Genomic DNA, 55,865 nt, shown 5'->3' on the forward strand with positions numbered 1-55,865 from the left:
GAGGGCGGGCGGGCGCGCTCGACTGTCGAGATAGGCAGCCCCTCCAAGACGGGTCAAGCCCTGGCAGAGAGCATGTGCACAAAGGGGAAAACTCGAACGATGCGGCGGTCGGAACAGCCCCGGCAGACGAGTTCTTCACCCTTCCTCAACCCTATCCCTCGCCGCCGCGCGCACGAACCGCGTCTTTCGGCCGAGATTCGTGGCGATCTCACGCATGGAAAGTCTTGCCCGCGCGATGCGACTGTGCGAACTCGCCCCAAACGGGAACCGCTGCCATGACCGCCGAGACCACGAACGGTTTGACCTATGCCGAAGCCGGCGTCGACATCGACGCGGGCAACGAACTCGTCCAGCGCATCAAGCCGCTGGTGCGCTCGACGCGGCGTCCAGGGGCCGACGGCGAAATCGGCGGGTTCGGCGGGTTGTTCGATCTGAAGGCGGCCGGCTTCACCGATCCGGTTCTGGTTGCGGCCAATGACGGCGTCGGCACCAAGCTGAAGATCGCGATCGACACCGGCCTGCACGACACGATCGGCATCGATCTCGTGGCCATGTGCGTCAACGATCTTGTGGTTCAGGGTGCGGAGCCGCTTTTCTTCCTCGACTATTTCGCGACCGGAAAGCTTGACCCCGCGCAGGGCGAAGCGATCGTAGCCGGCATCGCCGAGGGCTGCCGTCAGGCCGGCTGCGCGCTGATCGGCGGCGAGACGGCCGAGATGCCCGGTCTTTACGCTGAGAAGGACTATGACCTCGCCGGTTTCGCCGTGGGCGCGGCCGAGCGCGGCCGGCTTCTGCCGAGCGCCGAACTGACCGAGGGCGACGTCATTCTCGGCCTCGCCTCCTCCGGCGTCCATTCCAACGGCTATTCGCTGGTGCGCCGCATCGTGGAGAAGGCCGGCGCGGCTTATGACGCCCCTGCCCCGTTCGACACCAGCCGCACGCTGGCACAGGCTCTGCTGGAGCCGACGCGCATCTATGTGAAGCCGCTGCTTGCGGCCATCCGCGCCGGCAACGGCGTGAAGGCGCTCGCCCACATCACCGGCGGCGGCTTCCCGGAGAACATTCCGCGCGTTCTGCCCGACCATCTGCGCGCCGATATCGATCTTCACGCCGTCGCGGTTCCGCCCGTTTTCGCTTGGCTCGCTCAGCAGGGCGGTGTTGCCGAAGCCGAGATGCTGCGCACCTTCAATTGCGGCATCGGCATGATCGTCGTCGTGTCGCAAGCGGAAGCCGCCTCGGTCGCGGCCATTCTCCAGAGCGAAGGCGAAAGCGTCGTGTCGCTCGGTCGCATTCTGACACGTGGGAGCGAGAAGCCGGTGACTTTCAACGGCGGGCTGGCGCTTTGACTGAAGGGGCTCGCAAGCGGGTCGCGGTCCTGATCTCAGGACGCGGCTCCAACATGAAGGCGCTGCTCGAAGCGGCGGGACGCCCCGACTATCCCGCCGAGATCGTTCTTGTCCTGTCGAACCGCCCCGAGGCGCAAGGGCTGGAGACCGCTCGCGCGGCGGGCATCGAGGCCGTGGCCGTCGATCACAAGCTTTTCTCGTCACGCGAGGCGCACGAGGCCGAGGTCAACGCCGCGCTGGAGCGCGCGCAGCCGGACATCATCTGCCTGGCCGGCTATATGCGACTTCTGACACCGGCGTTTACGGCGCGCTGGGCCGGGCGGATGATCAACGTTCATCCCTCGCTTCTGCCGCTCTTCCCTGGCCTGCACACGCATGAGCGCGCCATTGCAGCGGGTGCCCGGCTGCATGGCTGCACCGTCCATTTCGTCACCGAAATCATGGATGAAGGTCCGATCATCGGGCAGGCCGTCGTGCCGGTGCGACCCGGCGATACGCCGGACGACCTCGCCGCGCGGCTGATCCCTGTCGAGCATCGGCTTTATGTCGAGAGCCTCGCGCTCTTCGCTTCGGGCGGCGTCTCCATGGACGGCGCGAGTTCGCACTTCACGCCGAAGCCCGGCGATGCGAAGGCCCCGGCGCTTCTCTCGGTCGGCGGCCGAGCCTTTCTGTTGGAGCATTAACAAAGCTTCACAAGCCCGGGCGGAACCCCCTTGGCCGGCACTCCATTTATGCGTCGAGATGTCGCACAAAGGAGGTTCACATGGTTTCGCTCCCTGACTTTTCCTCGTCCGGCACATTCCGCCAGGACACCGCGCCGATGCAGCGCTTCCTGCATGATCACTGGAAGTTCTACGCCTTCCAAGGTGGCTTGCTTTGTGTCGTCGGCATCCTCGCGCTCGTCGTGCCATTGGCCGCGACGCTGGCTTCGACGATCTTCTTCGGATGGCTGATGCTGCTGGGCGGCGCGGTGGGTCTCCTGTCCGCCATCCGCGCCCGCAACGCGCCGGGCTTCTGGTCCCACATTCTGCTGGCCGTGCTGTCGGTGCTGCTCGGCGGGGTCATTCTCTGGAACCCGATGGCCGGCGCTGTCACGCTGACCTGGGTTCTGGCTCTCTACTTCCTGCTGGTGGGCATCGCGAGCTTTTCGATCGCAGGCGCTGTCAGAGATTCGACCAGCCGGCATGTGCTCCTGATCGCCTCGGGCGTTCTCAATGTCGCGCTCGCGCTCATGATCGTTCTGGGTCTGCCGGGAACGGCCGTCTGGGCGATCGGTGTGTTCCTCGGCATTTCCTTTCTCTCGTCGGGCGTCGGCCTCCTGATGTCGGCCCTCGACGCCCGCAAGACCTTACCCAGCGTCTAAAGCGCTCGCAGCCAGACGCGATTGTCATGAAAGGCCGCGCCTCCGAAGGGCGCGGCCGGGTCCGCTCCGGTCAGCACGTTGATCCCTTCGCCGCGCTCGAAAGCCCCGTTCGGCCATAGCCCTTCATGGATCAGAACGCCGGGCTTGGTCGCCGCGTCGATCTTGAGCGCAAGGACGATATCGCCGCGCCGATTGCCGATCTCGACGCGCTGACCATCTGCCAGCCCAAGCCGCGTGGCGTCGTCCGGGTGCATCTTGAGTTCGGGCTTACCCTCGCGCTTTCGCGAGCCTTCCGTTTCCGCGAAGGTGGAGTTCAGGAACTGACGGGCCGGCGGCGTCGCCAGCCGGAACGGGTGCTCCGCGTCGGCGTCTTCGATCAAGGCCGCATGGTCGGGAAAGCTCGGCAGCTTTTCGACCGGCCCGAGCAATCCCATGCTTTCCGGCGGGCGATCGGGCGCGGAAAGGCTCGCCCAATCGACGCGGAAGCGGAAGCGACGGTCGGCGGTCGCGAAGCCGGCGAGATAATGCGCCTCCTTGAAGCCCGGCTGCACGTCGAGCCAGCGTTCGGCTTCCAGATGCGCCAGGCCCTCATAGCCGCTGCGACGCAGAAGATCGTCGATCAGCTCGCGCTCGCTCATACCGAAGCCCGGCCGATCCGCGACGCCGAGGCGCTTGGCGAGTTCCTCCACCACGAAATGGTTGGTTCGCACGGTCTCGGGCGCGTCGATCAGCTTCGGCCCGAACAGGATATGGCTCTGACCGCCGCCGCGATAGATGTCGTCATATTCCATCGAGGTCGCCGCCGGCAGCACGAGATCGGCCAGGCGCGCCGTATCCGTCATGAACTGCTCGTGGACGGCGACGAAGAGATCCTCGCGCCGGAGACCGCGCACGACATCGCGCTGCTCGGGCGCGACATTGGCCGGATTGGTGTTCTGCACGATCATCGCCGTCACCGGCGGCCCGCCGGCCAGCGCGCCCTTGTCTCCGGTCAGCACGGCACCGATGCGGGACTGGTCGAGATAGCGGATGGACGTGTCCTCATCGCCCAGCCCTTCGATGAGAGCCTTGTCGAAGCGCCAGAGCGCGCCGTTGTTATGAAAGGCCCCGCCGCCCTCGTGCTGCCAATGGCCATAGACGGTCGGCACCGAGAGCGCCGCGTGCATCGCGACCGCGCCGTTGCGCTGGCGCGAAAAGCCGTAGCCGAGCCGGAAGAAGGTGCGCTTCGTGCGCCCGATCAGGGCGGCGAAACCCTCGATCTCCTCGACCGACAGGCCTGTGATGGCGCTCGCCCATTCCGGCGTGCGGCTTTGGAGATGCGCCTCCAGCCCGGCCGGGTCGTCGCCATACTGCGCGAGATAGGCGCGGTCGGCCGTGCCGTCGCGAAAGCCGATATGCATGAGGGCGCAGGCCAGCGCCCCGTCCGTGCCGGGCCGCAGCTTCAGTGCGATATCGGCCTGCTTCATGGTCGGGTTATCGTAGATGTCGATCACGACGATGGGCGCGCCGCGCTCCTTCCGGGCGCGAACGGCGTGGGTCATGACGTTGACCTGCGTCGCCACCGCATTGGTGCCCCAGATCACCACGCAGTCGGACTGGGCCATTTCGCGCGGGTCGACGCCCGCCAGCCGCCCCGTGCCCGCGACGAAGCCCGTCCAGGCGAGATTGGTGCAGATGGACCCGAATTCGCCGCTATAGCGCTTGGCATGGCGCAGGCGGTTGATGCCGTCGCGCTGCACGAGCCCCATCGTTCCCGCGTAATAATAGGGCCAGACGGCTTCCGAGCCGTAGCGCGCCTCGGCCGCCAAGAACTTCTCGGCCACGAGGTCGAGCGCGTCGTCCCAGCCGATTTCGCGCCACTGGCCCTCCCCCTTGGCCCCGACCCGCTGAAGCGGCTTCAGGAGGCGGTCGGGATGATGCACGCGCTCGGCATAGCGGGCGACCTTGGCGCAGATCACGCCGGCCGTGTAGCTGTTCCCCTCCGCCCCGCGCACGCGGCCGATGCGGTTGGGGGCGAGGATTTCCACTTCGAGCGCGCAGGTCGAAGGGCAATCGTGCGGGCAGGCGGTGAAGCCGGTGCGGGGCGTGACGTGCTGGTTCATGGCGCGATCCTATCGCACGCACCGAGCCCGGCCCCAATTCATTTTCGACATGCGACGCATCAAACTGCGTGAGGCCGGCCCGCCATGGGCCGACCTCGGAGCCTGCCTCAGGCCGCCTGCCCGTAGCGCGCCTGTTCCTCGGGGGTCAGTGCGGGATAGTCCGTATAGCCGTGCTCATCGCCGCCATAGAACGTGTCCTTGTCCCAATCGTTGAGCGGCGCCCCGAGGCGGATGCGCGTGACGAGATCCGGGTTGGAAATGAACAGCTTTCCGAAGCACACGAGATCAATCTCGCCGGCCTCGAGGCGCTGTTGGGCGAGCGGGATGTCATACTCGTTGTTGCCCATGTAGGTGCCGTGGAAGCGCTGGCGCAGGGCGTGATAGTCGAAGCCGTCCTTGTCGCGGTCGCCGCCGGTCTGCCCTTCGATCACATGGAGATAGAGAAGGCTGCGCTTGTCGAGTTCCTCGACATAGGCATTGAAGAGGCTCTGCTGATCGCTCTCGCTGGAGCCGCCCATGACCGTGACGGGCGAAATGCGGATGCCGACATGCTCCTTGTCCCAGGCCGCCACCACGGCGTCCACGACCTCGAGCGGAAAGCGCATGCGGTTTTCAATGGAGCCGCCGTAGCGGTCCGTGCGCGTGTTGGTGCCGTCCCGCAGGAACTGGTCCAGCAGATAGCCATTGGCCGAGTGCACCTCGACCCCGTCGAAGCCGGCGGCGCGGGCGTTCCGCGTGGCGCGCACGTAGTCCCGGATCAGGCGCGGGAGTTCGCTCTCCTCCAGCGCGCGCGGCTCCACATGGTCCTTGAAGCCCTCCTCCGTGAAGGCCTTGCCGCTCGGCTTGACGGCGGACGGTGCGACCGGCAGCTCGCCGTCGGGCTGGAGGTCCGGGTGCGAGATACGGCCGACATGCCAGAGCTGGAGCACGATCTTGCCGCCCTCGGCATGAACGGCGTCGGTCACCTTCTTCCAGGCCGTGACCTGCTCGTCCGAATAGATGCCGGGCGTCCAGGCATAGCCGCGCCCCTCGACGGAGATGTTGGTTGCCTCGGAAATGATCAGACCCGCCCCGGCGCGCTGACGATAATATTCGACATGCATCTCCTTGGGCACGCCGTCGGAGGTGGCGCGCGAGCGGGTCAGCGGCGCCATGACGGTGCGGTTGGAAAGATGCAGCGGACCGAGGTCGAAGGGTTCGAAAATCTTGGACGGGGCCATCGACGGTTCCTTGTCTGGAATTTTGCGCAGAGCGCAGTTTCAGGTACGAGACGGCGAGATAGGTGCTCGGGTTCCGCATCGCGGCATCGAACGGGTGAACAGAGCGTCCTCAAACGCGAAAGAAATCGACGTGAACTACCGCCACGCCTTTCATGCCGGCAATTTCGCAGATGTCGTCAAACACGCCCTGCTCTGCTCGCTGATCCGCTATCTCCAGCGCAAGGAGAAGCCCTTCCGCGTCATGGACACCCATGCCGGCCGCGGGCTCTACGATCTGTCGGGCGACGAGGCGCGGCGCACCGGCGAAGGGGCGGAAGGCATCGATCGGCTGATCGCCTCGCCCGCCTGGGACGATCCGCTTCTGGCCGACTATCGCGCGGCCGTGGAAGACACGCGGGCGCGGTTCGGACCGGACGCCTATCCCGGCTCGCCTCTGATCGCGCGCCATCTCCTGCGTCGGCAAGACCGGCTGAGCGCCTACGAGCTTCACCCGGTCGATGCCGCTGCTCTCGCCGAGCAATTCGCAGGCGATGTGCAGGTGAAGACGATCGAACTCGACGGCTGGCTGGCCCTTGGCGCCCATGTGCCGCCGAAGGAAAAGCGCGGGCTCGTCCTCATCGATCCGCCCTTCGAGCGGACGGACGAGATCGAGACAATCGTCGAGCAATTGCAGCGTGCCCATGCGCGCTGGCCGGGCGGCATCTACGCCGTCTGGTATCCGCTGAAGCGTCCGGCGCAGTACGGGCGCTTTCACGACCTGCTGCGCGATAGCGGCATACCCAATATCGTGGCGGCCGATTTCTGGCGCGAGCCCTTCGCGCCGGACGAGCCGCTGGTCGGCACCGGCTTCGTCGTCGTCAACCCACCCTTCACCTTTGCCGAAGAGGCGAAGGCGCTCATGAGCTTGCTTCAACCTGTCCTGCAAACCTCGACGCAAGCGGAATGTGGCGTCCGTGTGCTGGCCGAAGAGTGATTCGGTGCAATATGGTGGCCAAACGATGATTCTCGCGCGCCACTCCGCCCGCATTCGAGGAAGCCGCACCATGCGCCGACGCCTTTCCGCCGCCCTCAGCCTCGCCATCGCCACATCCGGCGTCGCCCCCGCGTTGGCTGCCGACTATGTCGAAGCGCCCCCCGTGGTCGTGACGACGACGGCGCTCGTGCCAAGCTGCGAAGACCCGAGCGTTCTGGCGCAGGTCGAAGATCAGTTCGAATATGGCACGCCGAACACCGTTCACGCGGCGCTCCAGGTCGTGGAATTCTCCAACCTGTTCGAGAAGTCCTACCAGCCCAAGGGTGGCCACAAGCTGATCGAGCGCCGCTACTGCCAGGGCACGGCGCTGATCTCGTCAGGCGAGCGCCGCACGATCTATTATGTCATCGAACATCCGATGGGTTTTGCCGGCGTCAGCTGGCGCGCGGAAGGTTGCTTCCTTGGCCTCGACCCCTGGAAGGTGTACGGCGCGAATTGTGAATCGCTTCGCCGCTTCTAACGGGAGCCCTTATGCGCCTTCTCTACTCCAAGCCTTCGCCCTACTCGTCGAAGGTTCGCATGTCCGCGCATCTGTGCGGGATCGAACTCGACTGCGTCTCGACGGATACGAGTGCTGAGGGCGACGACCTTCTGCGCACCAATCCGATCGGCAAGATCCCGGCGCTGGAACTGGACGACGGCTCGACGCTCTACGACAGCCGCGTGATCTGCGAGTATCTCGACCGGGTGAGCGGCAATCTCCTGATCCCGCAAGGGCTGGAAGCCTGGACGCTGTGCAAGCGTATCGAGGCGCTGGCGGACGGGCTAACCGAAGCCGTGATGGCGACGCTCTATGAAGTGCGCTATCGCCCGGAAGAGAAGCGGCATCAGCCCTGGGTCGACAAGCAATGGCGCCGGGCGCACCGCGCCCTGGACGTTCTGGAGGGCGACCTCGCCCATCTGCCGGCCGAGCCCAGTCTGGCGCATTTCGCGGTCGCGAGCGATCTCGGCTGGATTCAGCTTCGCTATCCCGGCACCTTCGAAGAGAAGAACCCGGGGCTCGTGCGCTGGCTCGAAGCCTTCTACGCCGCGAACCCGGCCTATGAAGCGATGAAACCTGCGGCTTGAGTTAAGAAACCCCAGACATGCGAACGGCGCCTTTCGGCGCCGTTTCCGTTTCCGGTGTGTGAATTTTCAGAACTTCACGCCGAGGCCGGCCCGGATCGAGTGCTCGTCGAAGCCCGACGAAATCGCAACGTTTCCGAGATCATAAGTCTTCTCGCCGAAGTCGGAATAGCGATATTCGACCCGCGAGGTGACACCCTTGGCGAGCTTGGCCTCGACACCCGCGCCGACCGTGTAGCCGAGATGGGTCTGATCGTCGGTCAACCCGCGAAGGGTCAACTCCTGGTTCGAGACGGCGAGACCCCCCGTGGCGAACAGAAGGATCGGGTCATAGGCGATGCCGACCTGCGCGCGCAGCGAGCCGAACGCCGTGGAGTCGCTCGAAATCGGAACGCCCGTCGCGACATTGAAGCCGCCCGCGTTCACATCCGATGCGCCGATATCGGCTTCGAGACCATAGACGAAGCGTTCGGTCTGAAGGCTATAGCCGGCATAGACGCCGCCAACCGCGCCTTCGCCATTGTAGCTTGCGCCGCCGGTCTGGTCGAAATGGGCAAAATTGTAACCGACGAAACCGCCGGCATAAGGGCCGGACCATGTGTAGACGGAAGGAGCCGGCGCTGCGGGCGCCGGTGCCTCGGGCAGCACCGCATCGGCCGCTTGCGCCGCCGGGGTCAGGATCATCAGCGTCGCGCCAAGCGCAAAGGCGCCGAACACCTTCATCGAACCCACTCCATCCCAGGCGGCTTCATCGCCACCGATTGATCGACCTTGTCTGAGCCAACGCCTGCTTGAACGGCGCGTTCCCAAACTTCACGTCCCGGCAAAAGTTGCGTTTCAGCAAACTTTGCGTTTCAGCAAACTTCGCGTTTCGCCAAAATGCCGCAGCCGGACGATTGACATCCTGCCGTACGGCTCCAGACGATATAAGCGCGAGTCGGCGCCGCCGCCAATTGCAGCGGGGTGACACTCTCCGGCATATCCGACACGACGGTCGCCACAAGCGGGATCCCTCGTCGCCCTCAAGCCGCCATCATACCCCTCCCATTGGGCGAGCGAGGAATCATATAAGGAGACGGCGTGCCGAACGGCCGAACCCGGCGGCGATGGCGCACCGCCATGCGACACAAGGGGCGCGGGCTCGCACCGCGCTTTGGCAGCGAAGACGACATGATGGATGATCTGACCCCCGAGATCGACGACGACGACGAGGACGGTTTTGGCGAAGAGCTGGACGCGGAGATCGCGGCCGAGCCTTCGTCGGCCGCCAGCCTCGTCGCCGCGATCGAATGGGACGATGGCGGGCGCGACGTCGATCAGACGCTGGTGGGCGCCGATCTGATCGCAGCCTTCCAGAAGCAGTTGCCGAACAGCCCCGGCGTTTATCGCATGTTCGACGAGGCCAATGAGGTTCTCTATGTCGGCAAGGCGAAGTCACTGAAGAAGCGCGTCGCGAGCTACACGAGGATGGCCGGCCATACCAACCGGATCATGCGGATGATCCGCGCGACCCGGCACATGGAATTCGTGACGACGCGCACCGAGACCGAGGCGCTGCTTCTCGAAGCCAATCTGATCAAGCGCCTGCGGCCGCGCTTCAACGTCCTGATGCGGGACGATAAGTCCTTTCCCTATATTCTCGTGTCCGACGATCACGAGGCACCGGCCATCTTCAAGCATCGCGGCGCGCGCTCGCGAAAGGGCAGCTATTTCGGACCCTTCGCCTCGGGGGGCGCGGTCGGGCGAACGGTGGCCTCGCTCCAGCGCGCTTTTCTCCTGCGCACCTGCACGGATTCGGTCTACGAAACGCGCACGCGTCCTTGCCTGCTCTACCAGATCAAGCGCTGCTCCGGCCCCTGCACCCGCGAAGTCTCGCTGGAGGATTATGCGAGCCTCGTCAACGATGCGAAGGGCTTCCTGTCGGGGCGCTCCAATCAGGTAAAGCAGGCGATTGCCGGCGCGATGCAGGAAGCGGCCGAAGACCTCGATTTCGAGCGCGCGGCGGTGTTTCGCGATCGCCTCTCAGCGCTGGCCCATATCCAAGGCCATCAGGGCATCAACCCGCATGGCGTCGAGGAAGCCGATGTCTTCGCCATTCATCAGGAAGGCGGCCTGACCTGCATTCAGGTCTTCTTCTTCCGCACAGGGCAGAACTGGGGCAACCGGGCCTATTTCCCGAAGGCCGACTCCACGCTGGAGCCCGGCGAGGTGCTCGGCGCGTTTCTGTCGCAGTTCTACGACGACAAACCGCCCGCCTCGCTGATTCTCCTGCCGGTGGAGGTGGAGGACGGCCCCGTTCTGGCCGAGGCGCTGGCGACCAAGGCCGGTCGGCGCGTTCAGATCGCCGTGCCCCGGCGCGGCGAGAAGAAGGACCTGGTGGACCACGCGACCGCCAATGCGAGCGAGGCGCTGGGCCGACGGCTCGCCGAAACCTCCTCTCAGGCGCGGCTTCTGGCTGGCCTGAAGGAGACATTCGGCCTTGAACAGGTGCCACGCCGGATCGAGGTCTTCGACAATTCCCACATCATGGGCACCAACGCCGTCGGCGCGATGATCGTCGCCGGGCCGCAGGGCTTTGCCAAGAATCAGTATCGCAAGTTCAACATCAAAGGCACCGACATCACGCCGGGCGACGATTTCGGCATGATGCGCGAGGTCATGACCCGGCGCTTCTCGCGCCTTCTGAAGGAGCATGGCGACGCGGGCCCCGCGCCCACGCTCCAGCCGACTGAGAGCGAAAGCGCGGAAGAGGCGCTGGCCAGCGCCGAGATGCCGGCTTGGCCCGACCTCGTGCTGGTGGACGGCGGCAAGGGGCAGATTTCAGCCGTGCGCAAGATTCTGGACGAACTCGGCATCGCCGACAAGGTCACGACGATCGGCGTCGCCAAGGGTGTCGATCGCGATGCCGGGCGCGAGCGCTTCATCGTCCAGGGCCGCGATCCCTTCTCCCTACCCCCGCGCGACCCCGTTCTGTATTTCGTGCAGCGGCTCCGCGACGAAGCCCATCGCTTCGCCATCGGCACGCACCGGGCCAAACGGAAGAAGGAGCTGACCGCCAATCCGCTGGACGAGATCGGCGGCATCGGTCCTTCGCGCAAGCGGGCGCTTCTGCATCATTTCGGAACCGCCAAGGCCGTGTCGCGCGCCGCCTTCGACGATCTCCTGAAGGTCGAGGGTATTTCGGCGGCCATGGCCAAGACGATCTACGATCATTTCCACGAGCGACAATGAGGGATCGCGGCCGGGAATCGACCGATCCAGCCGCAAAAGGCGGGCGGCGATGTTGACGCAGGCCCGCCGCCGCGTTTGAACAGGCGATCAGCAAGCCCATGGCAGCCGCATTCGCATTCTGCCGCCCATCCGAACCGGACCGAACTCATGGCCTCCAAGGCGCTGAACCTTCCCAATATCCTGACCTACGCGCGAATCGTCGCCGTGCCGCTCGTGGTTCTCTGCTTCTTCGTGGAAGGAAAGCTGCATGGTTCGGACGCCGCGCGCTGGTGGGCGCTCGGCCTTTTCGTCGTCGCAAGCGTCACGGATTGGCTCGACGGCTATCTCGCCCGCGCCTGGCAGCAGACCTCGACCATCGGCCGGATGCTGGACCCGATCGCCGACAAGCTCCTTGTGGCGGCCGCCCTCCTCTTGCTGGCCGCCGACGGCACGATCGCGGGATGGACGATCTGGGCGGCGATCGTGATTCTCTGCCGCGAAATCCTTGTCTCGGGCCTTCGCGAATATCTGGCGGAACTGAAGGTCTCCGTCCCGGTGACGCGCCTCGCCAAGTGGAAGACCGCGACGCAGATGGTGGCCATCGCCTTCCTGCTGGCCGGCCCCGCAGGCGACGCGCTGGTGCCGTTCATCACCAAATCCGGCATCGTGCTTCTCTGGATCAGCGCGATCATCACGCTCTACACCGGCTACGATTACTTTCGCGCGGGGCTGCGCCATATCGACGTGTGACCCCTTGCCAAGGCGCTTCCGGCCTCGGGCGGGCAGAACGAGGATGGGATATGAAGGTCGTTTATTTCGCCTGGATTCGTGAGCGCGTCGGCCTCGACGAGGAGGAGATTGCGCTTCCCGCCGGTGTGGTCACGGTGAAGGATTTTCTGCACTGGCTCAAAGGGCGCGGCGAAAACTACGCCAATGCGCTTCAAGCAACCGAGACCGTGCGCGTGGCGCTCGATCAGGAACATGCCGAGCATTCCGAACCGCTCGGCGAATGCAGCGAAGTCGCGATCTTCCCGCCCATGACGGGCGGCTGAGATGAACGCGGTCGCGGTTTCCGTCCGATCGGCGCGAATCGACCTCGCAGCCGAAATGGCCGCCTTCGCACCCGATGGTGAAGCAGGGGCGGTCGTGACCTTCACAGGCTATTGCCGGGACGAGCAGGGACGCCTCTCCGCCCTCGAACTCGAACATTATCCCGGCATGGCCGAACGCGAGATCGCGCGGATCGCGGCTGAGGCGCGCGGGCGCTGGTCCCTGTCGCGCATCGCCTGCATCCATCGCTATGGGCTCGTTCGCCCAGGCGAGGAGATCGTCTTCGTCGCCTGCGCCTCGACCCATCGCAGCGCGGCCTTCGAGGCGGCGAGCTTCGTGATGGACTTCATGAAGACGCGCGCCCCGTTCTGGAAACGCGAGCATCTGAAGGACGGCACGACGGGCGGTTGGGTCGAGGCGAAGGACACCGACGACCATGCCGCCGACCGCTGGCACCGCCTCTGACGACTGACCGAAGCAAACGAAAACGCCGGCCCGAAGGCCGGCGTCCTGAACACGGATCGTTCTGGCTGGATCAGCCGACGATTTCGGTCTCGGAGAACCAGTAGGCGATTTCTTCCTTGGCGGTCTCGGCGGCGTCCGAACCATGCACCGAGTTCTCGCCGATCGACAGCGCATGAACCTTGCGGATCGTGCCCTCGGCGGCCTGGGCCGGGTTGGTCGCGCCCATCAGCTCGCGATTGCGCGAGATGGCGTTCTCGCCTTCCAGCACCTGAACGATCGTCGGGCCGGCCGACATGGACTCGACCAGCTCGCCGAAGAAGGGGCGTTCCTTGTGGACGGCGTAGAAGCCTTCCGCCTCGCGGCGGCTCATCCACACGCGCTTGGAAGCGACGACGCGAAGGCCACCCTCTTCCAGCATCTTGGTGATCGCGCCGGTCAGATTGCGACGGGTCGCATCAGGCTTGATCATGGAGAAGGTACGTTCGATCGCCATCGGCTCTATTCCCTGGGGAGTTGGAGGATCGGCCGCTCTATAGCGGCGGCCCCGCGCCTCGGCAAGGACGCGCCGTCACGCGGCCGAAACCGAGCGCCCTTCCCCGCCATGCAGATCGAGGCAGCGCTCGAACCAGTCCGCCACGGGATCGCCCACCTCCAGCACCTGGAAAGTCGAAACGATACGGAGCCATTGGAAGGCGCTGAAGACGATGTAATCGGCAAAGCGCGGCTCGGCCCCGCCGATGAAAGACTGCTTCTGGAGCGCCGCGCGAAGCGGCTCCAGCGAGCGACGGAACGCGGCGAGCTTCTCGGCTTCTCTCCCATCCTGCACCGCCTCCAGCGGCCGACCGAAAGCGGCTTCGCGCTTGGCGCGGAAGAAGGCGCGGTTCTCCTCGTCCAGCACGTCGTGAATGTCGAGAATGGCGACCGAGGCGATATAGGGGTGGATCGTGCGCTGCGACCAGCTTTCCACGAAGCGCGTCACGCCCTCGCCGGCTTCGCCGCCGAACAGCGACGGTCGGTCGGGATAGGCGCGGTCGAGATAAAGGGCGATGGCGAAACTGTCCTGCACCACCTCGTCGCCGTCGCACAGCACGGGCACGGTGCGCCCGGTTCCGTTCTCGACCGACGCGACCTCGGTGAACGACACCGGGCGGCTCTCGAACGATAGCCCCTTGTGCGCCAGCGCCAGGCGCGCCTTCCAGCAATGAGGGGAGAAGGGCCGCTGCGAATCGCGCCCGACAAGTTCGTAAAGTGCTAGAACCATGGCCTGCCTCCGGGATGGGATCAGCCTATGTATCACGAACAGCTGATGACGTTTGCCGCCTATAACAGCTGGGCCAATGCGCGCCTGTTCGAGGCCGCCGCGGCGCTGGGGCCGGAGCGCTTCGCCGAGGATCGGGGCGTGTTCTTTCGCTCCATGCGGGGGACGCTCAATCACCTCCTGGCCACCGACCGCATCTGGATGCGCCGTTTCACCGGCGAAGGGGACGCGCCCGATCGGCTCGACGCGGTTCTCTTCGAAAAGTTCGAGCCGCTGCACGAAGCGCGCGTGAGCGAAGATGCCAGGATCGAACGCTATATCGCTTCTCTGGACGAGGCGCGGCTGGCCGGTGAGTTCCGCTACACGCCGATCACACGGCCGGTAGAGGTCTCCGGCCGGCTCGGCCCGGCGCTGTTTCATCTCTTCAACCACCAGACCCATCATCGCGGGCAGGCCCATGCGGTGCTCACCGGCTTTGGGCTGGAGGCGCCCGGCCTCGATCTGATCGCCTTCCTGCGCGAAACCGGGCGGGACTGAGGGACTCTTTCGCCGAGGCGCCAAACATGGCAAAAGCGCCCCATGCTTCAGATCAACGACTTGTCCGCCCGCGTCGCGGGACGCCTTCTGATTGACCATGCCAGCCTGATGATCCCGAGCGGGACCAAGGTGGGGCTCGTCGGCCGCAATGGCGCAGGCAAGTCGACCTTGTTTCGGGTCATTACCGGCGAACTCGCCTCCGAGACGGGCAGCGTCTCGATCCCCCGGGGAACGCGCATCGGCCAGGTGGCGCAGGAAGCGCCGGGCACGCACGAGTCGCTTCTCGAAATCGTCCTGAAGGCCGACGAAGAGCGCGTGGCGCTGCTCGCGGAAGCCGAGACGGCAACCGATCCCGACCGCATCTCCGACATTCACCTGCGGCTCGCCGATATCGAGAGCCATTCGGCCGAGGCGCGCGCCGCTGCCATCCTGTCGGGCCTTGGCTTCGACGCACAGGCGCAGGCGCGCCCGGTGGGGAGCTTTTCGGGCGGCTGGCGGATGCGCGTCGCGCTGGCGGCCGTTCTGTTCTCGCGGCCCGACCTTCTGCTTCTGGACGAGCCGACCAACTATCTCGATCTCGAAGGCACGCTCTGGCTCGAGAATTTCGTGTCGCGCTATCCCTATTCGGTGCTGATCATCAGCCATGACCGCGACGTGCTGAACAACGCCGTCAACGCGATCGTGCATCTCGATCAGAAAAAGCTCGTCTTCTATCGCGGCGATTACGACAGTTTCGAGCGCCAGCGCGCCGAGAAGCTGGAGCTTCTGCAAAAGGCCATCGTCAAGCAGGACGCGGCCCGCAAGCATATGGAAGCTTTTGTCGAGCGCTTCCGCGCCAAAGCGAGCAAGGCCCGTCAGGCCCAATCCCGCCTCAAGGCGCTGGAACGGATGAAGCCGCTTCAAGCCATCGTCGAAGAGCATGTCACGCCCTTCGTCTTTCCCGAGCCGGAAAAGATCCTCGCGTCCCCGATCATCCGCATGGAAAACGTCTCGGTTGGCTATTCGGCCGAGCGCTCGATCCTGCGCAATCTGAACCTGCGGATCGACGCGGACGACCGGATCGCGCTGCTCGGCGCGAACGGCAACGGCAAATCCACCTTCGCCAAGCTGATCGCCGACCGCCTGCGGGAACAGAGCGGCTCGATCACGCGCGCACCCGGCCTCAAGATCGCGATGTTCGCGCAGCATCAGATCGACGACCTGCGCCCCAACGAGACCGCCGTGCAGCATGTACGCCGGCACATGCCCGATGCGCCCGAAGCCAAGGTCCGCGCGCGTGTGGCTCAGATGGGCCTGCCGACGCAGAAGATGGACACGGTGGCCGACAGCCTGTCGGGCGGCGAGAAGGCCCGCCTCCTCATGGGCCTTGCCACCATGGACGCGCCGAACCTTCTGATTCTGGACGAGCCGACCAACCACCTGGACATCGAAGCACGCGAGAGTCTCGTTCACGCCTTGAACGACTATTCAGGCGCGGTCATCCTCATCAGCCACGACCGGCACATGGTCGAGGCGACGATGGACCGGCTCTGGATCGTGGGCGACGGCACTGTTTCGCGTTACGACGGCGATCTGGAAGACTACAAGAGGCTGATCCTGTCCGGCGCGCGGACGGCGGGTGGAAATCAGGGAGAGCCTGTCGCCGTCGTGGACGCGCCGGCCGCCGTCTCGAAGGTGGACCAGCGCCGCGCGGCCGCCGAAAAGCGCGAAGCCCTGAAGCCGCTCAAGAAGAAGATCTCCACTCTGGAAATCCAGATGGGTCGCTTGCAGCAGACCATTGCCGAACTCGACGGCAAGCTGGGCGACCCCGCGCTCTACACCAAGGACCCGGCCAAGGCCGCCGATTTCGCCAAGCAGAAAGCCAATGCCGAGCGCACGCTGGAGAAATGCGAGGGCGAATGGCTCGAGCTTTCGAGCGAACATGACGCTGCGATGGCAGATGGGTAAAATCCTTAACAAGGGCTAAGTTGCGAAAAGTTAAGGCAAGCTCTGGTTGCTAAAGCTTGAGCGGGAGGGAACCGCCCTTTAATTCTCCCGTTCAGCGCCCGTACGACATGCCTCGGTGGCGCGGTCGACTCGGGGTTATGCCATGCTTCGATCCATAGCGACCTTTTCGATCGCCCTGTTTGTCGCAGCCGTTCCGGCCACGAGCGCGCCGCGTCCGTTTGTCAACGGACCGATGCCGAATCAGACCGGTTACGCGGCCGTGAACGGCATCGAGATGTTCTTCCGCGTCTATGGTCGTGGCTCGCCGATCCTGCTCATCCATGGCGGCTTGTCGGACAGTCGCGTCTGGCGCGCGCAGATCGAAGCTCTGTCGGCCCATCACATGATCATTCTGGCTGACAGCCGAGGCCAGGGCCGCTCGACGCGCACCAGCGATCCCATCACATACGATCTGATGGCCGAGGACTATCTCGAGCTTCTGGATGCGCTCGGCATCGAGCGCACCGATCTCGTCGGCTGGAGCGACGGGGGCATTATCGGACTCGATCTCGCGATGAAGCATCCCGAGCGTTTGTCGCGCATCTTCATTCAGGCTGCGAACGCCACGCCGGACGGCGTGAAGGATTACGATCCCGCGACGGCCGTTGTGCCCGAGCTCAAGCATTATGACGATATCTCGGACGAGATCGAAGCTCTTTGGGCCAACGAGCCGAACTTCACGGCGGATGATCTGCGGTCGATCCGCGTTCCCACGGAAATCGTGATCGGGGATCATGACGAGGCCATCAGCCGCCGGCACACTGAATATCTGGCGCGCACCATTCCCGGCGCGCGTCTGGTCGTGCTGCCCGATGTCGGCCATTCCGCCCCGCTGGAAGACCCGGAAGGCTATGCCGAAGCGGTTCTGGCCTTCGTGGACAAGCATGACGCGCCCGTCCACGATCCGATCCAGTTCGGGACCGTGCGTCAGGCTACGCTTTCTTTACCCAACGACGATCTTCCGTTTGTTGCCAGTAAGTGACCGTGTGCCCGGCGGATTTCTCCGCTGTCCAGCGCGCTCTGGCGGAAGCCACCTGTTCGCCGTCATGTCCGTCGAAAAGATAGACGCCGCGCTCGCAGCCGTCGAGACTGGCTGGTACCGCCCCTTCCACCATGAAGCGCACATGCGGATCGTTGGCCCGCTGCTCGGGCTCGGTGGTCAGAAGAATCGGCTGAAGCGCGCCTGAACTATCGGCATCCGTGCCATGCGGCAGGAAGCTATCCTCCCGATAGACCCAGAGATGCTGGTCCAGCGCGTCGCGCCGCTCGGTCGTCACCGTCTGTACGATCGCGCGCCATCCGCGCGCCAGCGAACGCTCGAGGAGGTCCGGCAGGGCCTCCTCGAGACGGCTTTCCGTCAGGTGATAGAAGAGAACCTCCGCCACCTCAGCGGGCTTCGTAATGCTCTTCCACCAGGCGGTTCAGCAGGCGAACGCCGAAGCCCGAGGCCCAGGACTGGTTGTACTCGTTGGAGGGCGAACCCATCGCGGTGCCCGCGACGTCGAGATGAGCCCAAGGCACATCGTTGACGAAGCGCTGAAGGAACTGCGCGGCGGTGATCGAGCCGGCGGAGCGCCCGTTGCCGACATTCTTGATGTCGGCGAACTTTCCCTCGATCATCTTGTCGTAGTCCTTGCCGAGCGGCATGCGCCAGACCTTCTCGCCCGTCTCCAGGCCGGAGGACAGAAGCCGCTCGGCCAGTTCGTCATTGTTGGAAAACAGGCCGGCATGCTGGTTGCCGAGCGCGACGATGATGGCCCCCGTCAGCGTCGCGAGGTTCACCATGAAGCGCGGCTTGAAGCGGTCCTGCGTGTACCAGAGCGCATCGGCCAGAACGAGACGGCCTTCGGCGTCGGTGTTCAGCACCTCGATCGTCGTGCCGGACATGGCGGTCACAATGTCGCCCGGACGCTGGGCCATGCCGTCCACCGCGTTTTCCACGAGACCGACGACGCCGATCGCGTTGACCTTCGCCTTGCGGCCAGCCAGCGCGCGCATCAGCCCGACCACGGCCGCAGAGCCGCCCATGTCGCCCTTCATCTCGTCCATGCCGGCCGCCGGCTTGATCGACACGCCGCCCGTGTCGAACACCACGCCCTTACCGACGAAGGCGACGGGCGCCTCGCCCGCCGCGCCGCCGTTCCAGCGCATGACGCACAGCCGCGCCGGCGTCGGAGAACCCTGCGAAACACCGAGCAGCGCGAACATCTTCAATTCGCGCATCTGGTCTTCGTCGAGCGTCTCGACCTCCAGACCGGTGGCGCGAAGCGCCTCGATGCGAGCCGCATATTCCGTGGTGGTCAGGATGTTGGCGGGTTCGTTGACGAGATCGCGTGCCAGCCGAACACCTTCGCCAACGGCCTCCAGCTCCTCGAATGCGCCTTTAGCGGCCTCGGGCTCCGAAACCGCGATGGTGACGGACAGAGGCGCGTCAGCGGCGTCGTCCTCGCCTTCCTTGGCCTTCTTCGACTTGTAGCGGTCGAACTTGTAGAGGCGCAGCAGCACGCCGAGGCCGATCGAGGCCGCCTCGCGTGAGTTCGGGACGGTGGTGGCGCCCGCTGTCCAGATCGTCGCCTCTGTCGCGCCCGAGAGCTTGGCGGCGATCGCGCCCCCGAGCTTCAGCCATTCTTCCTCGCGCGAAGCCTCCTCGCCCAGTCCGCCGATCAAAAGGACGCGATCCAGCCCGCTTTCGGATGGCGCGATCGTATCGACACTCGCCAGCGCCTTGCCCTTGAACTTGCCGAGCGAGGCCGCGCGCTCGGCCGCACTCTTCACCGCCTCCGGCAGACCGTCCGGCAACGCGCCGTCGCGGCCGGTGACGAGCACCAGAACACCGGACGAGGGAAGCGCGGGCGCAGCGAATTGGATGGTCGGCAGACTGGACATGAAGACCCCGATGAGATGGCAAAGAGCCCAAGGGCTCGGAAAATCGGACAGCAGCGCGCAGCGGCGTTGCTTGGGGCGCATCTTGGCCGTGGAGGAAGCGATTGCAAGGGTGGCCACGGCATTAAGAAAAGGCTAACCATCTTTGTTCGCCCTTCTTTAGCCAAGCTGGAGCAGTCTACCGCAGCCAGATATATCGAACGATCGGGTTCGAACGCTGCGCCGAGCCCCCGGCGCCCGCAACGGGATCGCCGGAACCGCAAAACGCATGAAGCTCATCGAACGCTACATCTTCAAGCGCGTCGCCGTTTACAGCGTCGGTTCGCTGGCCGCGCTCGTGATGATCGTCTGGATCGTCCAGGTTCTGCAACGGCTCGACATCGTGCGCACCAGCGCGACAGCCGCCGGCAACATCATCTGGATCGCCCTCATGCTGATGCCGGATCTTGCGGCCGGCGTTATTCCCTTCGCACTTCTGATCGGCGCGATTCAGGCCCTGAACTCGTTGAACGCCGATTCCGAACGCGCGGTGATCGCGGCGGCCGGCGGATCGCGCAAGGTGATCTTCAAGCCGATTCTCTATCTCGCCTTCGGCGCGGCGGCGATCATCGTCATCAATTCCAACTTCATCGGCCCGGCTGCGTCGAGCGCGTTTCAGAACGGTATCCGCGCCATCAATGCCGATGCGATCAGCCTGTTTCTTCAGCCCGGCCGCTTCGAGCGCGTGCAGGACGGGTTGGTGATGAGCATCGACGAGGCGCGCGGCTCGAATGTGCGCGGCCTCTTCCTATCGGATACGCGCGACCCGGCGCTGGACCTGACCTATTTCGCCCGCGAGGCGCAGATCGTGGAGCGCGAGGGTCAGTCCTATCTGGTTCTGGACGATGGTCAGCTGCATCGTCGCAACAACACGAACGGCACGGTTTCGATCATCGAGTTCCAGACCTATGCGTTCGATCTCGCCAATCTGCGACCTGTCGAAACGGGCGACTGGATCCGCATGTCGGAGCGCTCGACCCGCGAGCTTCTGAACCCCGATCCGAACGACAAGGTGTTCCAGCTGCATCCCAACCAGTTCGTGGAGGAGCTGGCGCAACGCCGCACCGACTGGCTCTTCCCGATCGCCTTTGCTCTGTGGGCGCTGGTCATCGCCTCCCATCCGCGCACCAACCGGCAAGGACCGGGACCGGCCATGGCGCTGGGGCTGGCCGGCGCGCTGTCCTTGAAGGCGATCGGCTTCGTGTCGCTTTCGCTCATCAGCAAGAATCCGCGCTACGCCGTCGTGATCTATTCCCTTCCCGCCGCCGCGATCCTGTTCGACATCTGGCTTCTCTGGCGGGACGTGAATGTCATCGAGCATCCGATTGTGCGCCGCTTCACGGACGGCTTCCGCTGGGTCGGCGCGCAATTGGCGCGACTTCTCCCCTCGGACCGCTCGACCTCGGGGGCAGGCCGCGCATGACCCGGCGGACGATCAATCTTTATTTTCTGCGGCGCTACGTCGTCAGCTTCATCTCGACGCTGATCGCCGTCTTCGCCCTGACCTATCTCATCGACATGATCGAGGTCAGCCGCCGAGGCGCTTCGCAGGACGTCTCCTTCGCCACGATCGCGACCATCTCGGCGCTTCGGGTTCCGGCTTTCATCGAGCAGGCTTTCCCCTTCATCATTCTGTTCTCGTCGATCTTCACGCTGGTTTCGCTCAACCGCAAACTGGAACTCGTGATCGCGCGCGCCGGCGGCATGTCGGTGTGGCAGATCATTGCGCCCTTCGCCCTTGGTTCCTTTTTGATCGGCGTCCTGTCGGTCGGCCTCTACAATCCGATCGCGGCTGCGGCGCAGGCGCAGTCGGCGCGGCTGCAAACGGCGACGGCCGGCGTCGTCACACAAAGCAACGACCGCTCGCCTTGGCTACGCCAAACGGGCAAAGGCGTGGAATCGATCATCGGCGCCAAAGCCGTGTCGGATGGCGGTGCGACGCTCGGCGGCGTCACGGCCTTCATCATGCGTGAGGAAGGTGTCGTGTCGGAACGGATCGACGCCGCGCAGGCCCGGCTTGAGAACGGCGAATGGGTGATCGAAGACCCGCTTGTGACCCGCGTCGGCTCACCGCCCGTTCGCGAGTCCCGCGTCACCATCCCGACGACGCTTCTTCCGGAATTCATCGAACAGCGCCTCGCCAATCCCGATGCGATCTCCATTTGGGAGCTCGGGGGTAAGATCGAAGTGGCGCGGAGCCTCGGCTACAATGCCGATGCGTTCGCCATGCGGTTCAACGCCCTGATCGCGCGCCCCGCCCTGTTCGTGGCCATGACGCTCGTCGCGGCCACCGTGGCTGTGCGTTACACGCGATTGGGACAATCGAGCGGCACGATCGTCGGTGGCGTCGCGGCGGGCTTCGTGCTTTACGTGATAACGTTCCTGGCCCAAGCGCTGGGAAGCAACTCCGTGATTCCGGCTGTGGTCGCAGCCTGGTTCCCGGTCGTGGCGGCGGGTTTGTTCGGGACGACAATCCTGCTCCATCAGGAGGATGGTTAGAATGACAGCGAGGGGGATCTCGCGCCGATGGGGGACGGGTGCTCAGCCCGTTTTCAAGGCTGCTCTCCTGACCGGCGTCGCGCTTTCGGCCATGATGGTCGCAGCCGTCGCCGCCCATGCCCAGACGTCGCTCGGCGATCTCGGCGCTTCGGTTTCGGTACCCGAGGGAACGCAGCTGTTCCTCGAGGCCGATACCGTCACCTATGACAGCGACAAGCAGGTCGTCACCGCCAAGGGCGGGATCCAGATCGACTATGGCGGCTACAAGCTCGTGTCCCGCGACATCGTCTACGATCAGGCGTCGCGTCGCCTCGTTGCTTCCGGCGATGTCGAGCTGGTGGAGCCCTCGGGAAACAAGGTCTACGCTGACTCGATCGATGTGACCGACGATTTCGCCAGTGGCTTCATCCAGGCGCTGCGGATCGAGACGCCGGATAACACGCGCTTCGCGGCAGGCCAGGCCGTGCGCCAGAATGGCGACACGACGACATTCGAGCGCGGCGTCTATACCGCCTGCGAAGCCTGCGAGAAGCATCCCGAACGCGCGCCTCTGTGGCAGGTGAAGGCGCGCCGCATCGTCTGGGACCAGAAGAACAAGGTCGTGCGCTATTACGGCGCGCGCTTCGAATTATTCGGCAAGCCGCTGGCCTACCTCCCCTATTTCGCCTCACCCGATCCGACGGTGAAGCGACAGAGCGGCCTCCTGCCGCCAAGCTTCAAGTCGAACTCCAAGCTCGGCGTCGGGGTGCGCGTTCCCTATTACTTCGCCATCGACGAAAGCTCCGACGCGACGGTCGCGGGCACCTATTTCACGCGTCAGGGATTCCTCGCCGAGGCCGAATATCGCAAGGCGTTCGAAAACGGCTACTTCACGCTTCAGACGGCGGGAATCTCGCAGCTGAACCCCGAGCGGTTCAGCGACTTCCGCTCCGACAACGCGATCACCAATCCGATCAGCGTCGATCGCGATCGGGGCATGATCGGCACGACGGGCCGCTTCGCGCTCAACGAGCAATGGACCTTCGGCTGGGACTTGCTGGCTCAAAGCGACCGCAATTTCAGCCGTGTCTATCAGATCGAGAACTTCAATCAGATCTATCGCACCAACGAGATCTATCTGACGGGTCTGGGTGACCAGAGCTTCTTCGATCTGCGCGGGCAGAGCTTCGACGTTCAGACCGAAAACACGCTGACCGGGAAGGTTCAGCCCTTCGTCCTGCCGTCGCTCGACTATCAATATATCAACGAGAACCCGGTGCTCGGCGGGCAGTTGGAACTCGATGCCAATCTGACCAATATTCGCCGCGACGCGACGAGCCCCGGATATCTTCTCCTGTGCGATCCCTCGCGCTTCATCAAGGGTGCCTGCAACGCGTCGCAGGGCTTTCCGTATCGGACGGATGTCTTCCGGCGCAACGTGCTGGAAGGCGACTATAGCCGCGTGACCACCGAGGCGAAGTGGAAGCGGACGCTGACCACGGACGAGGGCCTACAGATCACGCCGTCGGCCAGCTTTCGGGGCGATCTCTACCGCGCCGATATGGAAGCGCAGGGCATCCCGGCCGCAACCAGTTCGAGCCTCGGGCTCGGCGGTATCGACGTCGATGAATCCGGCGCCAGAGGCATGGCAACGGCCGGACTGGACGTGCGCTACCCCTATCTGATCGAAACGGCGACCGCCTCCCACGTCATTACCCCGATCGCCCAATTGCTCGTGCGCCCGGACGAAATGAAGTCCGGCCGCCTGCCGAACGAAGACGCGCAGAGCCTGGTCTTCAATGCGGCCAATCTTTTCGAAGCCGACAAGTTTTCGGGCTACGACCGGATCGAAGGCGGCACGCGGGCCAATCTCGGCGTCCAATATGGCGGCGTCTTCGGCGCGGGCTACGCGATCGACGCCGTGTTCGGTCAGTCCTTTCATCTGGCGGGCGAGAACCCGTTCGCGCAGCCCGACCTCGCGCTTGTCGGATACGAATCGGGACTGGAATCGGATCGCTCCGACTATGTTTCGTCCATCGTTCTGGCGACGCCTCTGGGGATCAGCCTGGGCGCACAAGGCCGCTTCGACAAGGACGATTTCGAGGTCAAGCGAACCGACCTGATGGGCGGTTTCAGCTACGGACGGTTTGACTCATCACTGACGTATTCGCAGATTGCTGCGCAGCCAATCTACAGCGTCCCCACAGATAGAAAACAGGTAACGGGATCAGCATCATATAAGCTCAACGAAAACTTCACCACCGTTGGATCGCTAACTTACGATGTCCAAAACGAAACTTTCATCAGCAAGACTTTCGGCGTGGGTTATGCCGACGAATGCTTCAGTCTGTTGGCCGAATACAAGAACACCGACGATCAATATCGACTAACCGAAGCTCGGACGAGCGTCATGCTCACCCTCTCGTTCCGCACCCTTGGAAAGGTCGGATACAGCTATGGACTTGGCTCGACCAATTGATCTGTTAAAAAGACCATGGTTTCGCCAAAGCCGCCTGATATGCGCGGCGTGGGGCGGCCGATGTTCGGCCGCTCAGGAGCGGGAGATAGGCATACGATGACCGCACGCAAGCTTGCCCGACAGTTCGCCCTCTGCTCGGCTCTGGCAGCCTTTGCAATTGCGGGCGCGCTCAGCGCCGCCCCCGCTCAGGCTGCGTCCGAGATCAAGGTGATCGTCAACAAGCAGGCGATCACGAGCTATCAGATCCAGCAGCGCGCCGCCTTCCTGAAGCTGCGCCGCGCGCCGGGCGGTACACAGGCCGCCACCGATGAGCTGATCGACGAGGCTCTGAAGACGCAGGAAATGCGTCGGCGCGGCATTCAGATTCCCGATGCGGCCGTGGACGAGGCTTTTGCCCGTTTCGCACGGGACAACAAACTGACCGAAGCGCAGCTCTCGGAAGTTCTGGCTCGCGCCGGCTTCTCGGCCAAGGGCTTCAAGGATTACATTCGCGTCCAGATGGGCTGGGGTCAGGCCGTCGTCGCCAATGTGCGCCAGACCGAGCGCATCACCGAGCAGGACGCCGTGCAGCGGATGATCCAGCAGGGCGGCAAGAAGCCGACCACGACAGAATATACGCTTCAGCAGGTCATTTTCGTCGTGCCGCAAGACAAGCGCGGGTCGCAGATGGAGCGCCGTATGAGCGAAGCCAATCTGCTGCGCCAGCGTTTCACGAGCTGCCCCGCCACCTACGACATCGCCAAGGGACTGCGGGACGTCACCGTCCGCGATCTCGGCCGCATTCCGCAGCCCGAATTGCCGCCACGCTGGAAGGACGAGATCGTCAACGCTGCACGCGGCAAGACAACCAAGGCCCAGCAAACCGAGCGCGGCGTCGAGTTCGTCGCTATCTGCGACAGCCGCTCCGTCTCGGATGACCAAACGGCGGCCATGGTCTTCCAGGCCAACGAAATGGAAGCCATGGGCAAGAAGGAGCCCGACAAGGCGTTCCTGAAGAAGCTGCGCGACAAAGCGGCGATCATCCGTCGATAAGTCGGACCCTATGCCAAGCGAAACTGCCGGGCCGGACAGCCCTATCCTCCTTGTCACTGTCGGTGAGCCGTCCGGCGTCGGGCCGGATGTCACCCTGCTCGCCTTCCGCGATCGGGAACTTCTGGATCTTCCCCCGTTCGTGCTTCTGGCCGATCCGCAGATGATCCGCTCGCGCGCGACGCGCTTGGGGCTCGACGTCACGGTCCATACTCTGTCGAGCTTGGCAGACATCGCTTCGGTTCCAGCCGCAGAAATGGCTGTGCTGCCGCTCGTCAACAAGCATGTCGACACGCCCGGCGACCTTGATCCTGCCAATGCGGCCGGCACGATCGAGGCCATCGATCGGGCGACGCGCCTCGTTCTGTCGGGAGAAGCCGCCGCGATCGTCACAAATCCGATCGACAAAAAGGCGCTCTACGACGCCGGCTTCGCCCATCCCGGCCATACGGAATATCTGGCCGAACTCTGCGGCACGCTGACCGACACGTCTTTGCAGCCAGTGATGCTGCTGACCGGGCCTGAACTCTCCTGCGTCCCCGTGACGATCCATATTCCTCTGGCGGAGGTGCCGGCGGCGCTTTCGACGGATCTGATCGTCTCCACGGCACGGATCGTGATCAACGATCTGCGCGAGCGCTTCGGTCTCGAGACGCCGCGACTCGCCATTTCCGGGCTTAACCCCCATGCGGGCGAGCGCGGCGCGATCGGCGGCGAAGACGAAGCCGTCATCAGACCCGCCGTTGCGATGCTCCAAACGGAAGGGTTCGATGTGGTCGGCCCCCTACCCGGCGATACGATGTTCCACCCCGAAGCGCGGCGGCGCTACGACGTGGCGCTGTGCATGTATCACGATCAGGCCCTGATCCCCGCCAAGACGCTGGCCTTCGACGAGACGGTGAATGTGACGCTGGGCTTGCCCATCATTCGCACCTCTCCCGACCACGGAACAGCCGGCGACATCGCAGGCACCGGGGCGGCGCGGCCGAACAGTTTCATTGCCGCACTGCGTCTGGCGGCACGTATGGCGAAGATCGCCGGCGAAACCGCTATCGATATGGAAAGCTCCGACCGTGACGCTCGCGTTTGACGGTTTGCCGCCGCTGCGCGAGGTTCTCGCCGACCACGGGATCGATCCGCGCAAGGCGCTCGGTCAGAACTTCCTGCTCGACCTCAACCTGACGGGCCGCATCGCGCGCCAAGCCGGGCCGCTGGAAGGGCAGACGGTCATCGAGATCGGTCCCGGCCCCGGCGGCCTGACGCGCGCGCTGCTCGCCCATGGGGCCGGACGTGTCATTGCCATCGAGAAGGACCCGCGTTGTCGCCCGGCCCTGGAGGCCATCGGCGCGCATTATCCCGGCCGCTTCCATCTGGTGGAAGGTGATGCGTTGGAGATCGACCCGACGAGCCTGACGGATGGGCCGTTCAAGATCGTCGCGAATCTGCCCTATAATGTCGGCACGCAGCTCCTTTTGAACTGGCTCACGGTTCCGACCTGGCCGCCCCGCTGGCTCGACCTGACCTTGATGTTTCAAAAGGAAGTCGCCGAGCGCATCGTCGCGGGCGCGGACGACGATCATTATGGCCGCCTCGGCGTCCTCGCTGGCTGGCGAACTCAAGCCGAAATCCTGTTCGATGTCTCGCGCGAAGCCTTCACGCCGCCCCCCAAGGTGACCTCTGCCATCGTTCAGCTCACCCCTCGCGCCGAGCCGCTGCCGGTTTCGATGGAGGCTCTAGAACGGGTGACAGCCGCCGCCTTCGGCCAACGCCGCAAGATGCTGCGCCAGAGCCTAAAGCCGGTCGGCGGCGAGGCGCTTCTCTCGCGCACGGGTATCGACCCGACACGGCGGGCCGAAACGCTGGATGTCAGCGAATTCGTTCGTCTGGCGAACGCGCTGTCCTGAACGACCCCTCACGCGAAACGGGTCGTGGTTTAAACCTCAAGCCTCGTTGCCCGCTTCACGGTTGGCTTCTTCCAGAAGACGCGCGGTGAAGTCGAACAGGCCGGGTCGGCGGTCGCGGCGCAGACGCTCCGCGCTGACGATCGAGAGAACCGCCGAGAAGGCACGATCCAGATCGTCATTGATCACGACATATTCGTAGTCGCGCCAGCGTTCGATCTCGACGCAGGCGTTTTTCAGCCGCATCGCGATGGTCTCCTTGGAATCCTCGGCGCGCCGCGTCAGACGCTGTGCCAATTCCTCCATGGAGGGCGGCAGGATGAAGATCGACACGATGTCGGTCTTGGCCTGCTCCTGCAACTGACGCGCGCCCTGCCAGTCGATGTCAAAGAGCATGTCCCGCCCCTCACGCATCGCCTTCTCGGCGGACGCGCGCGGCGTGCCGTAGAGATTGCCGTGGACCTCGGCCCATTCGAGAAGCGCATCCGTTGAACGAAGCCGCTCGAACTCTTCCACCGTGATGAAATGGTAATGGACGCCATCGATCTCGCTCGGCCGGCGCTTGCGCGTCGTCACGCTGATCGACAGGGAAAATTTCGGATCGAGATCGAGAAGGGTTCGAGCGATCGTCGACTTCCCGGCGCCGGACGGAGAGGAAATCACCAACATCAGACCGCGCCGAGCGATCGAGGGGCTGGTTTCGACATCCAAAAGCGGTTTCATTCGATATTCTGAACCTGTTCGCGAAACTGATCAATGACGACCTTCAGTTGCAGACCGATGGCGGTCAGCGAGGCCGCGTGAGATTTGGAGCAAATCGTATTCGATTCGCGGTTAAATTCCTGCGACAGGAAATCCAGTTTGCGACCAATGGCGCCACCATCCGCCAGAAGACCGCGCGCGGCAGCGATATGTGTCGTGAGACGGTCGATCTCTTCCCGAATATCGATCTTGGTCGCCATCACGGCAGCTTCCTGATGGAGACGCGCGGTATCCAGCGAGGCGTCTGCGCCGAGAAGGTCCATCACTTGCTGCCGCAGGCGTGCGGCCAGCGCCTCGGGGGCGCGTGAAGGATCCTCGAGCGCTTGTCCCACCAGCGCTTCCATCTCGTTCAGCCGCGCGTCGAGAAGCGCGCGAAGCGCCTGCCCCTCCTGCTCCCGCGCTGCCACAAGGGCAGCGACAGCCGCTTTCAGTCCCTCGAGAACCGAGGCGCCCCGCGCTTCGAACCATTCCGGCTGATGCGCTTCGTCCGTCACCTCGATCACACCGCGAAGCGAGAGTAGGCCGACGGCGCTCGGTTTAGTGGCGTGTCCGGCACGAACCAAGTCGTCTGAAAGACGGAGGATTTCGTTCAGAAAAGGCTGGTTGATGCTGAAGGCCGGAAGAGCATTCTCCGGTCGATCCAGAGACAGCGAAATCTGCAGATTGCCGCGCGATAGGGCGCTCGACAGAGTTCGGCGCGCATCCGCTTCGATACGCTCGAAACCTTGCGGCAGCCGAAGCCGCAATTCCAGCCCCTTCCCGTTGACGGAGCGCAGTTCCCAGACGAAACCCGCGCCATCCGCGAGGCCTTCGAAACGGGCAAAGCCCGTCATGCTTCGGACGGGCATTCGTCAAATCCCGATCTGGAGAGCGGCTGCGCCGCGACGGGAAGCGATCATTCCGTCGAAGCGCTCGCGGGCACACCGCCAGAGCGTCGCTCAATTTCGCGCAGGCGACGCACATTGCCATTGTGCTCGTCGAGCGTCTTCGAAAAGGCATGACCACCCGTGCCGTCGGCGACGAAATAGAGATCGTCCGTGTCCAGCGGATGGGCAACCGCCTCCAGTGCCGCGCGGCCGGGATTGGCGATCGGGCCCGGCGGCAGACCACGAATAACATAGGTGTTGTAAGGTGTGTCGCTGGCGATATGGGACTGACGGATCGGCTCGTCCGATGGCTTACCCGCGCCGCCCCAGATGCCGTAGATGATCGTCGGATCGGATTGCAGGCGCATATTCTTGCGCAGGCGATTCACGAAGACGGACGCGACATGAGGCCGTTCGGAATCGATGCCCGTTTCCTTTTCGACGATCGACGCCAAGGTGACGAACTGCCCGACGTCCTTGACCGGAAGCCCGTCCTGTCGGCCTTTCCAGATTTCCGCCACCAGCTTCGATTGCGCGGCCGACATTTGCGACACGAGCTCGGCGCGGCTGAGACCACGCGTGAACTTGTAGGTTTCGGGCAGCAGGCTTCCTTCCGGCGCGACCGGCGGCAGGTCGCCCACCAGCGTATCGTCAGCGGCAAGGCGCGCGTAGATCTGCGCCACCGTCCACCCTTCCGGGATGGTCACCGAGTGAAGGATCGCATTGCCGGACCGGATCGTATCCATCACGTCGCGCATACTGGCGCCGGGCGCGAAGGCGTATTCACCGGCCTTCAACTGGCTCGCCGCCCGCTCGAAGCGCACGCCATATTCGAAAATGCGTGCATCACTGATGATGCCTTTGCGCTCCAGCCCGCTCGCGATGGTGTCGAGGCCGCCGCCCTTGGGGACGAGATAGGTCGCCTCCTGTTGAAGGGGACCTGCGCCTTCGAATTCGGTCTTGCCCCAATACACGACACCCGCCGCCGCCAGCGCCAGGGCGAGCGCGCCACTGACACAAAAGCTGAGAAAGGCGACGAAGCTGTTGCGCGCAGAGCGGGAGCGGGGTTTGCGGCGGTGGCGCTCCGCCGTGGTCTCGGCCGGAACGGGTTCACGGACAGTCTCGTCTGAACCGATGGTCATGATGTTCCCTTCGAATCGGAACGAGACTGGGCGGGCCGCATCTTTGCCGGCGGCGCGCTGACTCTCGAAATGGTTCGGGCCACGACATCACGCGGCCTCTCGGCATGGATGCCCGAACCACCATCCGAATGTGGCGAAAGCCGGTTCGAACGGCTTGGCCGACTCTAGCCGCGGTAGCGGCGCAGTATGAGAGACGCGTTCGTGCCGCCAAAACCGAAGGAGTTCGACAGCGCGATATCGATCACCTTCTCGCGCTTTACCTTGGGCACGAGGTCGATCGGCGTCTCCACCGACGGATCGTCCAGGTTCAGCGTGGGGGGAGCGACATTGTCGCGAATCGCCAGCGCGCAGAAGATGGCCTCCACCGATCCAGCTGCTCCCAAGAGATGCCCGATCGAGGATTTGGTGGATGACATCAGTTTTCCGGCCGCCGCGTCGCCAAGCATACGCTCGATAGCGCGAAGCTCGATCTCGTCGCCCAGCGGCGTCGAGGTGCCATGCGCGTTGATATAGTCGATTTCAGCCGGCGCGATGCCGGCGCGCTTCAGCGCCATGGACATGCAGCGATAGGCCCCGTCGCCGCTCTCGGCCGGCGCGGTGATATGATAGGCATCGCCCGACATGCCATAGCCGATCACCTCGGCATAGATGCGCGCACCGCGCGCCAGAGCATGTTCCAACTCTTCGACAACGACGATGCCAGCGCCTTCGCCCATGACGAAGCCGTCTCGACCTTTATCGTAAGGGCGCGACGCGGCGGTCGGGTTGTCGTTGTAGCTCGTCGACAGCGCACGGCAGGCCGAGAAACCCGCGATCGACAAACGACCCACAGGCGATTCCGCGCCGCCCGCGACCATGACGTCGGCATCGCCGAGCATCACCAGCCGCGCCGCGTCGCCAATGGCGTGAGCGCCAGTGGAACAGGCCGTCACGACGGAATGGTTCGGCCCGCGCAGTTTGTTGCGGATCGAAACGTGTCCAGACGCCAGATTGATCAGGCTACCGGGAATGAAGAAGGGGCTGATCCGACGAGGCCCCTTCTCCGCCAGGATCAACGCATTGCGCTCGATACCCTGGAGACCGCCGATGCCGGAGCCGATCAGCACGCCAGTGGCGCACTGATCTTCGTCCGTTTCGGGATGCCAGTCGGCATCATCCAGCGCTTCGGACGCGGCCGCGACAGCGTACACGATGAAATCGTCAACCTTGCGCTGTTCCTTGGGCTCCATCCAGAGATCTGGATTGAATGTCCCGTCGCTGCCATCCCCTTTCGGAATCTGGCAGGCGATCTGACAAGGCAGGTCGGACGCTTCGAAGCCCTCGATTCGACCGGCCGCGCTGCGGCCTTCGAGGAGACGCTTCCAAGTGACTTCGACACCGGCGCCAAGCGGGCTGACCATGCCGACGCCGGTAATGACGACTCGTCTCATACGGTACTCACGTGCAGGGCGGACGCGTCCGCCAGAGCGTCAGGCCTGGTTCTTCTCGATGAACTTCACCGCGTCGCCGACCGTGAGGATGGTCTCGGCCGCATCGTCCGGAATCTCGACGCCGAACTCTTCCTCGAACGCCATGACGAGCTCGACCGTGTCGAGGCTGTCGGCGCCGAGATCGTCGATGAAGGAGGCGTTTTCGGTGACCTTCTCCTGCTCGACGCCGAGATGCTCAACGACGATCTTCTTAACCCGTTCAGCGGTATCGCTCATAGTCATTCCTCAGTTGGATTGGCTTCCGTCGCTTCGTTAGACGCCGGAGTCTGGTTAATCAAGCAGCGCAGCCGGGAAGGTCACGCCTAACATGCCGAACGACGGGGGAAAGCCCCACCTCGGCGGCTTAGCACGGCGCCGCCCGCCATCCAAGGCGGGAGACGCCCTGCCAAGGACCTCAGATCATGGCCATGCCACCGTTCACGTGCAGCGTCTGCCCGGTGACATAGGCCGCCTCGTTGGACGCCAGATAGAGCGCGGCGGCCGCGATGTCCTCTCCCGCGCCCATGCGGCGCATCGGGATCGCGCCCATGATCGCGTCCTTCTGCTTGTCGTTCAGCTTGTCGGTCATGGCGCTCTGGATGAAGCCCGGCGCGATGCAGTTGACCGTCACGTTGCGCGAGGCGATTTCCTGGGCCAGCGACTTCGAGAAGCCGATCATGCCCGCCTTGGCCGCGCAGTAATTGGCCTGCCCCGGATTGCCGGTGACGCCGACGATCGAGGTGATGTTGATGATGCGGCCATAGCGACGGCGCATCATCTGGTGTGTCAGCGCGCGCGTCAGACGGAACACGGAGGTAAGATCGACCTCGATCACACGGTCCCAGTCCTCGTCCGACATGCGAACGAAGAGGCCGTCCTTGGTGATGCCGGCATTGTTGACCAGAATATCGACGCCGCCGAGTGTGGCATCGGCCGCCTCGGCCAGGGCCACCTGATCCGCGCGCGAACCGAGATCAGCAGGAAGCACATGCACGCGGTCACCGAGGGAGGCGGCGACCTCCTCCAGCTTCTCGCGGCGGGTGCCGTGCAGGCCGACGGTCGCGCCAGCGCCGTGCAGCGCCTTGGCGATCGCCTCTCCCAGGCCGCCGCTGGCGCCGGTAACGAGAGCCTTGCGGCCGGTCAGATCGAACATAGGAAATCCTCGAATGAAAGGAGCGTCAGGCGAGCTTGGCGAGCGCGGCCTCAATGTCGGCGGGTGCGCCGATCGAGACAGCCGAAAGCCGCTTGTCGATGCGCTTGGCGAGACCGGCCAAGACCTTGCCGTTGCCCACCTCGAACAGGATATCGACTCCGGCGTCGGCGAGATAAGTCATGCTTTCGCGCCAACGCACCTGACCCGTGACCTGCTCGACCAAGCGCTGGCGAATTTCGTCGGGGTCGGAGATCGCCGACGCCAGGACATTGGCGACGAGCGGCACGCGCGGCGCTCTAATCTCAGCGCTCGACAGGGCTTCGCGCATCCGATCGGCGGCGGGCTGCATCAGCATGGAATGGAAGGGCGCGGACACGGGCAGCGGGATCGCGCGCTTGGCGCCCTTTTCGAGCGACAGCGCCATGCCGCGCTCGACGGCGGCCTTGGTGCCGGAAATCACGATCTGCCCACCGCCATTGTCGTTGGCGATCTGGCAGACGCCGCCCTGGCCGGCCTCGGTGCAGACCTCGGCCAGAGTCGTTTCGTCGAGACCCAGAATCGCCGCCATGGCGCCTTCCCCCGCCGGCACAGCCGCCTGCATCGCCTCGCCGCGAATGCGCAGGAGACGCGCGGCATCCGTGACCGAGAGTGAGCCCGCCGCTGCCAGAGCGGAATACTCGCCGAGCGAATGGCCGGCCACGAAGGACGCCTTTTCGCCGAGATCGAAGCCGGAGGCCTCCAGGGCGCGCATCGCGGCCACCGAAACGGCCATGAGCGCCGGCTGGGCGTTGGCCGTCAGCGTCAGCTTGTCGTCCGGGCCGTTCCAGATCGTGTCGCTCAGACGCTCGCCGAGCGCCTCGTCCACCTCCTCGAAAACGTGCCGCGCTTGCGGGAAGGTGTCCGCGAGGTCGCGGCCCATGCCGACGGTCTGGCTTCCCTGGCCGGGGAACATTAAGGCAAGCGACATCGCCATCCCATTTGACTGTTGAGCTTTGCCGGCTGAATGGGGGCAGGCTTCCAGAGTGTCAAGTTTAGCGCCAAATTTACCGGCCTTCGAAACGCTGCGGTTTCGCGATTCGCATGTCATGGCGTGAGGCATCGATTGCCCCTCGCGTCTTGCCACTTTGCGCAAAACGCTGTATGGGCCGCATCGTATTGTCCGAACCAGCCGGGGGCTGAACGGAAGACGGCTTGCTTTTGCCCGTTGGATGCCATGCGCATCCGCTTCCCGTGTTCCCGCTCTCGACCGTCTCTAAGAGCGCGCCTTTCCCCATTCGGCCTTTGGCCAACAGGAGAGTCGCAGAGGCTTAGCCGCTGGTTCGACGCAATCGCAACCGAAGGAAAGGCGACAAGATATGGCGCTCTACGAGCACGTATTCCTTGCCCGACAGGACATCAGCGGCCAGCAGGTCGAGGCACTCGTGGAACAGTACCGCGGTGTGATCGAAGCCAATGGCGGCAAGGTCGGCAAGGTCGAGAATTGGGGTCTCAAGACCCTCACCTACCGGATCAAGAAGAACCGGAAGGCCTATTACACGCTCATGAACATCGACGCCCCGGCCGCGGCCGTGGACGAGATGGAGCGTCAGATGCGCCTCAACGAAGACGTGCTGCGCTATCTCACCGTGCGCGTCGAAGCGCATGAGGACGCCCAGTCCGCCATGATGCAGAAGCGCGACGACCGCCCGCGTCGTGGCGACCGCGATGGCGGCGACCGTCCGCCGCGCCGTGACCGCGACGATCGTCCTCGGGAAGATCGCCCGCGTCGTGACCGTACCGATGAGGCCGCATAATGGTTGATGTCGCTCAGCTCCCCACCCGGCGTCCGTTCCATCGCCGCCGCAAGTCCGATCCGTTCGCGGCGAGCGATTCGCCCAAGATCGACTACAAGGACGTGCGTCTCCTGCAGCGCTACATTTCCGAGCGCGGCAAGATCGTTCCTTCGCGCATCACCGCGGTGTCGCAGAAGAACCAGCGCGCTCTGGCTCAGGCCATCAAGCGCGCGCGCTTCCTGGGCCTCCTGCCCTACGTTCTGAAGTAATCGCCTTTCGGGGCGCGGCGTTTATCGCCGCGCCCCTTCTCCGCTCCGGTTTCGTTCGGCGCCTCCGGATCGCGACATGTCAGCCGAGTTGGGGCACGAGCCCCTAACTGCCTTGATGCAGGACAGCGAAATCTTTCGATGAACCCCCAAGCCCTCCTGATCGGATTGCTGGCCGGCCTCGCCTCGGCCCTTCTGTTCGCCGGCCTCGTGACGCAGTCATCGAGCGCGGTCGGGCTGGCCTTCGTCGCGCCCATGCCCATCATGATCGCAAGCCTTGGCTGGGGCAGCGTCGCGGGCTTCGTGGCCGCCCTCGCCGCATTCGGCGCTGTGGCCGGTGCGCTCGGCTCCTTCTATGCGGGCCTCACCATTCTTCTCAGCGTCGGCCTGCCCGCCGCGATCCTCGGCCATCTTTGCGGCCTTGCGCGCCCGGCCGACAGCGAGCCTGCAGAAAACGATAAGCGACCGGCGCTCCTCTGGTATCCGTTGGAGCGCGTGCTTCTGGCAGCGGCGCTGCTCTCGGCCTTCGGCTGCATCGTCATGGGTTGGCTGATCGGCTACAATCCTGCCGAACTCGCGCCGGAAATCGCCAAGGCCCTGTCTTCGGAAGCGTCCTCGGCCGTTTCGCCCGAACAGTTGGCCGATCTCGGACGCTTCGTCGTCACGGTCATTCCCTATATCCAGCCGGCCTTCCTGGTTCTGACGCTGGTCATCTGCCTCTACCTCTCGGCGGCGATCACGCGCCTCAGCGGGCGTCTGCCCCGGCCGAAGGACGATATTCCCGCGCAAGCCGGCTTGCCCCGCATCGCGCTGCCGCTCTTCGCGGGCGCGCTGGCGCTCTGCTTCGTGGGCGGCGCAGCCGGGCTTCTGGGCGCGGTCTTCACCGGCGCGCTCGGCTGTGCGCTCACGATGGTCGGGCTGGCCGCCATGCATCGCAAGTCGCGCGGGCGCGCGGCGCGTGGCCTCATGCTCTTCACCGCCTATGCGGCGATCCTGCTTCTGTCGATCCCGCTTCTCGCCTTCCTGGCTCTCGGCCTGTTCGAGACCGCGAAATCGCCGGCCGATGCGGCCGGCACGGACAATCCTCGCTAACCAACAAGGAAAAAGACCATGGACGTCATCCTTCTCGAGCGCATCAACCGTCTCGGCAGCATCGGCGACACCGTTCGCGTCCGCGACGGCTACGCCCGCAACTACCTCCTGCCGACCGGCCGTGCGCTGCGCGCCAACGACGCCAACCGCGCCAAGTTCGAAGCGCAGAAGGCCTCGCTCATCGCCCGCAACGAAGAGCGCCGCACGGAAGCGCAGGGCGTTGCCGGCTCGCTCAACGGCAAGAGCTTCGTGATCGTTCGCTCGGCCGGCGAAACCGGCCAGCTCTACGGCTCGGTCTCGGCGCGCGACATCGCCGACCTTCTGAAGGAGCAGGGCTTCGCCGTGAACCGCAACGCGGTCGAGCTGAACCTGCCGATCAAGTCGATCGGCCTGCACTCGGTCAAGATCGCGCTGCACCCGGAAGTCGAAGTTTCGGTTCAGGTCAACGTCGCTCGTTCGCCCGATGAAGCCGAACGTCAGGCTCGCGGCGAGCAGCTCAACTCCGCCGAGGCCATCTACGGCATCGACGAGGAAGAGCTGGAAGAGAACGAAGACGACGGCGAAGGCGAGACCGACGAAGAAGCCGCGTAATTTCGGCTTCGAGCCGCGACGGTTTCGTCGCGGTTCCCGTTCGACCTTCAAGGGAAAGGCCGGCCATGCGCCGGCCTTTTTCATGTCGCGTAGACAGGTGGTTGTGCGGCGAAGCCTTCCCGCCTCACGCGGTCGTCCACAGCTTATCCCCAAAGCGCGCCCAGCTTTTCCCCGAGGCGTCGTCCGGAAGATGGGAATCTTTGCCCCGACCTCTCGCGAAATTGGTTCTGAGTGACGATCTTCTGTAGAAGGGTTCCCTACCCTACGCATGGAGACGAGACGAATGGCGGAAGCCGCGCGCAAATTCGAGGAGGAGCAGCCACTCTATCGGGAGGCCCCCGCGAATATCGAGGCGGAGCAGGCTCTCCTCGGCGCTATCCTGGTCAACAACGATGCCTATTACATCGTTCATGATTTTCTGAAGCCGGAGCATTTCTACGAGCCGATCCACAAGGAGATCTTCTCCAAGGCCGGCTCCATGATCCGCATGGGCAAGATCGCGACGCCGATCACGATCAAGACCTTCCTCGCCGCCAACGACCGCGTCGGCGATATGACCATGGCGCAATATGTCGCCCGCCTCGCAACCGAGGCGACGACGATCATCAATACGAATGATTACGGCCGCGCCATCTACGATCTGGCCATTCGTCGCTCGCTGATCGGGATCGGCGAGGAGATGGTCAATATCGCCTATGACGCGCCTGTTGATGCCGAGCCGCGCAAGCAGATCGAAGAAGCCGAACGCGCGCTCTATCAACTGGCCGAGACGGGCCGCTACGATGGCGGCTTCCAGTCCTTCGGCGACGCGATGGCGCAGGCCATCGAAATGGCGGGCGCGGCCAAGGATCGCGACGGCGGCCTGTCGGGCATTTCCACCGGCATTCGGGAGATGGATCGCCGCCTCGGCGGCTTGCAGCGCTCGGACCTGATCATCCTGGCGGGTCGCCCCGCCATGGGTAAGACCTCGCTCGTCACCAACATCGCCTTCAACATCGCCTCGGCCTATGAACCGGCGGAGCAGGCCGACGGCTCGCACAAGGCGAAGAATGGCGGTGTGGTCGCCTTCTTCTCGCTGGAAATGTCGGCCGAGCAGTTGGCGACGCGTATCATTTCCGAGCAGAGCGAGGTGTCCTCCTCCAAGATCCGGCGCGGCAACATCACGGACGCGGAGTATTCCAAGCTCGTGGCCTGCACCGAGATGATGCAGAAGGCCCCGCTCTATATCGACCAGACGGGCGGCATCTCGATCGCCCAGCTGGCCGCCCGCGCGCGTCGCCTCAAGCGCCAGCGCGGTCTCGACGTGATGGTGATCGACTACGTGCAGCTGATGCAGGGTTCAGCCAAGACGGCCGGCAATCGCGTGCAGGAAATCACCGAAATCACCACGGGCCTGAAGGCTCTGGCGAAGGAACTGGAAGTGCCGATCCTGGCGCTGTCCCAGCTCTCGCGTCAGGTCGAGTCGCGCGACGACAAGCGCCCGCAGCTTTCGGACCTTCGTGAATCGGGCTCGATCGAGCAGGACGCGGACGTGGTGCTCTTCGTCTATCGCGACGAATATTACCTGCAGAGCAAGGAGCCCAAGCCCGGCACCGACGACCATATGAAGTGGCAGCAGGAGATGAACGAGGCACGCGGCAAGGCCGAAGTCATCATCGCCAAGCAGCGCCACGGCCCCACCGGCACGGTGCCGCTCGCCTTCCAGGCGGAGTTCACGAGATTTACGGATCTGGCCGAGGAAAGCCACATGCCGGAACGGTTCGAATAAGCAGACAGACCTTCATGACGCATCCCATCCTTTCCGCCGTACCCGTCAGCGGACGCGCGCCCTTCGTCACGATCGACGGCTGGGCGCTGAAAGCCAATTGGCGCCACATGGCTAATCTGGCGCCGGGCGCGCGCACAGGCGCGGCGGTCAAGGCCAATGGCTATGGTCTGGGCGCGCCGCTGGTCGCCAAGGCGCTGTTCGCAGCCGGTTGCCGAGAGTTCTTCGTCGCCTGGGCAAGCGAAGGTTTGGAAATCCGACAGGCCTTGGCCAATACGAACTGCCGCGTCTTCGTGCTTCAGGGAATGGACCGCGAAGCGGCCGAACTTTGCCGCGCGCATCGGCTGATCCCTGTTCTGTCCAGCCGCGAGGATGTCCGCATCTTCGCCGAGTCTGCCGCAGGCACCCTGCCCGCGCCCGCCGCACTTCAATTCGAGACCGGCATGAACCGGCTGGGCCTTGCCGAGGCCGACGCGCGGGATGCCCTCACCATCGCGCGTCTCGGCGGCTTCGACGTCGCGCTCGTCATGAGCCACCTTGCCTCGGCCGACGATCCCGCCTCGGAGCAGAACGAGCAGCAAAGACTGAGCTTTCAGCATCTGGCGGCGCTGTTTCCGCAGGTGGCGCGCTCGCTCGCCAATTCCGGCGGCGTGTTTCTCGGCGCGCCCTATCATTTCGACCTGACGCGCCCCGGCATCGCGCTTTACGGCGGTGAAGCGCACCTTGACCCGATGGGCGCGCTGCGCCCCGTGGCGACGCTCTACGCTCGAGTTCTCCAAGTCCACACGGCCACGGGCGGCGAAGCAGCGGGCTACGGCGCGACGGCGCGGCTTGATCGGGCCACGCGCATCGCGACCGTCGGCATCGGCTATGCCGACGGCTATCCCCGCACCGCTTCGGGCGTCACATCCTTGCGAAGCGCCCAACCCGCGCCTGAGATGGCGATCGCTGGCCATCGCGCACCGGTTCTCGGCCGCATCTCCATGGACATGACGCTTCTCGACGTCACGAACCTACCGGACGATGCCGTGCAGCCCGGCGATGTCGCGGAGGTTTTCGGCCCGAACATCCCGATCGACGAGGTGGCGGCGCGCTGCGGCACGATCTCCTACGAGCTTCTGACCGCGCTGGGCAGCCGCGTGCAGCGCTTCGCGATCTGACGCATGGCCAAGCTCAAAACCTCCTTCATCTGCCAGAACTGCGGCTCGGTCTATTCCCGCTGGATGGGCAAGTGCGAAGCCTGCGGCGAGTGGAACACGATCGTAGAGGAGAGCGACACGGGTGGCATCGGCGGCGGGCCGATGAAGTCGCGCCGCAAGGGCCGCCCGGCGACCCTCCTCCCGCTGTCGGGCGACATGGAGGAGGCGCCGCGCATCATCTCCGGGATTGCGGAACTCGACCGCGTGACGGGCGGCGGCTTCGTGCGCGGCTCGGCGCTGCTGGTCGGCGGCGATCCCGGCATCGGCAAATCGACGCTCCTGATGCAGGCGGCGGCGGCGCTGGCGCGCGGCGGTCACCGCGTCGTCTATGTCTCGGGCGAAGAGGCGGTGGCGCAGGTGCGCCTGCGCGCGCAGCGCTTGAAGGCCGGCGACACGAGCGTCCAGCTTCTGGCCGAAACCAATATCGAGGACATCCTGGCGACCCTTGCGCAGGACAAGCGCCCGGACCTCGTGATCATCGATTCGATCCAGACCGTCTGGACCGACATGGCGGAGTCCGCGCCGGGCACGGTGACGCAGGTGCGCGCAGGGAGTCAGGCGCTGATCCGCTACGCCAAGTCGAGCGGCGCGACGGTGATCCTGGTCGGCCATGTCACAAAGGAAGGCCAGATCGCCGGACCCCGCGTGGTCGAGCATATGGTGGACGCGGTTCTCTATTTCGAAGGCGAAGGCGGACACCACTATCGCATTATGCGTACGGTGAAGAATCGCTTCGGGCCGACCGACGAGATCGGCGTGTTCGAAATGGGCGATGCGGGCCTGCGCGAAGTGGCCAACCCGTCCGAACTCTTTCTGGGCGAGCGCAATGGCAAATCGCCCGGCGCAGCCGTCTTTGCCGGCATGGAGGGCACGCGGCCGGTGCTGGTGGAAATCCAGGCTCTGGTCGCACCCTCGCCGCTCGGAACGCCGCGCCGCTCGGTCATCGGCTGGGACACGCCGCGCCTCGCCATGGTGCTGGCGGTGCTCGAAGCCCATTGCGGGGTCCGGCTCGGGCAGCATGACGTCTATTTGAACGTCGCGGGCGGCTATCGCATTCGCGAGCCGGCGGCCGATCTCGCGGTCGCTGCCGCCCTCGTCTCGTCCCTGTCGAACCGGCCGCTTCCGGCCGACAGCGTCTTCTTCGGCGAGATCAGCCTATCGGGCTCGGTGCGGCCGGTGTCCCACGCGGGCCAGCGGGTCAAGGAAGCGGAGAAGCTCGGCTTCCGGACCGCGATCCTGCCGTCATCCTCGGCCGATCTGCCCAAGCAGCGCGACGTCAAAGCGCTCGAAATCGAGACGCTTCCCCATCTCGTGGCCGAAGTCGCGGGCCGCCAAATCGAAGACGACACTTGATTTTCAGCGCCATCACACGGCAAAGAACTCGGATCGGGCGCTGAGCCGCCAAACACGGCCCGCCGAAGGCACGGAATCCATGACCCTGACGCTCCTCGATGCGATCCTCGTCGCCATCATGCTCGTTTCGGCGCTGCTCGCCATGGTGCGCGGCTTCTCGCGCGAAGTGCTTTCGGTGCTGAGCTGGGTGGCCGCCGCCGCTGCGGCCTTCTTCTTCTACAAGAAGCTCACCCCCTTCGCCCTGCAATATATTCACAACGAGAAGGTCGCGATGGCCGCCTCGGCCGCCGGCATCTTCTTCCTGACGCTGCTGATCGTTTCGTTCATCACGCTCAAGATCGCCGACTTCATTATCGACAGCCGCATCGGCGCGCTCGACCGCACGCTCGGCTTCCTGTTCGGCGCGGCGCGCGGCCTCCTCCTCGTTGTGGTCGCCATGGTGTTCTTCAACTGGCTGACGCCGCCCGACAGCGGCAACCAGCCGGTCTGGGTCACGCAGGCGCGCTCCAAGCCCATGCTGGACGAACTCGGTGCCAAGCTCGTCGCCGCGCTGCCCGACAATCCCGAGGCAACGATCCGCCAACGCTTCCAGGGTGGTCAGGCGACCCAGACGCCGGCCGGCGGCGCGGCGCAGGACAATGGTTCTGCCTCGGATCAGCCGGCTTCGATCGAAGACGCGATCCAGCAGAACGAGGAACAGCCGGCCGAAGCGCCGGCCAACTGAGAGGACCTGGGCCCGGCCCATCCTCCCCCTTGAAAGAATTGGCTCGGAGCTTAGTGCTCCGGGCCTTTTAGGTTTTTCATTCGTGTTTCATCAGCCGAACCCTTATATGACAATTGGGGGAGCGATGATCGGGACGGCGTGCAGGGAAAGTTCGAGCGCATGGACGAGACACCTTTCGACGACGACAGCCTGCACGAAGAGTGCGGCGTGTTCGGCATTTTCGGCCGCGCGGACGCAGCCGCGCTCGTCACGCTCGGGCTGCATTCGCTCCAGCACCGTGGTCAGGAAGCCGCCGGCATCGTGTCGTTCGATGGCAAGCAGTTCCATGTCGAGCGCCATGCCGGTCTGATCGGCGACACGTTCACCAAGCAATCCGTTCTGGAACGCCTGCCGGGCGAAGCGGCCATCGGCCACACGCGCTACGCGACGACGGGCGGCGGCGGCCTGCGCAACGTCCAGCCCTTCTTCGCCGAACTCTCGGCGGGCGGCTTCGCGGTCGCGCATAACGGCAATCTCACCAACGCCCTCACCGTGCAGCGCGAGTTGCAGCGGCGCGGCTCGATCTTTTCCTCCACGTCGGACACGGAAACGATCCTGCATCTCGTCGCGACGAGCGGCGCGCGGCACTTCAACGACAAGCTGATCGACGCGCTGTCGCGGCTCGAAGGCGCCTTCTCGCTCGTCGGCATGGCGCCCGGCCGCATGATCGGCGTGCGCGATCCGCTCGGCATTCGCCCGCTCGTCTTGGGCGAGCTGGAAGGCTCGCTGATTCTCGCCTCCGAGACCTGCGCGCTGGACATTATCGGCGCCGATTTCGTTCGCGACATTCAGCCCGGCGAGATGGTGACCATCACCGACAGCGGCATCGAGTCGGCCTTTCCCTTCCAGGCGCGTCGCTCGCGCTTCTGTATCTTCGAATATGTTTATTTCGCCCGACCCGACTCGAATGTCGAAGGGCGCAATGTCTATGAAATCCGTAAGCGCATCGGCGCGGAACTGGCGCGCGAGAGCAAGGAAATGGGCGATATCGTCGTGCCCGTTCCCGATTCCGGCGTGCCCGCCGCCATCGGCTACGCGCAGGAAGCCAAGCTTCCCTTCGAGCTCGGCATCATCCGCAATCACTATGTCGGCCGCACGTTCATCCAGCCGACCGACTCGATCCGCCACATGGGCGTCAAACTCAAGCACAATGCCAACCGCTCGATGATCGAGGGCAAGCGTGTGATTCTCGTGGACGATTCGATCGTTCGCGGCACCACCTCGCAGAAGATCGTCCAGATGGTTCGAGAGGCCGGCGCGGTGGAAGTCCACATGCGCATCGCATCGCCGCCGACGCGCGCCTCCTGCTTCTACGGCGTCGATACGCCGGAGAAGTCGAAGCTTCTGGCGTCGCGCATGACGATCGAGGAAATGCGCGATTATATCCAGGTCGACAGCCTCGGCTTCGTGAGCATCGACGGCTTGTACCGCGCGTCCTTCGAGCCGGAGCGCAACCCGCACGCGCCGCAGTTCTGCGACGCCTGCTTCACGGGCGATTACCCGACGGCGCTGACCGATTTCGACGGCGCCGACAATGTGCGCCAGCTCTCCATGCTGGGCGGCAACGGCTAAGCCGGGTTCAAACACGCCGCGCCATCCGCTAGACAGACCGCCGAACGAGGCGGTCTGTCGGCTGCCTTCGCAATGGGAGGCTTCAGGATATGGCTCGTCAACTCGAAGGGCGCGTCGCGCTCGTCACGGGCGCATCGCGCGGCATCGGCTATCAACTCTCGAAGCTTTTGGCGGCTGAAGGCGCGCATGTCATTGCCGTGGCCCGCACGGTCGGCGGGTTGGAAGACCTCGACGACGAAATCAAGGCCGCCGGCGGCTCCGCGACGCTCGTGCCTCTCGACCTCACCGACATGGCCGGGATCGATCGCCTGGGCGGCGCGATCCACGAGCGCTGGGGCAAGCTCGATGTGCTCGTCGCCAATGCCGGCGTGCTCGGTATTCTCGCTCCGATCGGCCATATCGAAGCAAAGACCTTCGAAAAGACGATGAACGTCAACGTGACGTCCACCTGGCGCGTCATCCGCTCGGTCGACCCGCTCCTGCGCCTGTCGGATGCGGGACGCGCCATCGTCCTGTCATCCGGAGCGGCGCATTCCTGCAAGGCTTTCTGGGGGCTCTACGCGGCCACCAAGGCAGCCGAAGAGGCTCTGGTGCGCTCCTGGGCAAACGAAACGGTGAACACACCGCTGCGCGTCAATTCCGTCAATCCCGGTGGCACGCGCACGGCCATGCGCGCACAGGCGCTGCCGGGTGAAGATCCGGCCACCCTGCCCTCGCCGGCCGAGGTCGCCGCGAAAATTCTGCCGCTGGCGTTCCCAAGTCTCACGGAGACCGGCCGGCTCTTCGACGTGCGCAAGAACCGCTTCCTCTCCTATCGCGACCCGGAGTGAAACAGGCCGGCATTGGCGGCTCCGGGCCGCCAATGCCTGTCAGCTTTCCACGAAGCCGGTCGGAAGTCCGTCCATGCTCAGGAGGTTCTTTTCCTGGCGATAGGCGCGCAGGCCCTCCTCGCCCTTTGCCTCGGCCCATCGATCCAGCGTCGGACGCTCGCCCGCTGGCTCGAACAAGGGCACCTTGAAGCCGCAGGACGTCTGCACGAGGTCGATGTCGAGAAACACGATCTGCCGCGCGCCGAGCGGCTCTTCGCTCGCATAATGCGCGTCGAGAAAGGCGCGATAATCGGGTGAGCCGCGAAAGGCGACGCGGCCCTGGCCATAGAGACGCAGGATCAGGGGAGCGCCTTCGAAGGCGCAGAACATGATGGTCAGGCGACCGTCCACGCGTAGGTGCGCAGCCGTCTCGCTCCCCGAACCCGTGAGGTCGAGATAGGCCACGGAATTGGACCCGAGCCGATGGAAATGGTCGGTCGGCCGAGGCGAGATGTTGATGCGCGTTCCCTCGGCCGCGCTCGCGGTGAAGAAGATCTTCTGCGCATCGATAAAGCCGGCCAAGCGCTCATCGATCTCGGAAAACTGCTTGGCCATGATGATGATGCCTCAGACGGATTGGGCGTGATGGGCCGCGTCCTGGCGCCTGTAGGAGCGGACCGAAAACGGGATCGATGCGTAATAGGCGAGCGCGGAGATGGTGAGCGTTTCCCAGAAGAAGCTGAGAAGCAGGCCGATATAGAGAACGACGATCAGCACGATCCAGACGAAATGGTCCCGCCGGACAGGGAGGCCGATCGTCTTGCCGGAAAAGGTCGGGATGCGGCTCGCCATCAGAAGACCGACGCAGACCAGATAAATGGATGCGAAAGCGCCGGAGACCTCCGGTACGTTGAGATTGCCGGCAAAGCTCAGGTAAACCGGGAACAGGGCCAGCCCCGCCCCTGCCGGCGAGGGTACGCCAGTGAAATAGGCGCTTTTCCAGGCCGGGCGGTTCGGCTCGTCCAGCATCGTGTTGAAGCGCGCCAAGCGCAGCGCGCAGCCCGCGATGTAGAGAAGCGCCGCGATCCAGCCGATCGAGCCGACCGCATGGAGCGAATGCGCGTAGAGAAGCAGTGCGGGTGCGACGCCGAAATTCACGATGTCGGCGAGTGAATCCATTTCCGCCCCGAAACGGCTCTGTCCGTTGACGAGGCGGGCGATGCGCCCGTCAATCCCGTCCAGAAAAGCCGCGCCGAGCACGAGCCCGACAGCGAGTTCGAAGCGACCTTCGAAGGCGAAGCGAATGCCCGTCACGCCCGCGCAGATCGACAGGATCGTGATGAGGTTCGGCAGAACCTGACGGAAGGTGACGCGCGCGGCGGGCTGGCGCGGTGTGGCGGGATCGCTGGGCGGAGGCGCGGCGCTCATGGATCAGTCCTTGCGCCAGGAGACGTGGGGGGCGTTCACGGCAAATTCCGCGATCACGGTTTCACCCGCAATGGCCGTCTGCCCTTCGGCGACACGCGCCACCGTGCCATCCGGGAGATAGACGTCGAGGCGCGAGCCGAAGCGGATCAGGCCGAAGCGCTCGCCGGCTTCCAGATGGTCGCCCGTGCGCGAGAAGACGATGATGCGGCGTGCGATCGCGCCCGCGATCTGCACGACGCCGACCTCGCCGCGCGGGTTCTCGATCACCATGGAAGAGCGCTCGTTCACCTCGCTCGCCTTGTCCAGCTCGGCATTGGCGAACTTGCCTTCCTTATAGGCGATGCGCGCGATGCGCCCGCGCGCCGGGGCGCGGTTCACATGGCAGTTGAAGACATTCATGAAGATCGACACGCGCAGCAGCGGCTCGTCTCCGAGGCCGAGTTCGGCCGGGGGCACCACATGGCCGACCAGCGACACGCGCCCATCCGCCGGACTCACCACAAGGTGATCGGCAACGGGCGTCACGCGCTCGGGATCGCGGAAGAAATAGGCGCACCAGAGGGTCAGCACGAGCCCGACCCAGAACAGCGGCTGCCAGAGGAGCCCAAGAAGCAGAGCGGCGACGAAGAACCCGGCGATGAAAGGATAGCCCGCCCGGTGAATCGGCACCAAGGCGTTTCGGATCGAGGCGATCATGTCCATCGGGGCATTGGTCCTTCGTGGGGTATCGTGGCCGCGATTTCGCAGCCATCGGGACACGACACATAGGGAGAAACGCGCCCGCGCTCAACGTTGGCGCGCGAGCTTATGATCTCAAACCGTCTCGGTCGGTCGCTTGCGATCGAGAATGCCGAGCGCATCGGCCTCGCGGGCGCGGCGCAGCGTTTCTTCCGCTTCGCTTTCCTCGCGCTGCATTCGCCACATCTCGGCATAGAGGCCGTTGGACTGGAGGAGATCGCGATGCGAGCCGCGCTCCACGATCACACCGGCGCGCAAGACGATGATCTCGTCGGCATCGATGATCGTGGACAAGCGATGCGCGATGGTCAGCGTCGTGCGATGGCGGGAGACGAGTTGCAGCGCGCTTTGAATGTCCTGCTCGGTATGGGTATCGAGCGCCGAGGTCGCCTCGTCCAGGACGAGGATCGGCGGGCTTTTCAGCAGGGTGCGCGCGATCGCCACGCGCTGCTTCTCGCCACCCGACAATTTCAGACCGCGCTCGCCCACCATCGTGTCGAACCCATCGGGCAGAAGCTCGATGAAGCGCGAAATCTGCGCGAGGTCGGCGGCCTTCTGGACTTCCTCGTCCGAGGCCGAGGGCCGACCGTAGCGGATGTTGTAGCGGATCGTATCGTTGAAGAGCACCGTGTCCTGCGGCACGATGCCGATGGACTTGCGCACGCTTTCCTGCCGGACCTCCGAAATATCCTGACCGTCGATGGTGATGCGGCCGGAATCCAGATCGTAGAAGCGGAACAGAAGTCGCGAGATGGTGGACTTGCCCGCGCCCGACGGGCCGACGATCGCGACCGACTTGCCCGCCGGCACCTCGAAGGACACCCCGCGAAGGATTTGGCGCTCGGGGTCGTAACCGAACCGCACATCCTCGAAGCGGATCGCGCCCTGCGCCACGACGAGATCGGGCGCACCCGGCCGGTCCTTCACCTCCTGCCGGATGTCGAGGAGGTTGAACATCTCCTCCATATCGGTCAGCCCCTGGCGAATTTCGCGATACACGAAACCGATAAAGTTCAGCGGCACGGAGAGCTGCATGAGAAGCGCATTGATGAAGACGAAATCGCCGATCGTCTGCGTGCCCGCGCGCACTTCCATCGCCGACATGACCATGGCGATGCCCATGCCGGCCGAGAAGATCACGCCCTGCCCGAAGTTCAGCCAGCCGAGCGAGGTCCAGGTTTCGGTCGCGGCCTTCTCATAGCGCGCCATCGAGCGGTCGTAGCGATCGGCCTCCATGGTCTCGTTGCCGAAATATTTCACCGTCTCGAAATTCAGGAGCGAGTCGATCGCCTTGGTGTTGGCGTCCGTGTCGCTGTCGTTCATCTCGCGGCGAATGGTGATGCGCCAGTCGCTCGCCTTGATGGTGAACCAGCCATAGAGCACCACCGTCGCGCTGATGACCACGAGATAGGACAGGCCGTAGCTGAAGCCGAAGATCGCGGCCGTCAGTGCGAATTCCAAGAGCGTCGGCAGCGTGTTGAGGATCGTGAAGCGCACGATCGTCTCGATGCCCTTGGTGCCGCGCTCGATGATGCGGCTTAGCCCCCCCGTGCGCCGCTCCAGATGGAAGCGCAGCGAGAGCTGATGCATATGAACGAAGGTCTGGTAGGCCAGGATGCGAACGGCATATTGGCCGACGCTGGCAAAGAGCGAGTCGCGCAACTGATTGAGCGCCACGGACACGACACGGGCGATGTTATAGGCGACGACCAGTGTCACCGCCCCGGTCAGCACCAGCGGGAGCCAGCCCTGCGCGGAGTTCACCCCGTTGAGCGCGTCGGTCGCCCACTTGTAGAAATAGGGAATGCCGACCGTCAGGATCTTGGCGAGCACGAGGAAAAAGCTCGCCCAGAGCACGCGGCCGCGAAGATCGGGCCGCTCCTGCGGCCACATATAGGGCCAGAGATTGGCCAGCGTGCGCCACATGGCGCTGCCATCGCCGGACACGGCTTTCGGTTTTGTATCGGACAAGGAAGCGATCCATTCAGAAGGCAGCCCGCTCAAGGCCGCAGCGGCGGCTCTTGCGCCGCCCGATTTGGATCGGTTCTAGTCCTGTAGCCTTACGGAAACCAGTCCCCCAAGCCATGCCTTTGGTGAACGGACCGGCACGAAACTCTTAGCGCTTGTTTGGAAACTCAGGCGGGTCGGTACGAGGGATATTTCCCCGCCCTCGTTTCGTTGCCCATGTCAGCCGATGCCCCCGGCATCGACGGCGTTTGGCACCTTGCGGAACCCAGAGATGCGGTGGTCAACCGTCTTTTTCGGGAACGCGAAACACTTGGCCGGGATAGATGCGGTTCGGGTTGCGGATCTGATCGCCATTGGCGAGATAGATCACTGTGAAGCGGCTGCCGCGCCCATAGGTGTTGCGCGAGATGCGCCAGAGCGTGTCGCCCTTGCGGATGATCACACGGGCATCGACGCGCTCCAAGGCCGGCTGCATGATCTGAGCTTGCGCGTCCGCCGTGGTCGCGGGCGCTTCCGCCTCCTGGGCGCTTCCTTCGGCCGGTGCGGTTGCCGGCTGAGCGTCGGCAGGCGCAATCGCGGCGAGAGGCGCTGTGTCGGGCCGGTTGAATGGCACCTCGACCCGCGCCACCACTTGGCCCGCCGCGTCCAGCTCGTCGGCGCGCACCATATGGTCCCCGACCGAAACGGGAGCGTTCGCGCTGGCGATGAAGCGATCACCCGCCCCGCCCATCGCCTCCGCGACGAACGTATCGTCGAGATAGACGTGGACCTTGGCGCGCTCGCGGGCCGCGCCCGCAATGAAGAGCTTGCCATCTTCGGCTTCAACAGCCTCGACGGACAGCGGTGCGGGCGGAGCTTTGGTCTCGCCGGCCGTCGGGGCCGTGTCCGACGCTGCGGTTTGAGGCGCGTCCGCCGGAGGGGTTCGGCTCGAAGCCGCCGCCGCGCTCGGCGCCTGCGGCTTGGCAGCCGGTCCCTGCGCTTCGGGCTTCACCACAATTTCGGAGGCTTCGCCGGGCCGCTCCACCATCACGAGGAGCTCGCCCTCGCGACCCTTCTGCGGAACATTGACGATCGCGGTTTCCGCCCGCTCGGGGTCCGCCGGCCCGGCGGTGCCGGACAAAGCCAGCCGATGCTGGCCGACCGGCAATGTCAGATCGAGTGCGAACGCACCCGTCGCATCGGTCTTGGCTTCCGCCAAACGCTCGGAGCCGCTTTGCAGCGAGACGGTGCTGTTGGGCGCGGCGCGCCCGGCCACCACGGCCGCACCGTCCGGCTCCACCCGCACCACGTCGAAGCTCGGCGTGGCGGATGCCTCGTTGGTGGTGATCTGAGCACCCGGCGCGTTCGGCTGCGCTGGTGTCGGCGCTTCGGCAACGGGCTTGGCCGCCGGCGCATCCGACGTCACGCCCGGCGCAGAGCTGGCCACTGGCACGGCGCTCGTTGAACGGCTCGTTGGGATCTCGAGCAAGCCGTAGTGCCAGCCGCCCGCAAAGGCCACTGCCGCCAAGGCCAGAACCGAAACTCCCAGACGCGCCTTCATCGAATCTCGCCAATTTGATCTAAAAAATTGATTACAAACACACTTTACCGTCGCTGGGCTGGTGCGGCAACGCTCCATGGCACAGGAAGGTTAGCGGGGGAAGCATCCGGCGCGTTTTGGGTGGCTGGCAAGCGATCTCCAAGAGGCCGGGACGATCGTGGCTCAGAGACCATCAACCTCCGCCAAATCGATCGACCCAAGATCGGCATGGCCTTAGAACCTGCCAGCCCCGCGATTTGGAAATGTCTCCCGAGCATGCATGATGGCTTCATCCCGGCAAATCCTTCCAGCCGATTGCCTCCACACCACCCGGATCGCCCATGCTTCGCGCCCGCTCCCTCCTCCTGCGCCCTGCCTTCGGGCTTGCGCTCGCCATCGCCCTGCCGGTCGCGGCGCACAGCGAAACAGCCGAGCGTCCCGGGCGGTGGATCGGGCAGGTGGACGAGAGCCGGAGGCTTTTCGACTGGCCGGGCAGCGGAGCCGGTTTTGCGATCGAAGGATCCCGGCTTTCGGTGCGGCTCGGCAATCAAGGCGAGAACAGTCTGGAGATCGTGGTGGACGGCGTATCTCGCAGGCTCGATCTTCGGACCGGCGAGCAGGATTATGAAATCTTCGACGGCACCCAAGGCCGCCACCAGATCAAGCTCCTGAAGCGCACGGAAGGCGATGTGGGCGCTGTCCGCCTCGTTTCAGCCGAGACCGACGGGCGCTTCGTCCCGCCCCAAGCGCCACGGCGTCGCATTCTGGTGATCGGCGATTCCATTTCGACCGGCTATGGCATCGAAGGGCGCGGGCCCGAATGCCTCGCGACGCCTCAGACACAGAACCAGATGCTGACCTATGCCGGCCAGACTGCGGCGGCGCTCGATGCGGAAGCGACGGTTCTGGCGGCTTCCGGGCGCGGGCTGGTTCGAAACTACAATGGCGCGACGGAGGGCACGATGCGCGATCTCGCGGACCGGGCGGTGCAGTCGCAAGCCGAGCCGAGCCACCCGGCAAAGGGGCCGTTCGATCTCGTGCTGGTTCACCTCGGCACCAATGATTTCGTCAAGGACGGCACACCACCCGGTTTCGGAGAGGCGTATGAGGCCGGACTGAGGACTTTGCGCCAACGCTACCCCGACGCCTCGATCTACGCTCTGATCGGCCCGATGCTCGCACCCGACCGGTTCGACGCCGCATCAAGGGCGATCCGGAGCGCGGTCGAAACGCGGCAGCGGGCGGGTGACCGACAGGTTCGTTTCTTCCCCTTTGCCCCGCCGCCCACTTCCTTCGGTTGCGCATGGCATCCCGGCGTCGAGGGGCAGCGCGACATGGCGGAAAGGTTGATCGAGCGCGTGAAGGCCGATCAGGGCTGGTAACGTGGCGATGTGCAGGGCGCTGTGTCAGATCAGCGGCTGGGTTGAGCCGCTTCGGCCGGCCGCCGGGACGCCATCGTGCCGCCCGACGCCAGACGTTTTCCGATGGCCTGGCTGGGTCGCTCGATGAAGCGCCATGTGAGAGCCGAAACGACGATCGTTCCCGACAGGATCAGAGCTAGAACTACGATCTCGCCGGTGAGCGTATCGGCCATGATCTTGGTACCGGGGGCGACCTCCACGAAGATCGGCCGGTGCCAAAGCTTCTCCGCCAGGGTTGCCGCGTTGGTCAGCCGCGCGATGACGAAGGCATGGGTCATGTAGAGGGAATAGGACAGGAGCCCGAGCAGCATGACGGGCCGCGATTTCAGGAGCCGGCTGACCCAGCCGCCCTCATGCGCCAGAACGAAGATCGCCGCCATAAAGACGAACGGCGCGGCGATGGAGAGCTTGGCCGTGCCGAACAGGCTGACGAAGCCGATCACATAGAGAACGGTCGCGAGTTCCAGCAGCGTCCAGCGCATGGTCGGAACCGGAGGCACGTCGCAACGCAGGCGCTCCCATAGGAAAAGGCGCAGCAAGGCCCCCAACGAAAAGCCGACGAGGCACCGCAGCCAGCCATAATCCACATGCGCCTCGATATGGCCGAGCCGCACGAGAAGAAAGGCGCTGCCCGCCAGTGCCAGGATCGGCAGGATGGCGCGCAGCCAGCGTGCAGCGCCGACAGTCAGAGCCGCGAAGATGATGTAGGATACGAATTCGGCGGATATGCTCCAGCTCGGATAGTTCCAGCTGAGCTGGCTGACGAAGCCGAACGAATGCGTCAGCAGCAGATTGTGAAGGAAGGTCTCGGGCGTCTGCGCACCGTCCCACCCGCGCCCGCCACGCATGATGAGTTCGAACACGAGAAACAGCATCAGCATCGCGAAGTGCAGCGGATAGACGCGCCAGAACCGCGCCTGGATGAAATCGGCCCATCGCCTGCCCGCCATCAGCCGCGCGCCCCAGGAATGGGCGATCACGAAGCCGGAGAGGACGAAGAAGAAATCCACGAAAAGAAAGCTGTGCCGCACAAAGGCCGATTGCCCGATCGGGCCGGCGATGGGCGCGTGCAGCAGAACCACCATGAGCGCGCAGAGGCCGCGACAGCCGTCGAGCGCATCGAAGCGCATCTCACTGAGTGGTGTGGCTTGGCTCTGTGCCGTCATCGGATATGCCCCACCATGGCGCCGACCGGCGGCTTGCGTGCGAAATGGGTGCGGGCGGTCAGTCCGAGCAGCGGCTTTTCGACGAGGCGATAGCAGAGGACGCCGATCAGAGCCGACACGGCCGCCGCGCTCGCGATGAAGACGAGACCGCCGCCCGTCAGCATCGACCAGCCCTCCGCGACCCACAGCTTGCCGAAGACCGGCAGAGCGAGCGCGTGGGTGAGGTACAGCGAATAGGACGCATCCCCCAGAAGAAGCAGCGGCCGCCACGCGGGCTGGGCTGCGTCCCGCCGGCCGAGCGCCGCACCGGCGACGATCAGAAGCGCGGGGAGACCGGCCTTGACGAAGCGCGGGAGTTCCACCGGCTCCAGCCAGATCAGGAGCGCGAAGCCCGCGAGCGTCAGAAGAACGCCCGTTCCCGCCGCCATCCGAAAGCCGGCTCGAAACACGAGAGCGATCGCGATCCCCAGCGCGAATTCGAGAATGATGGCATCGGCGTAGAAGACCGGGATCGGCGCGCCGAGATGGCCGAGCGTCACGACCGCCCCCAGCACGCCCATGACAATCCAGGGCCTGAGCGCACGCGGCGCGAAGAGCGCGCTCGCCATGACGAAATAAAAGGCCATCTCGTAGTTCAGCGTCCAGCCTGGAACGAGAACCGGAAAGATCGCATCGAGCTTGGGATGCTGCATTGGAATGAAGAGCAGCGAAGCCGCGAGGTGACGCAGGTCGAACACCGTGGAGGCGAGAAGCGCCGGTCTGACCAGCGCGATGGCCGCCACGAGCAGCGTCAGCGCCCAATAGAGCGGCGCGATACGCAGGAGACGCTTCAGCATGAAATCGAAGGGCTTGGCATCCGACTTGTCGGCGGCGACGAAGATGATGAACCCGCTGATGACGAAGAACACGTCCACGCCGAGCGCGCCGACGCGGAACGGATTGCCAAAGCCGGTCTGGCGCTCCAGCATCTCGAACGCATGGAAGATCACGACCATGAGGGCCGCGATCCCGCGCAGATACTGAATGCGAATAATCATCGTCGCGACCGCCTCGACCAGACGCGGCCATGCTAGGATCGGATTCTTAACGCCGGTTCAATGTCTGGCTCTTATCTCGCCCCGACCTTGGTAGAACCCGCGCCCTTTCCCAGCCGCAGCGGCGCGTCGGACAAAGACAGAATTCACCGCCTCATGCTGCGCAATCGCACCTTCCTCTTCATCCATCAGAATTTCCCCGGCCAGTTCCTGCACCTGTGCCGACACCTCGCGCGGGACAACCGGGTTATCTTCCTGTCGCTCAAGACCCCCAACCGGCTGACCGGCGTCGAGGTCGAGGCCTACGCGCTGCATCGCGAGCCCGATCCGCGTATTCACCCGTACCTGTCGGGTTCGGAGCGCGGCGTCCTCTACGGACAGGCCGTCGCGCGCAAGCTGATCCAGCTTCAGCGCCAGGGCATCAGGCCCGATCTGATCGTCGGGCACACGGGCTGGGGCGAGACGCTCTTCGTCAAGGACGTCTTCCCGGACACTCCCCTGCTCAGCTATTTCGAATTCTTCTACAGCGCCGAAGGGGCGGATGTCGGCTTCGACCCGGAATTTCCGGCCGACCCGGAGGTGAAGTTCCGGCTGCGCATCCGCAACCAGGCCATTCTCTCCTGCCTCGACGCAACCGACCGGGGTCTGTCCCCGACGCTCTGGCAGCATTCTCGATTGCCGAAGGTCTATCAGCAGAAGGTAGCCGTCATCCATGACGGCGTGGATAGTGACGCTGTGCGGCCCGATCGCGAGGCGCGGCTGGAACTGCCCGATGGAACGGTGCTCGACCGCTCAAAGCCCGTCGTCACCTATGTCGCGCGCAATCTCGAGCCCTATCGCGGCTTTCACGTCTTCATGCGGGCGGTCGCCTCTATTTTGGAATCCCACCCAACGGCCCATATCGTGATCGTGGGCGGCGACGAGGTGAGCTACGGCCAGCGTCTGCCGAACGGCGAGAGCTTTCGCGAACGCGCCCTTCGGGAGGTCTCGCTCGATCTGTCGCGCGTCCATTTCACCGGGAAGCTACCCTATAGCCTCTATCTCAGACTACTTCAGGTTTCCTCGGCGCATGTCTATCTGACCTACCCGTTCGTCCTGTCCTGGTCGATGCTGGAGGCGATGTCGGCTGGCTGCCTCCTGATTGCCTCGCGCACCAGCCCGGTCGAAGAGGTCGTTCAGGACGGCGAAAACGGGCTTCTGGTGGATTTCTTCGATCCGGCCGGCATCGCCGAGAGAGTAACGGAAGCGCTACGCGAGCCTGCGCGCTTCGAGGCGCTGCGGGCCGCGGCTCGGCGGACCGTGGTGGAGCGCTACGATCTCCAGCGCGTCAGCTTGCCCGCGCAGCTCAAGCTGGTGCGGGACATGATCGGCTGAACCCGCAGGCTCTCAGTTCAGCGCAGGCGCCAAAGCGGGGGTCGGCGCGGCGACCGGCAGCGACAGGCCGAGGCGGTTGCGGATCGAGCCGCTCGAGTTGACGAGCGCTTCGATCGTGTAGCCGCCCAACGTGGTGAGGAAGGCGTTCAGCGCGTCGCGCAGCGCCGCGTTCAGAGCGCAACTGTCGATCAGCGGGCAGTCCACCGCGCCGGTCTCGAAGCACTCCGCCATGGCGAAGCTCTCCTCCGTCACTTCCACCACGGCGCGCAGCGTGATCGCGCCGGCGGGCTGCCCCAAGCGAATGCCGCCGTTGCGACCGCGCACCGTCTGGACGAAACCCGCCTCGACCAGCGGCTGGAGAATCTTGAAGAGGAAGAGTTCGGACACGTTATAGGCCGCCGCGATCTCACCGACCCGGCTGAGACGGTCGTCATTGGCCGCGCAATACATGAGAATGCGGATGGCGTAGTTGGTCTGGCGGGTCAGGCGCATGGCGCACTCCTCGAAGGGCGCCGAACCGGTCGGCGAGCGCAGTCGTTGCAGGACTTATTAGAATAATTCCAAGTTCATGGGAAGCCGGCCCGTCGAATGTGACACTTCCGTGTCTTCCGCACTTGTTTTCCACGACCGAACCGCGTGCGACCATTGGCGAAGCGGGAACTGATTGCTAAGCCATTATTCATGCCTCTTCGTCAGGCAGACGAAATTCTCGCCGCTGCGCTTCGAGATCGAACGAAACTGGCCCGAAACAAAGGCGTTTCATGGATTATTTTCTCCAACAGCTCATCAATGGCGTCACGCTCGGGTCGATCTACGGCCTGATCGCGATCGGCTACACGATGGTTTACGGCATTATCGGCATGATCAACTTCGCCCATGGCGAGGTCTTCATGATCGGGTCGTTCATCGCCCTGACCGTGTTCCTGATCCTGACCGCGATCGGCCTGACCTTCCTTCCGCTGATCCTGCTTCTGATGGTCGTGGTCGCCATGATCTTCACTGCGCTCTGGGGTTGGTCCATCGAGCGCATCGCCTATCGCCCGCTGCGCGGCTCCTTCCGCCTCGCGCCGCTGATCACCGCGATCGGCATGTCGATCTTCCTGCAGAACTTCGTGCAGCTGGCGCAGGGCGCGCGCGTCAAGCCGCTGCCGCCACAGGTGCAGGGCAGCATCACGGTCATGGAGGGCGTGCAGATTTCC

The 55,865-nt window shown here is 64.5% G+C and carries 54 protein-coding genes (1 of these 54 running past the window's edge); 32 read left to right on the forward strand and 22 right to left on the reverse strand.

Features of this window, described 5'->3' with window-relative positions:
• The first annotated feature begins 275 nt into the window (after nt 1-275).
• From purM to NS365_RS08100, 3 genes are all read left to right on the forward strand, one after another.
• Nucleotides 276-1,346 (forward strand): phosphoribosylformylglycinamidine cyclo-ligase, encoded by a 1,071-nt coding sequence (gene purM / locus NS365_RS08090; RefSeq protein ID WP_058599783.1) that lies wholly within the window; start codon nt 276-278, stop codon nt 1,344-1,346.
• A complete protein-coding gene (gene purN, locus NS365_RS08095; protein ID WP_153003703.1) occupies nt 1,343-2,029 on the forward strand; it encodes a phosphoribosylglycinamide formyltransferase in 687 nt (228 codons plus the stop codon). The genes purM and purN overlap by 4 nt, the downstream gene beginning before the upstream one ends.
• 80 nt (nt 2,030-2,109) lie before the next feature.
• Complete coding sequence (locus NS365_RS08100) at nt 2,110-2,709, forward strand: HdeD family acid-resistance protein (protein ID WP_058599784.1); 600 nt, start codon at nt 2,110-2,112, stop codon at nt 2,707-2,709.
• On the opposite strand, the gene NS365_RS08105 is transcribed toward NS365_RS08100, so the two are convergent.
• Nucleotides 2,706-4,811, reverse strand: coding sequence for a molybdopterin-containing oxidoreductase family protein (locus NS365_RS08105; RefSeq protein ID WP_058599785.1), 2,106 nt, complete (start codon nt 4,809-4,811; stop codon nt 2,706-2,708). The genes NS365_RS08100 and NS365_RS08105 overlap by 4 nt on opposite strands.
• A gap of 107 nt (nt 4,812-4,918) precedes the next feature.
• Nucleotides 4,919-6,031, reverse strand: coding sequence for an alkene reductase (locus NS365_RS08110; RefSeq protein WP_058599786.1), 1,113 nt, complete (start codon nt 6,029-6,031; stop codon nt 4,919-4,921).
• Nucleotides 6,032-6,161: 130 nt separating this feature from the next.
• Here NS365_RS08110 and NS365_RS08115 point away from each other — a divergent pair, with 130 nt between their 5' ends.
• The 3 genes from NS365_RS08115 to NS365_RS08125 all read left to right on the forward strand — a co-directional run bounded on the left by NS365_RS08115 (nt 6,162) and on the right by NS365_RS08125 (nt 8,132).
• Entirely contained in the window at nt 6,162-7,004 is an 843-nt protein-coding gene (locus NS365_RS08115) for a 23S rRNA (adenine(2030)-N(6))-methyltransferase RlmJ (protein WP_058599787.1), read from the forward strand.
• 70 nt (nt 7,005-7,074) lie between these two features.
• A complete protein-coding gene (locus NS365_RS08120) occupies nt 7,075-7,524 on the forward strand; it encodes a hypothetical protein (RefSeq protein WP_244498402.1) in 450 nt (149 codons plus the stop codon).
• A gap of 11 nt (nt 7,525-7,535) precedes the next feature.
• Complete coding sequence (locus tag NS365_RS08125) at nt 7,536-8,132, forward strand: glutathione S-transferase family protein (RefSeq protein ID WP_058599789.1); 597 nt, start codon at nt 7,536-7,538, stop codon at nt 8,130-8,132.
• Nucleotides 8,133-8,198: 66 nt separating this feature from the next.
• Here NS365_RS08125 and NS365_RS08130 read toward each other — a convergent pair whose 3' ends face one another.
• Nucleotides 8,199-8,852 carry an outer membrane protein gene (locus tag NS365_RS08130; RefSeq protein ID WP_058599790.1) on the reverse strand — a complete coding sequence of 218 codons (654 nt, stop codon included), beginning with the start codon at nt 8,850-8,852 and terminating at the stop codon, nt 8,199-8,201.
• A 447-nt stretch (nt 8,853-9,299) separates the two neighbouring features.
• Between NS365_RS08130 and uvrC the strand changes: the two genes are divergently transcribed.
• The 4 genes from uvrC (at nt 9,300) to NS365_RS08150 (ending at nt 12,854) form a co-directional block, all read left to right on the forward strand.
• On the forward strand, nt 9,300-11,360 hold the full coding sequence (gene uvrC, locus NS365_RS08135) for an excinuclease ABC subunit UvrC (RefSeq protein ID WP_430515417.1): 2,061 nt from the start codon (nt 9,300-9,302) through the stop codon (nt 11,358-11,360).
• A 147-nt stretch (nt 11,361-11,507) separates the two neighbouring features.
• Nucleotides 11,508-12,089, forward strand: a complete 582-nt coding sequence (gene pgsA / locus NS365_RS08140; RefSeq protein ID WP_058599792.1) for a CDP-diacylglycerol--glycerol-3-phosphate 3-phosphatidyltransferase — start codon at nt 11,508-11,510, stop codon at nt 12,087-12,089.
• A 50-nt stretch (nt 12,090-12,139) separates the two neighbouring features.
• Nucleotides 12,140-12,391: a molybdopterin converting factor subunit 1 gene (moaD, locus tag NS365_RS08145; protein WP_058599793.1), complete on the forward strand. Its 252-nt coding sequence runs from the start codon at nt 12,140-12,142 to the stop codon at nt 12,389-12,391.
• Between the two features lies 1 nt (nt 12,392).
• Entirely contained in the window at nt 12,393-12,854 is a 462-nt protein-coding gene (locus NS365_RS08150; RefSeq protein ID WP_058599794.1) for a molybdenum cofactor biosynthesis protein MoaE, read from the forward strand.
• Between the two features lie 70 nt (nt 12,855-12,924).
• Here NS365_RS08150 and ndk read toward each other — a convergent pair whose 3' ends face one another.
• Nucleotides 12,925-13,347, reverse strand: a complete 423-nt coding sequence (ndk, locus tag NS365_RS08155) for a nucleoside-diphosphate kinase (protein ID WP_019995658.1) — start codon at nt 13,345-13,347, stop codon at nt 12,925-12,927.
• 75 nt (nt 13,348-13,422) lie between these two features.
• Nucleotides 13,423-14,115: a glutathione S-transferase family protein gene (locus tag NS365_RS08160; RefSeq protein ID WP_058599795.1), complete on the reverse strand. Its 693-nt coding sequence runs from the start codon at nt 14,113-14,115 to the stop codon at nt 13,423-13,425.
• Between the two features lie 27 nt (nt 14,116-14,142).
• Here NS365_RS08160 and NS365_RS08165 point away from each other — a divergent pair, with 27 nt between their 5' ends.
• From NS365_RS08165 to NS365_RS08175, 3 genes are all read left to right on the forward strand, one after another.
• Nucleotides 14,143-14,649 (forward strand): DinB family protein, encoded by a 507-nt coding sequence (locus NS365_RS08165; protein WP_082684504.1) that lies wholly within the window; start codon nt 14,143-14,145, stop codon nt 14,647-14,649.
• Between the two features lie 42 nt (nt 14,650-14,691).
• Nucleotides 14,692-16,596, forward strand: coding sequence for an ABC-F family ATP-binding cassette domain-containing protein (locus NS365_RS08170; RefSeq protein ID WP_058599796.1), 1,905 nt, complete (start codon nt 14,692-14,694; stop codon nt 16,594-16,596).
• 142 nt (nt 16,597-16,738) lie between these two features.
• A complete protein-coding gene (locus tag NS365_RS08175; protein WP_058599797.1) occupies nt 16,739-17,617 on the forward strand; it encodes an alpha/beta fold hydrolase in 879 nt (292 codons plus the stop codon).
• Here NS365_RS08175 and NS365_RS08180 read toward each other — a convergent pair.
• Both NS365_RS08180 and NS365_RS08185 read right to left on the reverse strand, forming a co-directional pair.
• Complete coding sequence (locus tag NS365_RS08180) at nt 17,568-18,020, reverse strand: DNA polymerase III subunit chi (protein ID WP_058599798.1); 453 nt, start codon at nt 18,018-18,020, stop codon at nt 17,568-17,570. The genes NS365_RS08175 and NS365_RS08180 overlap by 50 nt on opposite strands.
• A 1-nt stretch (nt 18,021) precedes the next feature.
• Entirely contained in the window at nt 18,022-19,521 is a 1,500-nt protein-coding gene (locus NS365_RS08185) for a leucyl aminopeptidase (protein WP_058599905.1), read from the reverse strand.
• A gap of 265 nt (nt 19,522-19,786) precedes the next feature.
• Between NS365_RS08185 and NS365_RS08190 the strand changes: the two genes are divergently transcribed.
• The 6 genes from NS365_RS08190 (at nt 19,787) to rsmA (ending at nt 27,447) form a co-directional block, all read left to right on the forward strand.
• Entirely contained in the window at nt 19,787-20,980 is a 1,194-nt protein-coding gene (locus NS365_RS08190) for an LptF/LptG family permease (protein WP_058599799.1), read from the forward strand.
• Nucleotides 20,977-22,056 carry an LPS export ABC transporter permease LptG gene (gene lptG / locus NS365_RS08195; protein ID WP_058599800.1) on the forward strand — a complete coding sequence of 360 codons (1,080 nt, stop codon included), beginning with the start codon at nt 20,977-20,979 and terminating at the stop codon, nt 22,054-22,056. The genes NS365_RS08190 and lptG overlap by 4 nt, the downstream gene beginning before the upstream one ends.
• Before the next feature lies 1 nt (nt 22,057).
• Nucleotides 22,058-24,514, forward strand: a complete 2,457-nt coding sequence (locus NS365_RS08200; RefSeq protein ID WP_244498403.1) for an LPS-assembly protein LptD — start codon at nt 22,058-22,060, stop codon at nt 24,512-24,514.
• A gap of 96 nt (nt 24,515-24,610) precedes the next feature.
• On the forward strand, nt 24,611-25,546 hold the full coding sequence (locus NS365_RS08205) for a SurA N-terminal domain-containing protein (protein WP_058599801.1): 936 nt from the start codon (nt 24,611-24,613) through the stop codon (nt 25,544-25,546).
• 10 nt (nt 25,547-25,556) lie between these two features.
• Nucleotides 25,557-26,633 carry a 4-hydroxythreonine-4-phosphate dehydrogenase PdxA gene (pdxA, locus tag NS365_RS08210; protein ID WP_058599802.1) on the forward strand — a complete coding sequence of 359 codons (1,077 nt, stop codon included), beginning with the start codon at nt 25,557-25,559 and terminating at the stop codon, nt 26,631-26,633.
• A complete protein-coding gene (rsmA, locus tag NS365_RS08215; protein WP_058599803.1) occupies nt 26,617-27,447 on the forward strand; it encodes a 16S rRNA (adenine(1518)-N(6)/adenine(1519)-N(6))-dimethyltransferase RsmA in 831 nt (276 codons plus the stop codon). The genes pdxA and rsmA overlap by 17 nt, the downstream gene beginning before the upstream one ends.
• Nucleotides 27,448-27,483: 36 nt before the next feature.
• Here the strand turns inward: rsmA and gmk are convergent, their stop codons facing one another.
• The 7 genes from gmk to fabD all read right to left on the reverse strand — a co-directional run bounded on the left by gmk (nt 27,484) and on the right by fabD (nt 33,803).
• The gene (gene gmk, locus NS365_RS08220; protein ID WP_058599804.1) at nt 27,484-28,167 is read right to left on the reverse strand and encodes a guanylate kinase; all 684 of its coding nucleotides are present in this window, start codon (nt 28,165-28,167) and stop codon (nt 27,484-27,486) included.
• Entirely contained in the window at nt 28,164-29,054 is an 891-nt protein-coding gene (locus NS365_RS08225) for a YicC/YloC family endoribonuclease (protein ID WP_058599805.1), read from the reverse strand. The genes gmk and NS365_RS08225 overlap by 4 nt, the downstream gene beginning before the upstream one ends.
• A gap of 47 nt (nt 29,055-29,101) precedes the next feature.
• Nucleotides 29,102-30,214, reverse strand: a complete 1,113-nt coding sequence (gene mltG, locus NS365_RS08230) for an endolytic transglycosylase MltG (RefSeq protein ID WP_058599806.1) — start codon at nt 30,212-30,214, stop codon at nt 29,102-29,104.
• A 164-nt stretch (nt 30,215-30,378) separates the two neighbouring features.
• The gene (fabF, locus tag NS365_RS08235) at nt 30,379-31,644 is read right to left on the reverse strand and encodes a beta-ketoacyl-ACP synthase II (protein WP_058599807.1); all 1,266 of its coding nucleotides are present in this window, start codon (nt 31,642-31,644) and stop codon (nt 30,379-30,381) included.
• 39 nt (nt 31,645-31,683) lie between these two features.
• A complete protein-coding gene (locus tag NS365_RS08240; protein ID WP_026358398.1) occupies nt 31,684-31,920 on the reverse strand; it encodes an acyl carrier protein in 237 nt (78 codons plus the stop codon).
• A 178-nt stretch (nt 31,921-32,098) separates the two neighbouring features.
• Entirely contained in the window at nt 32,099-32,836 is a 738-nt protein-coding gene (gene fabG, locus NS365_RS08245) for a 3-oxoacyl-[acyl-carrier-protein] reductase (protein WP_058599808.1), read from the reverse strand.
• Nucleotides 32,837-32,861: 25 nt separating this feature from the next.
• The gene (gene fabD / locus NS365_RS08250; protein WP_058599907.1) at nt 32,862-33,803 is read right to left on the reverse strand and encodes an ACP S-malonyltransferase; all 942 of its coding nucleotides are present in this window, start codon (nt 33,801-33,803) and stop codon (nt 32,862-32,864) included.
• 388 nt (nt 33,804-34,191) lie between these two features.
• On the opposite strand from fabD, the gene rpsF reads away from it, so the two are divergent.
• The 10 genes from rpsF (at nt 34,192) to NS365_RS08300 (ending at nt 44,039) form a co-directional block, all read left to right on the forward strand.
• Nucleotides 34,192-34,629, forward strand: coding sequence for a 30S ribosomal protein S6 (rpsF, locus tag NS365_RS08255; protein ID WP_058599809.1), 438 nt, complete (start codon nt 34,192-34,194; stop codon nt 34,627-34,629).
• Complete coding sequence (gene rpsR, locus NS365_RS08260) at nt 34,629-34,877, forward strand: 30S ribosomal protein S18 (protein ID WP_019995679.1); 249 nt, start codon at nt 34,629-34,631, stop codon at nt 34,875-34,877. The genes rpsF and rpsR overlap by 1 nt, the downstream gene beginning before the upstream one ends.
• Before the next feature lie 138 nt (nt 34,878-35,015).
• Complete coding sequence (locus tag NS365_RS08265; RefSeq protein ID WP_058599810.1) at nt 35,016-35,966, forward strand: hypothetical protein; 951 nt, start codon at nt 35,016-35,018, stop codon at nt 35,964-35,966.
• An 18-nt stretch (nt 35,967-35,984) separates the two neighbouring features.
• On the forward strand, nt 35,985-36,557 hold the full coding sequence (rplI, locus tag NS365_RS08270) for a 50S ribosomal protein L9 (RefSeq protein WP_058599811.1): 573 nt from the start codon (nt 35,985-35,987) through the stop codon (nt 36,555-36,557).
• Nucleotides 36,558-36,840: 283 nt separating this feature from the next.
• Complete coding sequence (locus tag NS365_RS08275; protein ID WP_058599812.1) at nt 36,841-38,325, forward strand: replicative DNA helicase; 1,485 nt, start codon at nt 36,841-36,843, stop codon at nt 38,323-38,325.
• 14 nt (nt 38,326-38,339) lie between these two features.
• A complete protein-coding gene (gene alr / locus NS365_RS08280; protein ID WP_058599813.1) occupies nt 38,340-39,482 on the forward strand; it encodes an alanine racemase in 1,143 nt (380 codons plus the stop codon).
• A 3-nt stretch (nt 39,483-39,485) separates the two neighbouring features.
• Complete coding sequence (radA, locus tag NS365_RS08285; RefSeq protein WP_058599814.1) at nt 39,486-40,874, forward strand: DNA repair protein RadA; 1,389 nt, start codon at nt 39,486-39,488, stop codon at nt 40,872-40,874.
• 79 nt (nt 40,875-40,953) lie between these two features.
• Nucleotides 40,954-41,598, forward strand: a complete 645-nt coding sequence (locus NS365_RS08290) for a CvpA family protein (protein WP_058599815.1) — start codon at nt 40,954-40,956, stop codon at nt 41,596-41,598.
• A 159-nt stretch (nt 41,599-41,757) separates the two neighbouring features.
• Entirely contained in the window at nt 41,758-43,209 is a 1,452-nt protein-coding gene (gene purF / locus NS365_RS08295) for an amidophosphoribosyltransferase (protein ID WP_058599816.1), read from the forward strand.
• Nucleotides 43,210-43,298: 89 nt separating this feature from the next.
• A complete protein-coding gene (locus NS365_RS08300; protein ID WP_058599817.1) occupies nt 43,299-44,039 on the forward strand; it encodes an SDR family NAD(P)-dependent oxidoreductase in 741 nt (246 codons plus the stop codon).
• Nucleotides 44,040-44,078: 39 nt separating this feature from the next.
• Here NS365_RS08300 and NS365_RS08305 read toward each other — a convergent pair whose 3' ends face one another.
• From NS365_RS08305 to NS365_RS08325, 5 genes are all read right to left on the reverse strand, one after another.
• Complete coding sequence (locus NS365_RS08305; protein WP_058599818.1) at nt 44,079-44,633, reverse strand: pyridoxamine 5'-phosphate oxidase family protein; 555 nt, start codon at nt 44,631-44,633, stop codon at nt 44,079-44,081.
• A 12-nt stretch (nt 44,634-44,645) separates the two neighbouring features.
• The gene (locus tag NS365_RS08310; protein ID WP_058599819.1) at nt 44,646-45,446 is read right to left on the reverse strand and encodes a CDP-alcohol phosphatidyltransferase family protein; all 801 of its coding nucleotides are present in this window, start codon (nt 45,444-45,446) and stop codon (nt 44,646-44,648) included.
• Nucleotides 45,447-45,449: 3 nt separating this feature from the next.
• Nucleotides 45,450-46,193 carry a phosphatidylserine decarboxylase gene (locus NS365_RS08315; RefSeq protein ID WP_275477554.1) on the reverse strand — a complete coding sequence of 248 codons (744 nt, stop codon included), beginning with the start codon at nt 46,191-46,193 and terminating at the stop codon, nt 45,450-45,452.
• Nucleotides 46,194-46,259: 66 nt separating this feature from the next.
• A complete protein-coding gene (locus NS365_RS08320) occupies nt 46,260-48,110 on the reverse strand; it encodes an ABCB family ABC transporter ATP-binding protein/permease (RefSeq protein ID WP_058599821.1) in 1,851 nt (616 codons plus the stop codon).
• 322 nt (nt 48,111-48,432) lie between these two features.
• On the reverse strand, nt 48,433-49,692 hold the full coding sequence (locus NS365_RS08325; protein ID WP_153003704.1) for a LysM peptidoglycan-binding domain-containing protein: 1,260 nt from the start codon (nt 49,690-49,692) through the stop codon (nt 48,433-48,435).
• Nucleotides 49,693-50,012: 320 nt separating this feature from the next.
• Here NS365_RS08325 and NS365_RS08330 point away from each other — a divergent pair, with 320 nt between their 5' ends.
• On the forward strand, nt 50,013-51,053 hold the full coding sequence (locus tag NS365_RS08330; RefSeq protein ID WP_058599822.1) for an SGNH/GDSL hydrolase family protein: 1,041 nt from the start codon (nt 50,013-50,015) through the stop codon (nt 51,051-51,053).
• A 29-nt stretch (nt 51,054-51,082) separates the two neighbouring features.
• Here NS365_RS08330 and NS365_RS08335 read toward each other — a convergent pair whose 3' ends face one another.
• Both NS365_RS08335 and NS365_RS08340 read right to left on the reverse strand, forming a co-directional pair.
• Entirely contained in the window at nt 51,083-52,258 is a 1,176-nt protein-coding gene (locus tag NS365_RS08335) for an acyltransferase family protein (RefSeq protein ID WP_058599823.1), read from the reverse strand.
• Nucleotides 52,255-53,295, reverse strand: a complete 1,041-nt coding sequence (locus NS365_RS08340) for an acyltransferase family protein (protein ID WP_058599824.1) — start codon at nt 53,293-53,295, stop codon at nt 52,255-52,257. The genes NS365_RS08335 and NS365_RS08340 overlap by 4 nt, the downstream gene beginning before the upstream one ends.
• A gap of 153 nt (nt 53,296-53,448) precedes the next feature.
• Here NS365_RS08340 and NS365_RS08345 point away from each other — a divergent pair, with 153 nt between their 5' ends.
• Nucleotides 53,449-54,666 carry a glycosyltransferase family 4 protein gene (locus tag NS365_RS08345; RefSeq protein WP_058599825.1) on the forward strand — a complete coding sequence of 406 codons (1,218 nt, stop codon included), beginning with the start codon at nt 53,449-53,451 and terminating at the stop codon, nt 54,664-54,666.
• Between the two features lie 12 nt (nt 54,667-54,678).
• Here the strand turns inward: NS365_RS08345 and rirA are convergent, their stop codons facing one another.
• On the reverse strand, nt 54,679-55,158 hold the full coding sequence (gene rirA, locus NS365_RS08350; RefSeq protein WP_058599826.1) for an iron-responsive transcriptional regulator RirA: 480 nt from the start codon (nt 55,156-55,158) through the stop codon (nt 54,679-54,681).
• A gap of 269 nt (nt 55,159-55,427) precedes the next feature.
• On the opposite strand from rirA, the gene NS365_RS08355 reads away from it, so the two are divergent.
• Nucleotides 55,428-55,865, forward strand: partial view of an ABC transporter permease subunit gene (locus tag NS365_RS08355; protein ID WP_058599827.1) — the 5' portion only. It continues 465 nt past the right edge of the window; 438 of the gene's 903 nt are visible here — the first part of the coding sequence; its start codon is at nt 55,428-55,430; its stop codon lies off the right edge, out of view.

This window comes from Aureimonas ureilytica, from assembly GCF_001475935.1.
Lineage (GTDB): Bacteria > Pseudomonadota > Alphaproteobacteria > Rhizobiales > Rhizobiaceae > Aureimonas > Aureimonas ureilytica_A.

What these genes read in the sequence shown, in the direction of transcription:
- purM (WP_058599783.1), top strand. Translation starts at nt 276, where the DNA reads ATGACCGCCGAGACCACGAACGGTTTGACCTATGCCGAAGCCGGCGTC.
- NS365_RS08100 (WP_058599784.1), top strand. Translation starts at nt 2,110, where the DNA reads ATGGTTTCGCTCCCTGACTTTTCCTCGTCCGGCACATTCCGCCAGGAC.
- NS365_RS08105 (WP_058599785.1), bottom strand. Translation starts at nt 4,811, where the DNA reads ATGAACCAGCACGTCACGCCCCGCACCGGCTTCACCGCCTGCCCGCAC.
- NS365_RS08110 (WP_058599786.1), bottom strand. Translation starts at nt 6,031, where the DNA reads ATGGCCCCGTCCAAGATTTTCGAACCCTTCGACCTCGGTCCGCTGCAT.
- NS365_RS08120 (WP_244498402.1), top strand. Translation starts at nt 7,075, where the DNA reads ATGCGCCGACGCCTTTCCGCCGCCCTCAGCCTCGCCATCGCCACATCC.
- NS365_RS08125 (WP_058599789.1), top strand. Translation starts at nt 7,536, where the DNA reads ATGCGCCTTCTCTACTCCAAGCCTTCGCCCTACTCGTCGAAGGTTCGC.
- NS365_RS08130 (WP_058599790.1), bottom strand. Translation starts at nt 8,852, where the DNA reads ATGAAGGTGTTCGGCGCCTTTGCGCTTGGCGCGACGCTGATGATCCTG.
- uvrC (WP_430515417.1), top strand. Translation starts at nt 9,300, where the DNA reads ATGATGGATGATCTGACCCCCGAGATCGACGACGACGACGAGGACGGT.
- pgsA (WP_058599792.1), top strand. Translation starts at nt 11,508, where the DNA reads ATGGCCTCCAAGGCGCTGAACCTTCCCAATATCCTGACCTACGCGCGA.
- moaD (WP_058599793.1), top strand. Translation starts at nt 12,140, where the DNA reads ATGAAGGTCGTTTATTTCGCCTGGATTCGTGAGCGCGTCGGCCTCGAC.
- NS365_RS08150 (WP_058599794.1), top strand. Translation starts at nt 12,393, where the DNA reads ATGAACGCGGTCGCGGTTTCCGTCCGATCGGCGCGAATCGACCTCGCA.
- ndk (WP_019995658.1), bottom strand. Translation starts at nt 13,347, where the DNA reads ATGGCGATCGAACGTACCTTCTCCATGATCAAGCCTGATGCGACCCGT.
- NS365_RS08160 (WP_058599795.1), bottom strand. Translation starts at nt 14,115, where the DNA reads ATGGTTCTAGCACTTTACGAACTTGTCGGGCGCGATTCGCAGCGGCCC.
- NS365_RS08165 (WP_082684504.1), top strand. Translation starts at nt 14,143, where the DNA reads ATGTATCACGAACAGCTGATGACGTTTGCCGCCTATAACAGCTGGGCC.
- NS365_RS08170 (WP_058599796.1), top strand. Translation starts at nt 14,692, where the DNA reads ATGCTTCAGATCAACGACTTGTCCGCCCGCGTCGCGGGACGCCTTCTG.
- NS365_RS08175 (WP_058599797.1), top strand. Translation starts at nt 16,739, where the DNA reads ATGCTTCGATCCATAGCGACCTTTTCGATCGCCCTGTTTGTCGCAGCC.
- NS365_RS08185 (WP_058599905.1), bottom strand. Translation starts at nt 19,521, where the DNA reads ATGTCCAGTCTGCCGACCATCCAATTCGCTGCGCCCGCGCTTCCCTCG.
- NS365_RS08190 (WP_058599799.1), top strand. Translation starts at nt 19,787, where the DNA reads ATGAAGCTCATCGAACGCTACATCTTCAAGCGCGTCGCCGTTTACAGC.
- lptG (WP_058599800.1), top strand. Translation starts at nt 20,977, where the DNA reads ATGACCCGGCGGACGATCAATCTTTATTTTCTGCGGCGCTACGTCGTC.
- NS365_RS08200 (WP_244498403.1), top strand. Translation starts at nt 22,058, where the DNA reads ATGACAGCGAGGGGGATCTCGCGCCGATGGGGGACGGGTGCTCAGCCC.
- NS365_RS08205 (WP_058599801.1), top strand. Translation starts at nt 24,611, where the DNA reads ATGACCGCACGCAAGCTTGCCCGACAGTTCGCCCTCTGCTCGGCTCTG.
- pdxA (WP_058599802.1), top strand. Translation starts at nt 25,557, where the DNA reads ATGCCAAGCGAAACTGCCGGGCCGGACAGCCCTATCCTCCTTGTCACT.
- gmk (WP_058599804.1), bottom strand. Translation starts at nt 28,167, where the DNA reads ATGAAACCGCTTTTGGATGTCGAAACCAGCCCCTCGATCGCTCGGCGC.
- NS365_RS08225 (WP_058599805.1), bottom strand. Translation starts at nt 29,054, where the DNA reads ATGCCCGTCCGAAGCATGACGGGCTTTGCCCGTTTCGAAGGCCTCGCG.
- mltG (WP_058599806.1), bottom strand. Translation starts at nt 30,214, where the DNA reads ATGACCATCGGTTCAGACGAGACTGTCCGTGAACCCGTTCCGGCCGAG.
- fabF (WP_058599807.1), bottom strand. Translation starts at nt 31,644, where the DNA reads ATGAGACGAGTCGTCATTACCGGCGTCGGCATGGTCAGCCCGCTTGGC.
- NS365_RS08240 (WP_026358398.1), bottom strand. Translation starts at nt 31,920, where the DNA reads ATGAGCGATACCGCTGAACGGGTTAAGAAGATCGTCGTTGAGCATCTC.
- fabG (WP_058599808.1), bottom strand. Translation starts at nt 32,836, where the DNA reads ATGTTCGATCTGACCGGCCGCAAGGCTCTCGTTACCGGCGCCAGCGGC.
- fabD (WP_058599907.1), bottom strand. Translation starts at nt 33,803, where the DNA reads ATGTCGCTTGCCTTAATGTTCCCCGGCCAGGGAAGCCAGACCGTCGGC.
- rpsF (WP_058599809.1), top strand. Translation starts at nt 34,192, where the DNA reads ATGGCGCTCTACGAGCACGTATTCCTTGCCCGACAGGACATCAGCGGC.
- rpsR (WP_019995679.1), top strand. Translation starts at nt 34,629, where the DNA reads ATGGTTGATGTCGCTCAGCTCCCCACCCGGCGTCCGTTCCATCGCCGC.
- NS365_RS08265 (WP_058599810.1), top strand. Translation starts at nt 35,016, where the DNA reads ATGAACCCCCAAGCCCTCCTGATCGGATTGCTGGCCGGCCTCGCCTCG.
- rplI (WP_058599811.1), top strand. Translation starts at nt 35,985, where the DNA reads ATGGACGTCATCCTTCTCGAGCGCATCAACCGTCTCGGCAGCATCGGC.
- NS365_RS08275 (WP_058599812.1), top strand. Translation starts at nt 36,841, where the DNA reads ATGGCGGAAGCCGCGCGCAAATTCGAGGAGGAGCAGCCACTCTATCGG.
- alr (WP_058599813.1), top strand. Translation starts at nt 38,340, where the DNA reads ATGACGCATCCCATCCTTTCCGCCGTACCCGTCAGCGGACGCGCGCCC.
- radA (WP_058599814.1), top strand. Translation starts at nt 39,486, where the DNA reads ATGGCCAAGCTCAAAACCTCCTTCATCTGCCAGAACTGCGGCTCGGTC.
- NS365_RS08290 (WP_058599815.1), top strand. Translation starts at nt 40,954, where the DNA reads ATGACCCTGACGCTCCTCGATGCGATCCTCGTCGCCATCATGCTCGTT.
- purF (WP_058599816.1), top strand. Translation starts at nt 41,758, where the DNA reads ATGGACGAGACACCTTTCGACGACGACAGCCTGCACGAAGAGTGCGGC.
- NS365_RS08300 (WP_058599817.1), top strand. Translation starts at nt 43,299, where the DNA reads ATGGCTCGTCAACTCGAAGGGCGCGTCGCGCTCGTCACGGGCGCATCG.
- NS365_RS08305 (WP_058599818.1), bottom strand. Translation starts at nt 44,633, where the DNA reads ATGGCCAAGCAGTTTTCCGAGATCGATGAGCGCTTGGCCGGCTTTATC.
- NS365_RS08310 (WP_058599819.1), bottom strand. Translation starts at nt 45,446, where the DNA reads ATGAGCGCCGCGCCTCCGCCCAGCGATCCCGCCACACCGCGCCAGCCC.
- NS365_RS08320 (WP_058599821.1), bottom strand. Translation starts at nt 48,110, where the DNA reads ATGTGGCGCACGCTGGCCAATCTCTGGCCCTATATGTGGCCGCAGGAG.
- NS365_RS08325 (WP_153003704.1), bottom strand. Translation starts at nt 49,692, where the DNA reads ATGAAGGCGCGTCTGGGAGTTTCGGTTCTGGCCTTGGCGGCAGTGGCC.
- NS365_RS08330 (WP_058599822.1), top strand. Translation starts at nt 50,013, where the DNA reads ATGCTTCGCGCCCGCTCCCTCCTCCTGCGCCCTGCCTTCGGGCTTGCG.
- NS365_RS08335 (WP_058599823.1), bottom strand. Translation starts at nt 52,258, where the DNA reads ATGACGGCACAGAGCCAAGCCACACCACTCAGTGAGATGCGCTTCGAT.
- NS365_RS08340 (WP_058599824.1), bottom strand. Translation starts at nt 53,295, where the DNA reads ATGATTATTCGCATTCAGTATCTGCGCGGGATCGCGGCCCTCATGGTC.
- NS365_RS08345 (WP_058599825.1), top strand. Translation starts at nt 53,449, where the DNA reads ATGCTGCGCAATCGCACCTTCCTCTTCATCCATCAGAATTTCCCCGGC.
- rirA (WP_058599826.1), bottom strand. Translation starts at nt 55,158, where the DNA reads ATGCGCCTGACCCGCCAGACCAACTACGCCATCCGCATTCTCATGTAT.